Origin of the sequence: Nostoc sp., assembly GCF_036917235.1 — a bacterium.
Taxonomy (GTDB): Bacteria; Cyanobacteriota; Cyanobacteriia; order Cyanobacteriales; family Nostocaceae; genus Nostoc.
Genome location: NZ_JBALDU010000110.1, coordinates 1 through 57,671 on the forward strand (window position 1 = coordinate 1; position 57,671 = coordinate 57,671).

General features: G+C 40.9%; 38 protein-coding genes, 4 tRNA genes and 2 pseudogenes (1 of these 44 running past the window's edge). 23 read left to right on the plus strand and 21 right to left on the minus strand.

The window, feature by feature from the left end:
• From V7K44_RS31300 to V7K44_RS31310, 4 genes and pseudogenes are all read left to right on the plus strand, one after another.
• Positions 1-76 (plus strand): annotated as a pseudogene (locus tag V7K44_RS31300) (photosystem II protein D1); the annotation flags it as partial.
• A 755-nt stretch (positions 77-831) separates the two neighbouring features.
• Entirely contained in the window at positions 832-987 is a 156-nt protein-coding gene (locus V7K44_RS33325) for a GmrSD restriction endonuclease domain-containing protein (protein WP_442940727.1), read from the plus strand.
• Positions 974-3,301: a PAS domain S-box protein gene (locus V7K44_RS31305; protein WP_334937695.1), complete on the plus strand. Its 2,328-nt coding sequence runs from the start codon at positions 974-976 to the stop codon at positions 3,299-3,301. The genes V7K44_RS33325 and V7K44_RS31305 overlap by 14 nt, the downstream gene beginning before the upstream one ends.
• 7 nt (positions 3,302-3,308) lie before the next feature.
• Complete coding sequence (locus V7K44_RS31310; protein ID WP_334937697.1) at positions 3,309-4,808, plus strand: hybrid sensor histidine kinase/response regulator; 1,500 nt, start codon at positions 3,309-3,311, stop codon at positions 4,806-4,808.
• Positions 4,809-4,823: 15 nt separating this feature from the next.
• Here V7K44_RS31310 and trhO read toward each other — a convergent pair whose 3' ends face one another.
• On the minus strand, positions 4,824-5,738 hold the full coding sequence (trhO, locus tag V7K44_RS31315; RefSeq protein WP_334937699.1) for an oxygen-dependent tRNA uridine(34) hydroxylase TrhO: 915 nt from the start codon (positions 5,736-5,738) through the stop codon (positions 4,824-4,826).
• 71 nt (positions 5,739-5,809) lie between these two features.
• Here trhO and V7K44_RS31320 point away from each other — a divergent pair.
• The 3 genes from V7K44_RS31320 (at position 5,810) to V7K44_RS31330 (ending at position 8,142) form a co-directional block, all read left to right on the plus strand.
• Positions 5,810-5,882 (plus strand) — tRNA-Ala (locus tag V7K44_RS31320).
• A 278-nt stretch (positions 5,883-6,160) separates the two neighbouring features.
• Positions 6,161-6,607, plus strand: a complete 447-nt coding sequence (locus V7K44_RS31325; protein WP_334937701.1) for a DUF2127 domain-containing protein — start codon at positions 6,161-6,163, stop codon at positions 6,605-6,607.
• A gap of 128 nt (positions 6,608-6,735) precedes the next feature.
• Positions 6,736-8,142, plus strand: coding sequence for a 1-acyl-sn-glycerol-3-phosphate acyltransferase (locus tag V7K44_RS31330; protein WP_334937703.1), 1,407 nt, complete (start codon positions 6,736-6,738; stop codon positions 8,140-8,142).
• An 8-nt stretch (positions 8,143-8,150) separates the two neighbouring features.
• Here V7K44_RS31330 and V7K44_RS31335 read toward each other — a convergent pair whose 3' ends face one another.
• Positions 8,151-8,333 (minus strand): hypothetical protein, encoded by a 183-nt coding sequence (locus tag V7K44_RS31335; protein WP_334937705.1) that lies wholly within the window; start codon positions 8,331-8,333, stop codon positions 8,151-8,153.
• A gap of 515 nt (positions 8,334-8,848) precedes the next feature.
• Here V7K44_RS31335 and V7K44_RS31340 point away from each other — a divergent pair.
• The 12 genes from V7K44_RS31340 (at position 8,849) to V7K44_RS31395 (ending at position 26,469) form a co-directional block, all read left to right on the plus strand.
• Positions 8,849-9,256 (plus strand): hypothetical protein, encoded by a 408-nt coding sequence (locus tag V7K44_RS31340; RefSeq protein WP_334937707.1) that lies wholly within the window; start codon positions 8,849-8,851, stop codon positions 9,254-9,256.
• 670 nt (positions 9,257-9,926) lie between these two features.
• Positions 9,927-11,387, plus strand: a complete 1,461-nt coding sequence (locus tag V7K44_RS31345) for a class I SAM-dependent DNA methyltransferase (RefSeq protein ID WP_334937709.1) — start codon at positions 9,927-9,929, stop codon at positions 11,385-11,387.
• Positions 11,384-12,940 (plus strand): restriction endonuclease subunit S, encoded by a 1,557-nt coding sequence (locus V7K44_RS31350; protein WP_334937711.1) that lies wholly within the window; start codon positions 11,384-11,386, stop codon positions 12,938-12,940. The genes V7K44_RS31345 and V7K44_RS31350 overlap by 4 nt, the downstream gene beginning before the upstream one ends.
• Positions 12,937-14,562 carry a restriction system-associated AAA family ATPase gene (locus V7K44_RS31355; RefSeq protein ID WP_334937713.1) on the plus strand — a complete coding sequence of 542 codons (1,626 nt, stop codon included), beginning with the start codon at positions 12,937-12,939 and terminating at the stop codon, positions 14,560-14,562. The genes V7K44_RS31350 and V7K44_RS31355 overlap by 4 nt, the downstream gene beginning before the upstream one ends.
• A gap of 1 nt (position 14,563) precedes the next feature.
• Positions 14,564-15,637: a hypothetical protein gene (locus tag V7K44_RS31360; RefSeq protein WP_334937715.1), complete on the plus strand. Its 1,074-nt coding sequence runs from the start codon at positions 14,564-14,566 to the stop codon at positions 15,635-15,637.
• A 448-nt stretch (positions 15,638-16,085) separates the two neighbouring features.
• Positions 16,086-16,322, plus strand: coding sequence for a hypothetical protein (locus tag V7K44_RS31365; protein WP_334937717.1), 237 nt, complete (start codon positions 16,086-16,088; stop codon positions 16,320-16,322).
• Positions 16,323-16,519: 197 nt separating this feature from the next.
• Entirely contained in the window at positions 16,520-16,834 is a 315-nt protein-coding gene (locus tag V7K44_RS31370; protein WP_114081968.1) for a hypothetical protein, read from the plus strand.
• Positions 16,835-17,039: 205 nt separating this feature from the next.
• The gene (locus tag V7K44_RS31375) at positions 17,040-18,866 is read left to right on the plus strand and encodes a GmrSD restriction endonuclease domain-containing protein (RefSeq protein ID WP_334937721.1); all 1,827 of its coding nucleotides are present in this window, start codon (positions 17,040-17,042) and stop codon (positions 18,864-18,866) included.
• 507 nt (positions 18,867-19,373) lie between these two features.
• A complete protein-coding gene (locus V7K44_RS31380; RefSeq protein WP_334937723.1) occupies positions 19,374-22,163 on the plus strand; it encodes a Mu transposase C-terminal domain-containing protein in 2,790 nt (929 codons plus the stop codon).
• Positions 22,163-23,341 carry an ATP-binding protein gene (locus V7K44_RS31385; RefSeq protein WP_334937725.1) on the plus strand — a complete coding sequence of 393 codons (1,179 nt, stop codon included), beginning with the start codon at positions 22,163-22,165 and terminating at the stop codon, positions 23,339-23,341. The genes V7K44_RS31380 and V7K44_RS31385 overlap by 1 nt, the downstream gene beginning before the upstream one ends.
• A 2-nt stretch (positions 23,342-23,343) precedes the next feature.
• The gene (locus tag V7K44_RS31390; protein WP_334937726.1) at positions 23,344-24,906 is read left to right on the plus strand and encodes a TniQ family protein; all 1,563 of its coding nucleotides are present in this window, start codon (positions 23,344-23,346) and stop codon (positions 24,904-24,906) included.
• Between the two features lie 198 nt (positions 24,907-25,104).
• Complete coding sequence (locus V7K44_RS31395; protein WP_334937727.1) at positions 25,105-26,469, plus strand: TniQ family protein; 1,365 nt, start codon at positions 25,105-25,107, stop codon at positions 26,467-26,469.
• Positions 26,470-26,658: 189 nt separating this feature from the next.
• Here V7K44_RS31395 and V7K44_RS31400 read toward each other — a convergent pair.
• The 12 genes and pseudogenes from V7K44_RS31400 to V7K44_RS31455 form a co-directional block, all read right to left on the minus strand.
• Positions 26,659-26,731, minus strand: a tRNA-Ala gene (locus tag V7K44_RS31400).
• 407 nt (positions 26,732-27,138) lie between these two features.
• Positions 27,139-27,212, minus strand: a tRNA-Met gene (locus tag V7K44_RS31405).
• Between the two features lie 166 nt (positions 27,213-27,378).
• Positions 27,379-29,706, minus strand: coding sequence for a peptidoglycan DD-metalloendopeptidase family protein (locus tag V7K44_RS31410; protein ID WP_334937729.1), 2,328 nt, complete (start codon positions 29,704-29,706; stop codon positions 27,379-27,381).
• 793 nt (positions 29,707-30,499) lie between these two features.
• A complete protein-coding gene (locus V7K44_RS31415) occupies positions 30,500-30,961 on the minus strand; it encodes a tRNA (cytidine(34)-2'-O)-methyltransferase (protein ID WP_334937732.1) in 462 nt (153 codons plus the stop codon).
• Positions 30,962-31,311: 350 nt separating this feature from the next.
• Entirely contained in the window at positions 31,312-32,451 is a 1,140-nt protein-coding gene (gene gshA / locus V7K44_RS31420) for a glutamate--cysteine ligase (protein WP_334937733.1), read from the minus strand.
• A gap of 188 nt (positions 32,452-32,639) precedes the next feature.
• A complete protein-coding gene (locus V7K44_RS31425) occupies positions 32,640-34,472 on the minus strand; it encodes a hypothetical protein (RefSeq protein WP_334937735.1) in 1,833 nt (610 codons plus the stop codon).
• Positions 34,450-38,961: an AAA domain-containing protein gene (locus V7K44_RS31430; protein ID WP_334937736.1), complete on the minus strand. Its 4,512-nt coding sequence runs from the start codon at positions 38,959-38,961 to the stop codon at positions 34,450-34,452. The genes V7K44_RS31425 and V7K44_RS31430 overlap by 23 nt, the downstream gene beginning before the upstream one ends.
• 6 nt (positions 38,962-38,967) lie before the next feature.
• Entirely contained in the window at positions 38,968-39,393 is a 426-nt protein-coding gene (locus V7K44_RS31435; RefSeq protein WP_334937738.1) for a translation initiation factor IF-2 N-terminal domain-containing protein, read from the minus strand.
• A gap of 258 nt (positions 39,394-39,651) precedes the next feature.
• Positions 39,652-39,891: a hypothetical protein gene (locus V7K44_RS31440; RefSeq protein WP_334937771.1), complete on the minus strand. Its 240-nt coding sequence runs from the start codon at positions 39,889-39,891 to the stop codon at positions 39,652-39,654.
• 76 nt (positions 39,892-39,967) lie between these two features.
• Positions 39,968-40,045 (minus strand): annotated as a pseudogene (locus V7K44_RS31445) (hypothetical protein); the annotation flags it as partial.
• A 280-nt stretch (positions 40,046-40,325) separates the two neighbouring features.
• Positions 40,326-40,532, minus strand: a complete 207-nt coding sequence (locus V7K44_RS31450) for a hypothetical protein (RefSeq protein WP_334937740.1) — start codon at positions 40,530-40,532, stop codon at positions 40,326-40,328.
• A 224-nt stretch (positions 40,533-40,756) separates the two neighbouring features.
• Positions 40,757-41,950, minus strand: a complete 1,194-nt coding sequence (locus V7K44_RS31455; RefSeq protein WP_334937742.1) for an FAD-dependent oxidoreductase — start codon at positions 41,948-41,950, stop codon at positions 40,757-40,759.
• Between the two features lie 112 nt (positions 41,951-42,062).
• Between V7K44_RS31455 and V7K44_RS31460 the strand changes: the two genes are divergently transcribed.
• From V7K44_RS31460 to V7K44_RS31470, 3 genes are read left to right on the plus strand one after another with little or no spacing between them, the layout of a single operon-like run.
• Positions 42,063-42,611: a (2Fe-2S)-binding protein gene (locus V7K44_RS31460; RefSeq protein ID WP_334937744.1), complete on the plus strand. Its 549-nt coding sequence runs from the start codon at positions 42,063-42,065 to the stop codon at positions 42,609-42,611.
• Positions 42,598-43,575 carry an FAD binding domain-containing protein gene (locus V7K44_RS31465; RefSeq protein WP_334937746.1) on the plus strand — a complete coding sequence of 326 codons (978 nt, stop codon included), beginning with the start codon at positions 42,598-42,600 and terminating at the stop codon, positions 43,573-43,575. Before V7K44_RS31460 ends, V7K44_RS31465 begins: the two co-directional genes overlap by 14 nt.
• Positions 43,572-45,761 (plus strand): xanthine dehydrogenase family protein molybdopterin-binding subunit, encoded by a 2,190-nt coding sequence (locus V7K44_RS31470; protein ID WP_334937748.1) that lies wholly within the window; start codon positions 43,572-43,574, stop codon positions 45,759-45,761. The genes V7K44_RS31465 and V7K44_RS31470 overlap by 4 nt, the downstream gene beginning before the upstream one ends.
• A gap of 329 nt (positions 45,762-46,090) precedes the next feature.
• Here V7K44_RS31470 and V7K44_RS31475 read toward each other — a convergent pair whose 3' ends face one another.
• Complete coding sequence (locus tag V7K44_RS31475) at positions 46,091-49,186, minus strand: CHAT domain-containing protein (protein ID WP_334937750.1); 3,096 nt, start codon at positions 49,184-49,186, stop codon at positions 46,091-46,093.
• Between the two features lie 475 nt (positions 49,187-49,661).
• Positions 49,662-50,255: a hypothetical protein gene (locus tag V7K44_RS31480; protein ID WP_334937752.1), complete on the minus strand. Its 594-nt coding sequence runs from the start codon at positions 50,253-50,255 to the stop codon at positions 49,662-49,664.
• Between the two features lie 255 nt (positions 50,256-50,510).
• On the opposite strand from V7K44_RS31480, the gene V7K44_RS31485 reads away from it, so the two are divergent.
• Entirely contained in the window at positions 50,511-51,392 is an 882-nt protein-coding gene (locus tag V7K44_RS31485) for a hypothetical protein (protein WP_334937754.1), read from the plus strand.
• A 164-nt stretch (positions 51,393-51,556) separates the two neighbouring features.
• Here V7K44_RS31485 and argJ read toward each other — a convergent pair whose 3' ends face one another.
• The 5 genes from argJ to V7K44_RS31515 form a co-directional block, all read right to left on the minus strand.
• Positions 51,557-52,720 carry a bifunctional glutamate N-acetyltransferase/amino-acid acetyltransferase ArgJ gene (gene argJ, locus V7K44_RS31490; protein WP_334937756.1) on the minus strand — a complete coding sequence of 388 codons (1,164 nt, stop codon included), beginning with the start codon at positions 52,718-52,720 and terminating at the stop codon, positions 51,557-51,559.
• A 169-nt stretch (positions 52,721-52,889) separates the two neighbouring features.
• Positions 52,890-54,416, minus strand: coding sequence for a hybrid sensor histidine kinase/response regulator (locus V7K44_RS31495; protein ID WP_334937758.1), 1,527 nt, complete (start codon positions 54,414-54,416; stop codon positions 52,890-52,892).
• 18 nt (positions 54,417-54,434) lie between these two features.
• Complete coding sequence (locus tag V7K44_RS33330) at positions 54,435-56,411, minus strand: PAS domain S-box protein (protein WP_442940728.1); 1,977 nt, start codon at positions 56,409-56,411, stop codon at positions 54,435-54,437.
• Positions 56,412-57,263: 852 nt separating this feature from the next.
• A tRNA-Val gene (locus V7K44_RS31510) sits at positions 57,264-57,337 on the minus strand.
• A gap of 221 nt (positions 57,338-57,558) precedes the next feature.
• On the minus strand, positions 57,559-57,671 hold the 3' end of the coding sequence (locus tag V7K44_RS31515; protein WP_334937759.1) for a hypothetical protein. 508 nt of this gene lie beyond the right edge of the window; only the last 113 of its 621 coding nucleotides appear in the window; its start codon lies off the right edge, out of view — the gene reads right to left on this strand; it ends in the stop codon at positions 57,559-57,561.

Here is a 57,671-nt window from a genome sequence, read left to right on the forward strand (position 1 = left end):
TCACAACTTCCCTCTAGATTTGGCTGCTGGTGATTCTGCTCCTGTAGCTCTTACTGCTCCTGCTATCAACGGTTAATTCTGAAGTTTAGCTAAATCAAAAAGCGCTCTCCTTTTACGGAGAGCGCTTTTTGTTTTAATGTATTAGGAATTACAAGTTGTTTTAACCCTAAAACATGAACACGATCTTCTAGTACCTCAAGACTCTTCGACTTTAAATTTATAGATAATATCATGTCCGCATAATTAGTTATGATTCCCACAGTCATTGCACTTCACGCCCAACCCCCTCCCCGCTTGCGGGGAGGGGGGACAAAGCGCAGCTTAGGCGGGGTGGGGTTCTTGGGGTTTAGTAAGTAATCAAGCGGACATGATATAATTGCCGTCTCAATTAGAACCTCTTTCAGGAACTCAGCTATTTCATCCTTCAGTACATATCTCTTCAACATTTATATAATTTATATTATTTATATAATTTAAAGAGCAAAACCGTTGAATTTTATTTCTTCCACTTTCAAATAGTATTGCTGTGGTAAAGTCGTAGCCAATGCTTCTATGCTGACCGTTTTTATAGATTGTAATAAATTAATCAGGATTTGTAGTTATTAAATATTCGGCAAGTCCAAGTTCTTATTTCAGGTGCTTTTCGTAAAATTCAGACAATTTTATCATTAAATAATGCTTATTGCGAATAAAGGCTCTTTGTTGTTTTATCGTAAATTGCCACATTCATTAGTCTGTAGGCATTTCAGGCTATTTTATCTTCCCCCTAGCTGTGCAAGTGATATTTTCTTAGTGTAAACTATCAGACATATTTTACACTGCGAGATTCGCATGAAGATTGAACCTACATATACCTCTGTGGGAAGTCTCTTTGAGTACAGACCGATGTTTTTTATCCCTAAATATCAAAGAGCTTATGCATGGAATTCCGAATCAGTAGAAGATTTTATAAAAGATTTAAAGAACTGTACTAATGCTATTTTCTGAAAATGAAAGCCAAAGGAGTTTTAATTTACTTTTTTCTAAAAATCCCAATCCTATGTGGGTATATAACCAGAATAATCTGCAATTCTTAGATGTAAATGAAGCTGCTGTTTTTCACTACGGCTACTCACGAGAAGAATTCTTGAAAATGCGAATAACTGACATTCGCCCTTCAGAAGATGTGCCTCTCTTGCTTGAATATTTACGACAAAAGCATTCTAGCTTGGACTTTACTGGACGATGGCGACATCAGCGAAAAGATGGACAGATTATTGATGTTGAAATTTTCACACAGACAATAGACTATGGCAGTTATAAGGCTCGCTTAGTTCATATACGAGACATCACAGAACACAAACAAATAGAAAGAACTCTTCAACAAAGTGAAGCTAGATTTCGAGTTATTTCTGAAGCTATTCCTGTTCCATTCATTATTTCGCGTGTGTCTGATGGGTTGATTTTAGACGCTAATACAGAGTTGCTTCAAACATTTCAGTTTTCTCCAGAGTATTTAGTTAATCGCAAAAAAATTGTAGATTTGTATCATAATCTTACAGATTTAGAAGCACTGTTAAAAGTTCTTAATCAGCAAGGTTTTATTCATAATTATGAACTGCAATTAAAAAAAGCAGATGGAACTCGTTTTTGGGCGATCGCTTCTTTACAATATTTAGTTTTTAACAATGAGTCAGCCATTTTAACAGTATTTAATGATATTAATGACCGCAAAAACGCCGAAACCAAACTTCAAGAACAAAATGAGTTTTTGCGGATAATTTTTGAAAGTATACCATTGATGATTGCCCTGGTCAATGCCAATGGTGAACTCCAGTGGGTGAATCAAGAATGGGAAAATATTCTTGGTTGGAAATTTCAAGATTTCCAAACTCATGATGTATTGGAAGTGCTATATCCTAATCCTGAATATCGACAGTACGTAATTAGTTTTATGCAGTCTGCGCAACGCATTTGGGGTGACTTTAAAACTCAGATGCGCGATGGTCGTTTATTGGATACGTCTTGGACTAATGTTTACCTTTCAAATGGTCAAATTATCGGTATTGGGCAAGATATCACAGAACGTAAGCAAACTGAACTAGCTCTAAAAGCCCAAGCCGAACGGGAGCAATTGATGCGAACTGTTGCTCAACGGATTCGTCAATCTTTGAATCTTCAAGATATTCTGAATGCAACAGTTCAGGAAGTGCGAGATTTACTTGGGGTTGATCGAGTAGTAGTTTATCAGTTTGACTCAGAGATGATCGGCACAATTATGGCGGAATCGGTAGAACCTGGATGGATGGTTTCATTGGGTGTAGAGATTCATGATACGTGTTTTCAAACAGGCGCAGGATTGGAATATTATCAGGGACGCAAACGGGCGATCGCTAATATTTATGAAGCTGGACTAACTGATTGCCATATTCGCCTGTTAGAACAGTTTGAGGTGAAAGCAAATTTAGTTGTGCCGATTTTACTAGAAGTAAACTCTCAAAACCCTGGCTCTCACATTTGGGGTTTACTGATTGCTCACCAATGCTCTGGTTATCGAGAGTGGGAAGAAAATCAATTAGATTTGCTCGATCAAGTGACAGTACAATTAGCGATCGCAATTCAACAATCCAGCATCTTAGCGCAAGCTCAAACTGAACTTGTTCAAAGACAAAAAGCTCAAATAAAGTTAAAAACAGCCTTAGCTGAAAAAGAAGTTCTTTTAAAAGAAGTTCATCATCGAGTTAAAAATAATTTGCAAATTGTCTCCAGTTTATTACAACTTCAGTCTCAAACACTCAAAGATCCGGAAATAATCAAAGTTCTTCGAGAAAGTCAAAATCGAATTGAGTCAATATCTCTAATTCACAAAAATTTATATACTTCCGCTAATATCGGACAAATTGATGTCGCTGACTATATCAGTAATTTAGCAGCCAGCTTGCTCATTTCCTATCAAATATGCCCTGGTAAAATTTCTCTAGAAACTGATATAGATTCAGTAAGCTTGAATGTCGATCAAGCTATTGCCTGTGGATTGGTGATTAACGAATTAATCTCCAATGCTCTCAAACATGCTTTTCCCAATCAACAAGTAGGCAGAATCAGTATTGCTTTACACAATATTGGCAATAGTATCGAGATGACTATCCGAGATAATGGGATTGGTTTGCCCGATAATTTAGATTGGAGAAATACTGATTCTTTGGGTCTATCGTTAGTACATGACTTGGTTACAGAACAACTAGAAGGCGATATTACTCTAGAACGCGATCGTGGAACAGTATTCAAAATTAAATTCACGCAGTTAACTTTGCATCAGTAAATATCAAATGGGTCAAGCTAGGATTTTAGTCGTTGAAGATGAAGTGATTGTGGCTAGAACTATTGCTAGTCAACTCAGTCAACTAGGATACATTGTTACGGGTACAGCTTCATCTGGAAAAGTTGCCATTGCCAAGGCATCGGAAACTCAACCAGAACTAGTATTAATGGATATTATTCTCAAAGGTGATATGGACGGTATTGCTACTGCCACTCAGATTCGCGAGCAGTTAGATGTACCTGTAATTTATTTAACTGCTTATGGCGACGATCATACTTTAGAAAGAGCCAAAATTACGCAGCCTTTTGGATACATAGTTAAACCATTTACTACAAAAGATTTAAAAATTGCGATCGAGATTGGTCTTTTGAAACACCGATTAGAATGCGAACTGCGGGAAAATCGAGATCAGTTAGCAACCCTTTTAAACTCAATGAGTGATGCTGTAATTGCCGCAAATGAGCAGGGAAAAATAACATTCATGAATCCTGCGGCTGAGGCGCTGACTGGCTGGCACCAAAAAGATGCTTTAGGAAATGAGGCGGCAAAGATTTTTCATCTTGTCAATGAAGTTACAGAGGCTACATTAGAAAATCCTGTGACAAAAGTGCTGCGTGAGCAACAGGTTGTTTATTTAGGGGAATTCACATCTCTGGTTACAAAAAATGGCAAAAGAGTTCCCATTGGCGATAGTGCTTCACCACTGAAGCGAGGAACTGACCAGATAAATGGTGTAGTAGTTGTTTTTTGGGATCTTAGCGAACGACGGCAAACAAAATTGCTAGAGCAAGCATTGGAAAAGGAGCAAGAACTTAACCGTCTTAAGTCCCTATTTATCTCTACTGTATCTCATGAGTTCCGTAATCCGCTGACTGTTGTTCAAACGGCAGTAGAACTCATAGAAATGCAAGGAGCAAATTTGACAGATACAAAAAGAGGTATCTATTTAAAGCGAATTCAAGGAGCTGTGCAATCTATGGAAAAGCTCATGGAGGAGGTGCTATTTATGGGTCGAGCGGAAGCAGAAAAACTCATATTGAATCCTGCTGCCCTTAACCTGGAGCAATTTTGTCGAGAGTTAATCGAAGATTTTTTGATGGTTGAAAACAGCGTATGTGAAATTATGTTTACCTGTCATAGTGAGAATACATCCGCTGTCATGGATGAAGGACTCTTACATTACCTATTTGGAAATCTTCTCTCAAACGCAGTTAAATATTCTCCCCAAGGTGGCAAAATTCAATTTGATTTAATATGCGACCCCATTGAGAAAGTAGCAACTTTTTATATTCAAGATCGAGGGATGGGCATTCCCGAAGCAGACCAAGCTCGACTTTTTGAATCATTCTACCGAGCCTCAAATGTCAAATCCATTCAGGGTACTGGATTGGGATTAGTAATTGTTAAAAGATGCGTTGATGCTCATCAAGGTCAAATCAGTGTCACAAGTGAAGTTGGAGTTGGTACTAAATTTACAGTAATTTTGCCCTTAAATTCTGAATCATGAGTTATAAATTCTTCTTCAACTCACATCCTGATTTTTGTCGCCAATTTGGGTTTGGTAGTGGCGCCATTTTTCTTGCTGACGCGCTCTTTTCTCCTCGGTGAGGCTATCAAAACAATAGGGACAGGAGATACCTTGCTCATATTTGGGAGACGCTTTATCTTCCTCAGAAATCGCACGCCCACAACAGAGGCACAACTCATAACTTCCTTTCTCCAACCCATGACTAACGGCTACCCGCTCATCAAAAACAAAACATTCTCCTTCCCATAAACTTTCTTGTGCTGGAACTTCTTGCAAATACTTAAGAATGCCGCCCTTGAGATGATAGACTTCTGCAAAGCCTTGTGCAAGCATAAAAGATGAAGCTTTTTCACAGCGAATGCCGCCTGTACAAAAGAGAGCAACCTTTTTGTGTTTAGTTGGGTCGAGATGGTGGCGCACATAATCAGGAAATTCGCGGAATGATTCCGTTTGGGGATTTTCTGCCCCTTGGAAAGTACCGATATTCACCTCATAATCATTGCGGGTGTCAATCACGGTTACTTCTGGATTGGAAATTAAATCATTCCATTCTTGGGGATTGACATAGATACCAACTTGCTCGTTTGGGTCAATTTCTGGCAATCCCAAAGTAACAATTTCTTGCTTCAACCGCACCTTCATCCGCTCAAAGGGTGGGGTTTCGGTATAGGACTCTTTGGATTCTAAGTCTGCTAGACGGGGGTCAGAACGTAGAAACCAGAGAACTGAGTCAATGGCCTGAGGCGAACCGGCAATTGTACCGTTAATCCCTTCAAGTGCGAGCAAAATCGTCCCCTTGACACCTTGTGCTTGGCAGTAAGACAGCAGAGAATCTCGTTTTTCGGCAAAATCTGGCAGCCTAACAAATTTATACAGTGCTGCAACAACTTGAATATTTTCTGGCTTCATCCCTTTGGTAATAGAACAATATAAGTTACAATAACAACGGTAATCAAAGTTATCTACTATTTTAATTTTATGGGGGTTTAGCTCAGTTGGTAGAGCGCCTGCTTTGCAAGCAGGATGTCAGCGGTTCGAGTCCGCTAACCTCCATTAGAAATGTTTGATTAAAATGTGCGATGCTTGCGGTAAATGCTCACCTACGCACATTCAAATCAATTAAAACCCCATTCATTATCAAAAAATGGGATTATTTTCCCTTGTTAGGCAAGGGGTTCGGGGAAAGGAAATTATGGTATTTCATTCATTGCACCAATTCAAAGCCGTGCTTAGTTAAAAGAATCTCTGGATAAGGAGGTAAATTCTGACTTCACAGCACTCAGGTAATTTTGATCGTTCAAAATTTGACTTGTCTATACTTAGGGGGTTGTTTGGAAAAGCGTCCATTGGGGTTAGTGGCAATTGTTCTGTACAAATCATTTGCCGCCTTGCTGCTTATGGTTACTTCGATCGCGTTATTATTGACATTAAAAAATTATCAAACTCTAGAGGCGTTTTCAGAAAATTATGTTTTAGAAAGTAAATCGATAATTATTGATTGGCTTTTAAAAAAAGTTGTTAACTTAAATCCTAGAACTCTGGCATTTAGCGGCATCGGAACAGGAATCTATGCTATTGTTACTGCTATTGAAGCTGTTGGTTTATGGTACGAAAAGCGTTGGGCACATGTCTTGGTACTGGGACTTGTCGGTATCAGTATTCCACCAGAGATTTATGAATTGATTCAGGGAATATCTCTGATAAAAATACTCGTTTTTTTGTTGAATTTAGCAGTGTTTGGCTATCTATTCCGAAATTTTCCTAAACATCCAAACTAAGTTTTTGATCAGAAGGAAGGTAGGAGGAAGAAAGCTACTTGAAATGTTTGACGACAAGAGGCTACGGGTTTACGCAAAACCAAGACCCCACGTTGTACAATCGCTAGAAATACAATCTGGAGAGCAACTTGCCTAGATCGATTCAGTCTACTCAACCACCACTAAAATTTATTCCTCAACGGTTGAATCCGCTGGTACTCCATATTGTTCGGTGGTTACTGCCGATCGCACTACGGTTTCGTACTCGCCCTTGGCTACCAGCTGGGATTGTCAAAGTTGAAGCTCAGAATGTTGAGGTATTAGCTGAACTCTATCAACAATTCCAGGCTGGAAAAATTCGCTTTTTGTTGGCATTTCGCCACCCAGAGGTGGAAGATCCTCTTTGTATGCTGTATTTGCTTTCCCGCATTGTGCCACAGGTTGCTCGTCAGGAAGGTATTGCACTAAAATCCCTGGTTCATAGCTATTTTCTCTATGACCGGGGTATGACGGTTTGGGCTGGAGATTGGCTAGGGTGGCTATTTTCACGGGTGGGGGGTGTGCCGATTCATCGCGGTAGACGACTAGATCGGCAAGCTATTCAAACAGCACGAAAGTTGTTTGCTAATGGCGAACTACCGATCGCAGTGGCACCGGAAGGAGGTAATAATGGTCATAGTGGTATTGTTAGCCCACTGGAACCCGGTGTTGCTCAAATGGGGTTCTGGTGTGTAGAAGACTTACAAAAAGGCAACCGGACTGAGACTGTGATCGTTGTGCCGATCGCTATCCAGTATCGCTACGTTGAGCCACCTTGGTCTAAACTGGATTGGCTGTTGAGCAAATTGGAAGCTGATAGTGGTTTGTCGGCAATGGAAGTTGATCGGGGCTGTGGCGAAGATATCTACTATCAACGCCTCTGTAGGTTAGCTGAATATCTCATTACCGAGATGGAAGAGTTTTATCGTCGCTTCTATCATCAAGACATCCCAAAAACCATCTCAACTGATGAACCTGCTACTCCTAATCAGGTGTTGATTGCCCGACTTTATCGCTTACTAGATAAGGCTTTAGAAGTTACCGAGCAATATTTTGGAGTTCAAGCACAGGGAAATTTTATTGACCGCTGTCGCCGCTTGGAAGAGGCTGGTTGGAGTTACATTTACCGAGAAGATTTACCAGATATTAATGCTTTAGCACCCTTCAAACGCGGTTTAGCAGACTGGATTGCAGAAGAAGCTGACTTGCGAATGCGGCACATGCGGATAGTGGAAAGTTTTGTTGCAGTCACAGCTACTTATATTCAAGAACAACCAACGGCGGAACGGTTTGCGGAAACTGCTTTGCTTGTATTCGATATGCTTTCTCGAATTCAGGATACAACGCTTCCGGGACGACCGAGCTTAGGTTTGCGACAGGCACAAATCACTGTGGGAGAGCCAATTTCAGTTACAGAACGCTTCAGAAATTGTCAGGGCGATCGCCAAGCGTCTAGACAGGCTGTGAGCGATTTGACAAAAGATTTGCAAATCGCTTTAGAGAAGATGATTAGATAACAGAAATTCTAAGACTTTTTCGCTCGAATTTTGTCCAATATTGCACCTTCATCAAAAAATTTCTTTTGAATTTCGTCCCATCCTCCTAAATCTTGAGCTTTGAAGATCGTTTTAATTTTAGGAAATTTGCCTTCCGTTTCTTTTGTAACAGTCAGGTCAACAGGACGAAATCCTAATTTGTGCGACAACAAGCACTAGTTGTCCACGGTGACAAGCAGTAGTTGTTCAAGAAGCACCCTGAAATCCTTATTCTCTCGTAAATGCGATCGCATAAAAAATTCTATTGACAAGCATTAATTGACCAAGAGTAAAAATACTAGGCATTAGTTGACCAAAAGTAGTAAATTGAACTCATCGTGCCAGGAGATGCAAGTATGTCAGCACTACGTGGACTTGCATTACATAAAAAGTTCAGCGTTGGTAAAATTTGACATTAGCTGAAGCAATGTTTGAAAAGATACTGTAATGTCCCGAACCGAAGCCTTTACAAGAACCGAATTAATAGACCTAGCTTTAGAATTAGCAGAAGAATGAAATCTGAAAGACTTAAACCAGCTAGGGTTTGAAATTCCAGTGCATGGATGCTCGCGTTGAGAAACTTTTTCTCTACTTCAACTGGCTACCAATGCCAACCAAGGCAACATAGCCTAAAATTGAATGGCAAAATTTATACTATCTGAGCCTGGTCGTCCAGAATTACGAAAAAATGGGGAAACTACACACCTCAATCATTCAAGTTCAAGCTGAACTTCTCAATTTGACTTACTTACTCGCTGAAACCAAACCCAAGGAAGATGAACAACAAATCATTCCTTCACGGGCACTGAGCATGGCGGCAAAGTGTGGACTTGCTCTGCATAAAAAGTTTGGTGGAGGTAGAAATATAGCTTTAGCTGAAGCACTGGCAGAGCAAAAACCTTTGACTATGGAAGATATTAATACAATGGCAGATTTTTTTGAGAAATTCAAACTGGATAAAAGCGAACCTGGATGGTATGATCCCGAAAATCCGTCTTCCAAGTGGATTCGTTGGTTACTTATGGGAGATGAGTCTGGCAGACAATTGGTAGTAGACACGAAAAATATAATTGAAGAAGGCTTGAAGGATAAATGAGTAAAAATAAAAACTGAGTAGTATTTATAGAAATAAAACAAAAATAAAGCTTTCACTTTTTCCTCTGTAACTCTACTATATTGGTGATCGCTATCAACCAGACTAATATTATTACAGTAATCTCCCTGTTAAAAGGTTAAATCTTATACTGTAATGCCATTAAGCGACGCCAAGACCAGAATAGATTTTATCGACCCAGCGTTACAAAAAGCAGGATGGAACTTACAAGACCCTAATTAGTTAGGGTTTGAAATTCCAGTGGATGACTAAGACGCAGAACTTTGAAACGGGGTTACTGACTACTACTTGTATCAGCCTAACAGTGAAATGATTGCTGTAGTCGAAGCGAAATGACAAAGCCGTGACCCTCCTATTGCTTAAGCACAAGTTGAGTATTACCTTAGATTAATGCGGCGGAGGTTAGCTTTAACGCTTCCTTTCTGTATCCAGTGGATGGTAGGCTTGCAACGAAATCTTTGTACTAATTTACGGTCAATCGCTACTACGAGAAACAATTATTATAGATTCACTCTGTTTACAAATTCAGCGAAATGGCGGCAATATAGTAATTTGTAACTAAAATTAAGTGTCATCGAAAGCCATCACAAAAACTGCTGGAAAAATAGTTGACGCAGCAGATACCCCTTAGGGGTAAGATAAATTTTCGCTTATGAGTAGTACCACGACCTACGACCTAATTGCCAAGCTCTGGAATCTCTGTAACGTCCTCAAAGATGATGGCGTGACGTATCACCAATACGTCATTGAACTGACGTACCTGCTGTTTCTGAAAATGGCTAAGGAGACCCGCACCGAAAACCAGCTTCCAGAGGGTTACCGCTGGGACGACCTGGAAGGGAAAGCAGCAAATGAACGTCTGGATTTTTACAAACTACTGTTGATTCACCTTGGTAGTCGCGGTTCTACGCTTGTTAAAGAAATTTTTGCCAACGCCAATTCCTCTATCAACAAGCCCAATACACTTTCTACACTAGTTACTGAGATTGACAAGCTTGACTGGTACAGCGCCCGGCAAGAAGGACTGGGCGACGTGTATGAAGGGCTGCTGGAGAAGAACGCTAATGAAAAGAAATCCGGTGCTGGTCAGTACTTTACACCCCGTCCGCTGATCGATAGTATGGTGCATGTTATGCGCCCTACGTTGAAGGACGTTATTCAAGACCCCGCAGCAGGAACAGGCGGTTTTTTAATCGCCGCCAATCGCTACATACGCGAAAACAGTGACCCTAATACCTGGACAGAAAAACAGCAACGCAAGTACCGTGGCAATACCTTCTACGGCATGGAGCATGTGCAGGATACGCACCGCCTGGCGTTAATGAATCTAATGCTGCATGGGCTAGAGTTTGATCCGCAAGGGGCAGGTATCCGCTACGGCGATACGCTTTCACCAGAGGGAGAAGCATTGCCGAACGCGACGCTCATCCTTACAAATCCACCTTTCGGCTCCAAGAAAGGGGGTGGCTTACCTACCCGCAAAGACTTTATTTTTCCTACCAGCAACAAACAATTTTGCTTTCTGCAACACATCTATGGTGGTCTCAAGCCTGGTGGTCGTGCTGCGGCCATTTTTCCAGACAATGTGTTGTTTGACAGCAATGTGGGTAAGCAGATTCGCGCTGAATTAATGGAAAAGTGCAATCTACATACCATTCTCCGTCTACCAAGTGGTATTTTTTACGCTCAGGGTGTTAAGACTAACGTGCTGTTTTTCACTCGTGGTAAGAAAGAAAAGGGTAATACCCAAGAAGTTTGGGTGTACGATCTGCGTGCTGACATATCACAGTTTGGCAAACGCACCCAACTCACACGCAAGCATTTTGTTGAGTTTGAAGTCGCCTTTGGCGATGACCCGCTTGGTAGCCCTGCGAATCTTACCAAGCGTGTAGATACTGGCGAGCAAGGCCGTTTCAGAAAATTTACCCGTGAATGGATCGCTGAACGCAGCGACAATCTGGATATTTCCTGGCTCAAATATGAAAACGAAGCTAACACAGATACACTACTCGAACCAGCGACACTCATACGAGAAGCGATGGGCGAACTTGAAGCCGCTCTGGAAGAATTGCGCGGAATTTTAGGAGAGTTGGGAGAGGAAGTTGAAGCGTGAACGAACTTCCTGAAGGCTGGACGCTAACCAAGTTCATGGATGTATTTGATATTCAAGGTGGTACACAGCCACCCAAAAGTACCTTTCAATATGAACCCCAGCCTGGTTACATACAACTGTTACAAATTAGGGACTTTGGTGAACACCCCGTTCCTACTTACATTCGCGATACACATACTCTAAAAAAATGTACTGAGCAAGACATTCTCATTGCTAGATATGGTGCATCTTTGGGACGAATATTAACTGGGCTTTCTGGTGCCTATAATGTGGCAATGGCAAAGGTATATATTCCAGAACCAATACATAGGCGGTTTGTATATTATTTATTGATATCTGAAATATTTCAAGCACCATTGCGTCTAGTTTCTCGTTCAGCTCAAAATGGATTTAATAAGCAAGATATTGCCGAGATTGAACTTCCCCTCGCCCCACTCAAAGAACAAAAACGAATCGCTGATAAGCTTGATCCTCTGCTTATACGGCTTGATGCTTGTCGAGGAAAACTGGATCGCATCCCTTTCATCCTCAAATGCTTCCGCCAATCCGTGCTTGCAGCAGCAACATTCGGTCAATTGACTGAAGATTGGCGAACTACCTACTTTGTAGAGTCGGAATTTAATAATTACAACATTTCTGGAAAGCTTGCTGACTTTGCTGATGTGATTGATCCGAATCCTTCACATCGCTATCCATCTTACGAAGGTGGAACAATTCCCCTTCTCGCTACAGAGCAAATGTCTGGTTTGGATGGTTGGGATATTTCATCAGCAAAGTTAACAACATCTTATTTTTACCAAGCAAGAAAAGCATCTCATGATTTCTTAGATGACGACATCATCTTTGCTCGCAAGGGCCGTCTTGGTCTTGCTCGCAATCCTCCTACAAATAGCCGCTATGTATTTAGCCATACGGTTTTCATAATTAGAGCAAAAGCTGACAAAATCTTACCAGCTTATCTTCTATGGTTCCTTCGGCAAGAATGGTGTATTGAGTGGCTCTCGTTAGAGATGAATAGCAACGCAGGGGTTCCTACTTTAGGTAAATCAGTGATGGAACGTCTACCTGTTCAAATTCCAAATTATACTGAGCAACAAGAAATTGTCCACAGGCTCGAAAACCTGTTTACCTACGCTGACCGCCTCGAAGCCCACTATCAAGCCGCCTGCGCTAAGATCGAGCGTTTGACACCAGTACTATTGGCTAAAGCCTTTCGCGGTGAATTGGTGCCTCAAGACCCTAACGATGAACCAGTATCGTCCCTGTTGGAACGGATTCGCACTGATCGAGCAGCACAACTCGCTAAAGCCAATAGAGCTATGACTAATAGAAAACCAGCCATAACCAAAATGACCAAAGAATCTGTTAAGGAAACAATTCGGCAATTACCTAAGGACAAATTTTCATTCGATGAACTGCGTGAAAACCTCACTGGTGATTATGACTCACTAAAGGATATCCTGTTTACACTCCTCAGTGAAGCCGAGCCGATTCTTACCCAGGTCTTCGATCAAGAGGAGCGAGCGATGCGTTTTTTTCGGTCAGGCAAATGAAGCTTTTAAGGGTTCGCATCATTTCTGCTAAAACTTGCGGGGGGCTACTTGATGGACTGAACTTACAGTTACGAAGTCCATTTAGCGGCTATTCTGGGTTTGATCCTTTATGTCTTATTGGGCCGAATGGCGCAGGAAAATCTCAATTCTTGCAAGTGCTAACAGAAATTTTTCAGTCTGTTTTCCACACATGCATTCCCAATGAAGAACGTTCCGAAGGGCCAAACTTGCATTTCGAGCTTGAGTACCTCATTCACCCAGAAGATGAGCAGCTACCTGTCCGTGTCCGCATTTCACGGAAAGCCAGTGGTAAAAATCGTCCAAGCCTTGTAATCGAGCGGAGAGATGAAGATGAATACGACTGGATAGAATGTGACCTCAAAGCTCCTGAAACCCATAAACTTTTGCCTCAAAAGATTGTTGGCTATACGTCAGGCGATAATGAAACGCTTAGTTTGCCGTTCCTCTTAAGCCGCAGCGGGTACGCGAAGGATGTAACCGAAAGTGCATTACACGAGCCAAAACGCGTTCCCGATACTCGGCTAATGCTGATTGACTATGGAACGCACCTTGAAGTTTTTGTGGCAAATCTCCTGTTGGGTGATGCTTCCCAGTGGGATTTTCTGCTACAGGATGCAAAACTGCAAAACCTGCACTCATTTCGTTGCATAGTCCAACTTGCACACAGTGCAGCCCCGAAGATTCCAAGTAGGAGAGGCTCACAAAGTAAGCGAAAAGGAATACAACTTACCAAGGAACTGGAAGATTATCTCGATCAGCTCAAGCGTTGCGCTACCTGCTACACCTATGACGATAAAACAGAGACGTATACCTTTGACTATTGGATAAATGACCAGACAAGAGAAGCGTTTCGCTCGTTTTGGAACAACACGCTTGATTTGTACTCGTCATTCCACAAGTTCGCAATGTTAAACGACTTGGTACTTCCCAAGAAAACCCGCGACCGGTTTCGGAAAGACACAAAATCGAGAAGGTTTGCTTCACGTCTTCCAGAGCCTCAGGATGAGGATAAGGTTTTCCGATTTGAACGGGTTATGTTTACTGCCCAAAGAACTGGTAAAGAAGTAGATTATGTATCACTTTCCGATGGTGAACATCAGCTTGGGCAGATTCTTGGAACATTTTGTATGTTGTCATTTCCTAATGTACTTTTCCTGCTTGATGAGCCTGAGTCTCATTTCAATCCGCTATGGCGGGTGAAATTCATTTCACGAATACTCGATCTGCCTACTAAACATGGCGATCGCAGAGAATCTGCTAAAGCTACTGAACAAGAGTGCTTACTAACAACACACTCGCCTTTCGTCCCCTCTGATATGCATAGAGACAAAGTTTTTATTTTTAGCAAAGACGAAGAAGGGAAGATTCAAGTCCAAAATCCCAATATTGAGACATTTGGCACTACATTCGACACAATCATTGAGGAATGCTTTAACGTTCGCCCACCTATGTCACAAGTTCCTCATGATGAAATTAAAAGACTTATGGAGATTGAAGATTCCGAAGAGATTAAGGCAGGGATGCAGCATCTGGGTGATTCTGTCGAGAAAGCATTTCTTGTTGATCGACTGTTGCAGCTAAGAAATAGGGATGAGGTGTAGGATGCTGTTTGGGTATCCTGTTTCGGCAACAGCGGAAAATTGGCTTCACGAATGCTTACGCGAGATTCTGTGTTCAATTCATACAAGCCTAAAAGCAGCAGCCACTCTGCCAGCATGGCCTGAAATTATTCCAGCGCGATACCGAAAAAGGCTGGAAAAACGCCGAGGGCTGGAAGATAGGTTGAATAATTACAAGACAGCTCTAGAAAAGCTTACCACCGCAGAACAGAACCGAATTCTTCAAGCATTCCATGACCAAAATCAGATTCATCTTCTCTTGTCTTGCCAATTGAACTGTGAAGCTATCGGTGATTTGCCAGAAGCCATTCATGAGCCAGTAAAAAAACTTTTTGAATTTGGGTTTGAACTTCTCACAAAACTAGAAATCCGCGATAAGCACTACAAGGCTATTTATGATGCGGCTCCATCTCATACATGTCCTTTCTGCGGATGTGAGAACTTTGATGCACCAGAAGCACCTCGTGAAGCATTAGATCATTACCTTGCACAAAGTAAATACCCGTTTGCAGCTTCAAACTTGCGTAACCTCGTTCCAATGGGAAATAAATGCAACTCACGCTACAAGCTTGCTGAGGATATTCTCAGTCAAAAAAACGGTACTCGTCGCAAGTCGTTTGACCCATACAAGTGTACAGGAATCAGACTCTCTCTCAACAAAAGTCAGCCTTTTGCTGGTAAAACTGGTCAAGTACCAAGATGGCAAATAGAGTTTGAGCCGAATACTGAAGAGGTAATCACTTGGGACGAGGTGTTCCACATCCAAGAACGATATGAAAGAGACGTGCTAAACCCGAAATTCAAAAGTTGGCTCGATGATTTTAAGCATTGGTGTAAATCTGCCAAGATAACGCCTAGTTCTGACCAAGAATTGCTGGATGGGATCAATAGTTATGCAACTTTATATGAGGAAATGGGGATTAGCGATCGCGCGTTCTTGAAAGCCGCTGTATTCCGAATGTTGCACACACATTGCCAGCAGGGTGATCAACGACTTATTTCATTGATCATGAATATTGTGAACCCAGGACAAACCAATTTGCGGCAAGCCCCATAAACTAAATTAATTTTGACGCGATCGCTTTCATCTTAAATAAGTAAATCAGCAAGAAATCGAACCCGTTCAACTAACCTTATCAGGATTGGGTTAAACCGCGTGATAAGGGGAATGGTAGACGAACTCAAATTTTATTTTACAAAATGTGCTTATGTTACAGCCAGCAAAACAGTAGATCAGTTTGTAGAACGGTGATTTATTTGAGAAATCACTGGCTGGCAGCGAAATCATCTATATCGTTATGAACCTTATCTTGCTTTTTTTCAACCGTTTAAACTAGCTCCACTTCCACAAAATGATCAATAGTACAAAGGTTGCCCTTGAACGCAATCCCTGTAATTATTATAGTCGTGATTCACGACTAAACATTTGTAACCCCTGATATAAGGTAATGGACAGAGATGCTCTTTCAACCCAATATAGAATCGACGTACTCAGTAGACTACCTTTGGAGCCTTTAGAATACTGCCAACGTTGGGTTGAAGTATCACCTGATGAACGGGGTTATCGGAAAGCCTGTGTAGCCGCTCTAGCGGAAGCCACAGCCTTGAGTCCACGCACGATTAACGACTGGGGGGCTAATTTTGAAAAGCGTCCTGACCACGTTCTACACGTCCTCAGAATGGCGGATATGCTTAACCAGATCAGGAAAATTGTCTTACCCCCTGATTATCCGCAAAAATAATTTAATCGGAATTTCCGACTAAAAGACTAGTATTGTGGGCAGAGATTTCTTAATCTGTAGACTGTTGTATTAGACTGCCGCTTGAGTATAACAGCAGTTGCCTTCACTTTTGAATCAACAAATTAACAGTAGGCAATAGCCAACATCAAATTACTCAAGCCTTCATCTGGTACTTGCCCATCCATTACCAGCCCCAGATGTTTGTGAGACTTTCCCCTAATCCAGAAGAGCAGAGGATTGATGCTATCCGTCAGCTGCCTTTGGAGCCAATGGAATACTGTCGTAAGTGGGTAGATATTGACCCAGCCAGAGGTTATCGCAAAGCTTGTATCAATGCTCTGGCACAAGCCACAGGGTTAAGTCCTCACACCATCAAAGACTGGGGAACTAACTTCGACAGACGACCCCATTACATTCCTTTCCTGCTGCGACAGGCTGATTTACTCAATCAATTTAAACAATTAGTTATCAGCCAACAAATAATTTTGCCACCCAACTTTCTTACTAACTAACTGTTCGTGATTTACGAGTAACTTGTGATAAAACCTCTTGCTGACACGTTATGAGGCGCTTTATTGTGTCTTATATCTGTATTCATTACCGTGAAAACAAGTGACATTATCTCATCCTAAAATTGCTCGTAATTCACAAAAAAAATCTAATTTATCTGCGCTGGCAGCAGTATGTGAGCAAAGAATAATAACCTCAGAACAGCAAATGCATTCTATCAGCACATTTGACATCACTAAATATCCTTTACTCGATATTTTAAAAGATATAAAAACTGGACGTATTCAACTGCCAGATTTTCAACGAGATTGGGTTTGGGATGATGCTCATGTGCGTCGTCTACTTGCCAGTATCTCGCTTGCATACCCCATTGGCGCAGTCATGATGCTTCAGCAAAGTAACCAGCAAGTGCAATTTAAACCTCGCCTCATCGATAACGTCCAAGAGCCAAAGTACGATAATCCCAGCCTGTTAATTCTCGACGGTCAGCAACGCCTAACCACTTCATTCATGGTTTTGCTGTCAGAGCAACCCGTTGTCATTAAAGACCAAAAAAGCCAAAAGTTGATAAAAAAATGGTACTACCTCGATATTGCCAAATCCCTTGACCATAATATCGACCGCCGCAGTGCCATTATCGCTTTCCCAGAATCAAAACAACTCCGAACATTTGGTGGAGAAATTATAGACTGTTCCACCCCAGAAAATGAGTATGAAGCCGGACTATTCCCATTATCAAAAATCTTCTTCTTTTCGGAATGGAGAAGTAAATATTCCAAATATTGGCAATATGATGCTCAAAAACTCGAACTCATCGACACTTTAGAACTAGAAGTACTCAAAAAATTTGAGCATTATCAAATACCAGTAATTCAACTACGCGACTCCTTACCCAAAGAAGCAGTTTGTCAAGTGTTTGAAGATACCAACACCTCCGGCTGTGACCTCAACTACTTCGACTTGATGAGTTCTAGCTACTGCGCCAATGACTTCAGCCTGAGAGACGACTGGAAACTGCGGGAAGCTCATTTTCAGCAATTTAAAGTATTACGTTTAGTCCGTAACACTGACTTTGTACAAGCCGTAACCTTGGTAGCTGGCTACGTGCGGAGAATGGAAGCAATAAAAAAAGGAGCTAATCTAGACAAATTGCCTGGTGTCTCCTGCGGTCGTGGAGATGTTTTAAAACTTTCCATCCCAGAATACTCAACCTGGGCAGATAAAGTTACCGCAGGATTTGAGGAAGCAGCCAGATTTCTACATGGGCAGAAAATTTTTGACGCAATAGATTTGGCTTATCCAATTCAACTAGTTGCCTTGGCGGCAATTTTGACTATTTTAGGAGAACGTTCCCGTTCTGTTAAATCTCGTTCCATGCTGGAACGTTGGTTTTGGTGTGGGCTGTTCAGTGAGATGTATACAGGATGGCATGAAACCCGCACAGGACGAGATGTATTAGAAATACCACAGTGGCTGCAACAAGGCAGTTTACTTCCGTCCACAATCCGAGAAGCCAATTTCTTCCCAGAGCGGTTGCTGACCGTAAGAAAGCGTTATGGTGCAGTTTATCAAGGCTTATCAGCACTGCTGCGACTTTCTGGGGCAATTGATTTCATTACAGGCGAAGAAATCAATGATGTCCTTTATTTTGAAGAACAGATTGATTCTCACCATATCTTTCCCGTCGCTTGGTGCAGAAAGCAAGGCATCGACCCCAAAAAATATAACTGCTTAGTCAACCGCACCCCTTTAAGTGCCAAAACCAATAAGAGGATTGGTGGAAAAGCGCCTTCAGCCTACCTCCAAGAGCTTGAAATGTCTGGAGTATCACCGCAAAGATTAGATGAAATATTGCGCTCACATGCTATTGATCCAGAAACTCTACAACAAGACGACTTTGAGAAATTTTTCCACACACGAACAAAAGCGCTACTGAAATTGATTGCTAAGGCAATGGGCAAGTCTTTAGAGATTGAAGCTTTTGAGAAATTGGATGGTAAGGATCAAAATGAATATACAAGCAGAATAAACTAAAAAATCCTATTCAAGCTTTATTTATGCTAGTTACAAACATCTTGAAAAAACTTAAATGATAGTTTATCTAAACAGGAAAGTATTATAAATACATTCTTCAAGCAAATGCATTTTTTAAATCAAAAAACGGATATCCGTTTTTTGATTTAAAACTAATATATCGTTATTTTGTTTTTAGTGTGCTACAAATTAAATACCTTGTTGCAATAGTCTGCGGACTTTTACTAAATTAATGTATTCTTGTAGTGCTAATAATGTAAATTTAGGTAAACTAATTAATTCAAACAACTGTATTATGCTAATTATTAGATAATAGCTAATGAGCATATTGAATAAATAAACGATGAAGCAAAAAGTGTATTAACCAATAAAATTGGATAATACAATTAACTTGTTTTGGCTGTTTTAGTGATGAAAAAAATGAAAGTATAATTGCCATTATTTTTTGTACTAAATTTATTGTTCGGTAATTATAAATTTTTTAACAATAACTAAATAGGGTTTACAATGCTCACCCAAGATGAATTTGACCTTTGGTGTCGCCACCTGAACCTAAGCGAACAAGCTAGGAAAGTTATAGAACAAATTCGCTCATCCGAACCATCACGTTTGGTAGGTGGAGGTAAAAAGAATGTTGCTGGTCGTTACCCCAGCCGTAAAATGGGAGTGACTATACAGTTTGAGTCTCATCGCAATGAGTTAGCGCATATTTACAAACTGGAGCATGACGAAGATGTACTTGAATTCTACGACCAGCCGCCGCCAATATTTCTGGATTACCTAAGCAAAAAAGGACGGCGAAATTACCACAGTCATACACCTGACTTTTTCGTAATCCGAAAAAACTTTGCGGGCTGGGAAGAGTGCAAGACAGAAAAGGATCTATTAAAACTAGCACAAGATAGCCCGAATCGGTGGCAGCGCGAAGATGAGAGCAAATGGCGCTGTCCGCCAGCTGAAGAATACGCCTCTCAATTTGGTCTTTATTACGCTGTCCGTTCCTCGGCTGAAATTAGTTCAATATTTGTACGGAACTTTGTCTGGCTGGAAGATTATTTCCAAAATAAACAACTGGAAGTAGATGAAGCAATAACTTCTGCCGTACTCACTCTTGTAAAAACCCAGCCAGGAATCACTTTAGCCAATATAACTAATCAAGTTGAACAAGCGAGCGTCGATGACTTAAATATCCTAATTGCCACAGATCGCGTCTATGTTGACCTCTATACTACTTTCTTAGGTCAACCTGAACAAGTAGAAGTCTTTCTTGATCAAGAGGAAGCATTTGCTCACATGCAGATGTCAAAAATTTCTGCTCCAGCGTCTGCTAGCAATGTTTGTACTCTTAAAATTACCGTTGGAACCTCTATCTGCTGGGATGGGATTATCTGGCAAATTGTTAACACAGGTGATAAATCCATTGGTTTGCTTAAAGACGATGGAAAGTTTGTTGACCTCCTTAACGAAACTTTTGAGGAATTAGTTAATAAAGGGAAGATAACAGGTCTCCTTGTATTTGAAGAATCACCCATCAATTCTGAAGTTGAAGAATTAATAAGTAAGGCAAGTAAAGAAGACCTCAAAGAAGCCAATACTCGTTACAAAGCTATTGAGCCATTTTTAAATGGGACTTCCTCTACAAAACCTAATCGCACTCAAAGACGTTGGCTTGCCAGCTACCGAAAGGCTGAAAAAATATACACAAGAGGTTTTGTTGGACTATTCCCCAGACATAAAAATAAGGGCTGGTATAGGGAAGGTATTCCAGAAGAAGTGCGATTGCTGATGGAGGAGCATATTGGAGAAAATTACGAGAATATCAAGCAGCACTGCATCCGTCACGCCTACGAATCTTTCAAAGAAATATGTGATGAAAAAGGATACAAACCTCCCAGTAGTGAATCCTATCGCCAAGCAGTAAGAAATCGTCCTCTTCATGAGCAAATTAAAAAGCGCATGGGCGATCGCGCTACCTATAAAGAGGAGCCTTTTTACTGGTATCTGTATCGAGAAGAAACACCTCCCCACGGCGATCGTCCCTTTGAAATTGGTCATATAGACCATACAGAGGCGGATGTTGAACTCCTCAGTTCAATTATGTTGAACCTTGGCGTTGATTACAGCAATATAAATGAGATCCCCAATATGGGAAAGGCTTGGGTGACACTGCTAATAGACGCTTACAGTCGAAGAGTATTAGCGATCTATATGACCTTTGATCCACCAAGCTATCGATCCGACATGATGATTTTGAGAATTTGTGTCCAAAAATACGGACGGCTTCCTCAAATAATTGTGATGGACGGAGGACCTGATTTTAAAGGCACTTACTTTGAAGCTCTCCTTGCTTACTTCATAATTACCAAAAAGCAAAGACCCGCAGCAAAGGCCAGATATGGTTCAGTAATTGAGTCTTTCTTTGGAGTAGCTGATAAGGAGTTTTGGCACAACCTGATGGGCAATACCCAAATTATGAAAAATGTTCGGCAGGTCACAAAAGGGGTGAATCCCAAAAATCATGCCGTTTGGACGCTTACTAAGCTATATGCCTACTTTTGTGAATACTGCTATGAAGTTTATGACACTTGCCCCCACCCAGCTTTGAAGATGAGTCCTCGTGAAGCTTTCAATATTGGAATAGCACGTACCGGTATTCGAGAGCATATGTTCATAAAAGAAGAGGAATTTACGCTCCTAGCGTTGCCATCACCCAAAGATCAAGAAGGTAGCAGAAAAGTGACTCAGGAGGGCATAAAAATTAACTACCTCTACTATTGGCATCCCTCCTTTAGCCGGATTAGAAACACTAAAGTAGAGGCCAGGTTTGACCCATTTGACATCACGCTAGCTTATGCCTATGTCAATGGTCAGTGGACTAAATGCCATTCGCGCGATCTACGAGAACTTCAAGGTCATTCAGAAAAAGAATTGATAATTGCAGCAGCGGAATTAAAAAAGCTTAACCAGCTTCAGAATAAGCAGTTCAATGACATTACGGGCAAAAAACTGGCTCAGTTTTTTAGCCGCATTGAGATGGAAGAGGCTGCTCTTACTCCAGCGTGGCGTCAAGCAAAAAAAGCTATACAAGTTCAGCGGCAGAAGGATAGAGAACTTAAGCAAGTTCATGCACAGATTGAAGGGCAATTAATTGAGCCTGATAAAGATGGTTTGCTCACTATTGACACTCCTATTGCTATTGCGACTGAAACATTAACAGTGCAACCAACAGAAACTTTTAAACCAGAACTTGATGATGTAGATTTGGATGAAACTTTTGAACCTTTAGAGGAATGGTAATGGTTATTCAATATGGATTTCCACGTGAATTACTTGACCAATCAATTCAGGAGCGGATGAACTTTTTCAAAAAGCCTGATGTCACATTTATGCACCGAAATTTGCTGACTGTCTTTAACAAAACTCACCGTATTATTCTTAAACCTGCGGGAGCCTCAATTATTTTAGTGATTGGTCCATCTGGTGTTGGGAAGTCAACCTTGCTGCGTTTACTCTACAAAAAAATTGTTGAACAGAGTATTGCAAAAATGAAAATAAACCCCGGTTGGATTCCTATTGTTTGGGTTGAAGCACGTGCACCAGGCAAAGGGACTTTTAGATGGAAAAGCTTCTACGAAATTATCTTGCAAGCTGTGGATGAACCCGAAATTCAGCAAAAAATTAGTTACAACGACAATGGTATTCGTCGAGATAGTGATGGGAAACTTGTCATTAATACAAGAAGAACAACGGAAGATGCACTCCGTTTAGCAATGGAGAATGCTTTAATTCATCGTAAACCTTATACGTTGGCAGTAGATGAATTTCAGCATATTGGCAAGATGGCTGGAGTGGAGCTTTTACAAGCTCATATGGATTGCGTGAAGTCGGCTGTAAATATTACAAAAGTTCCTTGGACTGGGTTTGGCACTTATCAACTACTTGACTTCCTTGAACTGAGCCCACAATTGAGTCGACGTACTAAGATTATTCACTTTCCACGTTATTGTCTTGAGTTCGATGAAGATATTAAAGAGTTCAAGAGGATACTAGAGCATCTCCAATACCGAATGCCACTTCTGGAGGCTCCCCCTTTGAAAGAAAAATACTGGCAGTTTTGCTACGAACGCTGCATTGGCAACTTTGGCACTCTCAGAGATTGGCTAACGGATGCCTATGATCTTGCTCTTTCTGAAGAGGCGAATACTTTAAGCCTCGAACATCTAAAAGAAACAGCCTATAAAGATTTTGAGTGTGAAGAAATGGCTTTAGAGGCAATTAACGGTGAGAACAAGCTTAGAGATAGCGAAAATAGGAGTAGGAACTTGCGTGTCATTTTAGGTTTGGAGAAGGGCCAAACTCACGAGCAAGATAAATTGTCAACGAAGGAAAGTATCGAACATAAAAAAAATTTTAAATCTAATAATACAAAACCATTCCAACGTAATCCTAAACGTGATCGGCTGGGAGGTCAATAAGTATGAGCAGCAATGAGCTTCAAGCAATTGGGTTATGTGATTTACAACAACCAACTATTCCTCCACGCAGCCGCCTCTACAATTTAAAGCCAGTTGGTATCGGAACGCCTGAGGTAGAAAGCCTAACAGGCTACATTGTCCGATTAGCTGAAGAGCATTGTGTACCTACAGGAATATTAATCTTGAGTGAGCTTGTACCATTGCTCAAAGAAGGATACATCTTCAAGAGTAAAGATGGAGGGCTAGACAAAATTTTTCCTGGTCAGATAAAGGCTTTGAATGGAATGGGTAGCTGGGCTTTAAAACTAATTAAAACCCTTGAATCATTAACTCTACGTAATGACTTACGTTTACTAACAATGCTCAATTGGGCGGAAGTAATTCCTCCAAGGAATTTGTTCCGCTCTGACAGAGCTTGGTGTCCAAGCTGCTACGAAAATTGGCGTGTAACTGAACAGACAGTCTATGAACCACTCCTTTGGTCACTAAAGGAAGTTACGATTTGTCTGCATCATCATCAGCGTCTCTGTATAGAGTGTCCATACTGTCACAAAAACAACAGTCTATTGGCTTGGCGCTCAAGACCAGGTTGTTGTTCAAAATGCGGAGAGTGGCTTGGAATTTCTGCAAATATTGAATCACCAAACAGTATAAAACTGACAGAAGATGAACTAAATTGGCAAATATGGGTTATAAATAATCTTGGAGATTTAATAGCCGCTACACTACATTTATCTCCGCCACCTAAAGAAAAAATTTCCAAAATGCTTTCTGGTTATGCCAATGTCCTTACACATGGCAATATAGCGGCATTTGCAAAAAAGCTAGGGCTATGTAAAATTCAAACCCATAGGTGGTGTGTAGGAAAAAGCTTGCCAACAATTGACACACTTCTGCAAATTTGTTTTCAGCTTGAAATATCGCTGCTTGATTTCCTTACTAAAGAAGAAATTAACGTAGATTCTAGCAAGATAATCACACAAAATCAGAATAAACCAAGTAAGAAAGGTACTTACCAATTAAACACCTCGACAGAAGTACTACACGCATTGGAAACTGCGCTCGCTAAAAGCCCACCACCATCACTAATAGAAATTGCTGAATGGCTTGGGTATAAAAAAACTAGTGTTTTGTATTATTATTCTTCAGATTTGTGTAAAATTATAGCAACGCGACATAGTGAGTATGAAAAAGCTCAAAGGCTAGAAAAATTACAGCGTTTATTGGAAGAATTGCTTGCAGCTAAAGAGTATCCACCACCATCTATGCAGGAGGTTGCCAAGCGTTTTGGTAAAAAATCTGTACATAGCCTAGATAAGCATTTTCCAGACCTATGCAGTGCAATTTCAGCACGGTATGCTAATTATCGCCAAGAAAGCCGAACAAAACGAGTAGAAAAATTGCGTCAGGAAGTTTGGAAAGTTGCGTTTCAGCTTCATTCGGAAGGGGTAGAACCTACTGCTAGCAAGATTTCAGTTTTTTTAAAAAGTCCTGGTTCGATACTCCAAAAAGACGTTGTTGAAGCAGTATGCAAAGTACGGCGCGAACTTGGCTGGGAAAAATGAGGTAATTGTTCGGGGAATACTAATTACAGATACTGACTTTTCACGGTAAGTCCTAAAGCCGAGAAACAGCATAACTTTTTACGCATACTCTCAAAAGTCAGGTCTAGGGAAACTACCAACATTATAAAACCTACATGTGTTGAAACACACTGTGGCTAAGGTGTAATTTATTCAAGGTGAAAAAGTTTAGGAGCAAATGTGCTAACTAAATACGAGTTGTGGAACTTTAAGCTACCTTTGATCCCACCGCGTAGTCATCTGTACCACATAGAACCTATCGGCATAGGGACACCTTTGCTAGAAAGCCTGACAGGCTATGTTGCTCGATTGGCTGAGGCTCATTGTTTACCTCCGGGAGTGTTGATGGAAAGAGAACTGACCTCAGTTTTTAATAAGACATATGGAAGTAATAATTTACACAAAATATATCCTTTTACAGGAGCGCTAAATGGCACGGGCGTCATGGCTGCTGACTTGCGTCAAGCTCTTCAAATCTTGACTCTACGCAATGATCTTCAGTTTTTGACATTGCTAACTTGGTCTGAACTACTCCCGTCTAGGAATTTGCTTCGTTCTATCAGGGCTTGGTGTCCAACTTGTTACGAAGAACGACGCACAACTAGTCAATTAGTTTTCGAGCATTTACTTTGGTCGCTGGATGTAGTTAAAGTTTGCCCGCATCACCAGCAAAAGTTGAGTCAAAAGTGTCCTCATTGCTGTCAGACAAATTACGTTTTGGCTTGGCGATCGCGGCCAGGATATTGCTCTAAATGCTTGAAGTGGCTTGGAATGCCATTGGACACTCAAATAAGCGCTCACCAAAATTTAGAAGAGCATGATTTACAGTTTGAAATATGGATTGCACAAAGTGTAGGTGAGTTGCTTGCTAAAGCCCCATATTTGACACCTTTGCCATTAAAAGACAGCATTGCTAAGGCATTGTGCAGTTACGTATCTCAAGTTGCTGAGGGAAATGTAGCTGCATTTGCTCGCCAGCTTCAGATACCCAGAAATACAGTATGGGTTTGGTGTAAAGGTGAGAATCAACCTTCAATCAAGGCTCTTTTACAAATTTGTTACTGTCTGAAAATCTCCCTACTGGATTTCTTAATACAAGGAGTAAAATCTGCAAATTCTTTTCAAGCAGTGCGACTACTACCACTTCAATCAAAACCCCAGACTAGGGCAAGCGCAAAGTCTTTTGATGCTAACAAAGTACAACAAAATCTAGAAGCAGTACTTGAGAGTAATGATTCCCCATCACCATCAATGGAAGAGGTTGCTAGGCGTTTGGAATGCGACAGAAGAACTATTTTTAGGCATTTTCCAAGTTTATGTCGTGCCATCTCTGCCAAATACCTCAACGATAGAAAGGCGATTTTTCTGAGAAATGTACAGCAGTCTTGCGATGAAGTTCGACGAATTGCCCTAAGTTTACACAATCAGGGAGTATATCCCTCTGAAGCCCGCGTTTCAGAACAGATGAGTATGCCAGGATACTTAAGATACAAAGAAGTCCGTACAGCATTGCAAGACATACAATGCCAATTAGGCAAATGCTAACTTAAATTTGCTTTGAGCCATCGAGCAATCATTTCTTCTACGCTTTATCCTTGCCTTCCTCTCCCTCTCTTTTATGCGACAATGACAAGCATTAGTTGTCCTTTGAGAACAACAAGCATAAAGTGACCTTTCTGGACAACTAGTGCTTGTTGTCGCAGACAACGGTTTTGAGTAGCTAGATTTGAATAATGGAGCTAAGCGGATTCGAACCGCTGACCCCCTCAATGCCATTGAGGTGCGCTACCAACTGCGCTATAACCCCAGAACTTTTAGTAGGTAAGCTTTTAAAGCCTACTAATTAGTTAATATAAACTGCATTAACTTAACTATTATGCAAGTTTATGCAAGTTAAGTCAAGACAACTATATTAAGTTATATACCACCTAGTATGTCTAATTCAGCTTGACGTGCCTTAATTTCAACAATCACCGTATTTTCAGCAGTGTCAGCTAAATTTTAAGATAAGTATTTCTGATTACTATTGAACAAAACTCTAGAAAATCTTAATCTTAAACGACCTTTCAAAACTTCAATTCCAACTTTCATGACTATCACGCTGTTGAATAAGCATAGTCATTTGATAGTCAAAAGAGCCTTATATAGCAATTCCGCTCCCTAGTACTACAGATTACTAGAAGCTGAAACCCTTATATAAATTAACTTTTAAAGTGGCTCAGGTCGGAGTTGAACCAACGACCCCAGGCTTATGAGTCCCGTGCTCTAACCAACTGAGCTACTGAGCCATGTCTTTCCAAATCATCAACTATGATAGCATAGAAAATCGCATAAGACTAGCCCCTTTTGCAATTTTGTTATAACTTCCATCCCTATTGAGTCAATAGAAAGTAGAAGAGGGAGGGAAGCTCCCTCAACTAACAAGGTAATAATTTAGTTACAGACAGCCAATAATTATAGGCGTTCCGGTAACATAGCTATTGGGTTAACAGCACCCTTGCCTGATGGATGGATTTCAAAGTGGGTGTGTGGACCAGTACTGTGACCAGTGGTACCCATTAAAGCAATTGTTTCTCCCTGATGTACTGCCTGACCAGGTTGCACCAGAATCTTGCTGTTATGAGCATAGCGAGTCGTGCTGCCATCAGGATGGCGGATTTCGACGAGGTTGCCGTAGCCACCATTGTTCCAGCCAGCTTTTAGTATCGTCCCCTCAGCAGAAGCGACAACTGGCGTGCCAGTGGAGTTAGCAACGTCAATTCCTTTGTGCATTCTACCCCAGCGCCAGCCATAGCCAGAAGTAAGGGTGCCCTTTGCTGGCCAGGTGTAAGCTAAGGTTGAGGAAGATGGAGGAGGTGTAAGTTCGTCAATGGGTCTGGGAAGATATTGATCCACTGCTGCCAAAGGCGGTAATACCTGTGGAGAAACTGTGGTTCCTCGCATCTTTCCTAAGGAGTCAGAGGCATTTACTCTTCCAGAAGGTGTTGCAACTCTTGTGGCAGATTGAGTACGAGAGGGAGTCCACTGGGTAGCAGAACCTAGATTAGGCAAGAATTCTGGGTTTACTGCTTCGGTAGGGCGTACAGTAGTACGGAATTGGGACTTAATTGGCTGAACGCTATAGTTAGCCCGAATCGGTGTCGGAACTGGAATTGGTATTGCTACACTATTTGGTCTAGATGCAGGGTTAGGTACACTGAAATTATTGGGCGTAGAAATAGGAGTGAGCATAGCAGCATTATTTGCTTTGATCGCTGCTGCTGGCACAACTAAATTACCAGACTGTTGAGCGCGATATTTCTGCTGTAACCTCTGGATTTCCGCTTGTAAGCCCCGCAAACGGTCATTATTGTTATTGTTTACCCTTGCTACCCTATTTGCTGGTGTCTTAGGCTGTTGCATTTCGGCAAAAGCTTGTGGCACTGGAATGTCACCACCGACGCCATAAGATTTAGCTGTAGGCAGGGGGGCAGTTTCTAATTCGGTCGCACTATTTGCCTGAATCTGTACAGTTACCGGTGTAGGGACGGCAACGCTACTGTTGTCGGCAATAGTTGGCGATGGTGAACTAGGTAGATATGAGTTAGCACTGCCAATATTCAAAGGAGAGGTAGCTACCTTTGGAGTTTTGCTAGACTCTACAAAAGTGGGCTGACTCGCTACAGTTGCCTCAACTTGAACAGCAGGAGTTTGAACAGCAGGAGTTTGAACAGCCGGAATAACTAGTTTTTGACTAATTCGCAGTTCATTGGGATTATTGAGGTTATTTGCTTTAACTAGTTCTGATACTGAAGTGTTGTATCTGCTGGCGATCGCTGCTAGTGTATCTCCAGGTTTAACTTCATAGGCTGTATGTGTCGAGGAGGCAATCACTATTGGCGCCGCTGGTACAGATGCACTTGTTTGTGTCTTCTGTTTTAACCTCGATATCAGGTTCGCTTGGCTTGCATCGTTAGAAGTGTCTGACTGGCCTGCTAATGCAGTCTTCTCAACTACAGTTGTCGGCTGCGCCAATTCTATATCAGCTTGTGATAAATTTTTGGTTTCTCCAGACTGCAACTGCGCCAGACTCTTTCTTAAACGGTTCGATTTTTCTTGTAAGCGATTTAGTGCGAACTCTTGTTGCGCCTTAAGTTGTGCATTTATTTCACTGTTGCCTGCGCCAGATGTTGCCACTGTTTGTGGCTGGGCAGTTGTTAGTGATGTATTTGTACTATCAACACCATCAGCACTATAGTCAGACAGCTTATTGACTGTTGGAAAACTAGTTTCGGCTAAGGTATTGTTCAATCCCTGTGCCATTTTGGGCTTCAGGTAGGTGGAATTTTTATAACCTGCTGTTGTTTGAGAAAACGTGTTTGATGCAGGAACTTGCAAAGATATTCCACTTGCCGCGACTTGCCATTTAGCTTCAAGCCCAGGCACTTGTGAGACTGCCGTTGGTTCCACGATTACAGGATTTTCCGGCACGCTCGCTGCTGAGACTGCTTGGGACTCCAGCTTTGTGGAGGCGAATTTCACCTCGGTGTCAGGAACAGCAGGAATAGTTGAGGTTGCCTTTTGGCTGCCTACTGGCACCGCTGCTTGGGCTTGATCGCTTTGTCGAGTCACCAAAAGGCTGGTTGCTCCCATAGAGATTGCCAAGCCAATCATCGCCGCTCTTGTCCGCACCCGGCTGTTAACTTTTGGATTCATCACATGTAGCAGTTCTACCGGGGCATCATCGCTGCTAGGGGTATTGTTCAACACAGCTTTTACTCTCTTTTTCAATGCTCGTTTCAAAGACGACCTCCTTACGATCACTAGCGCTTAACTAACCTCGATTTTTCAGTTGGATACTAGTCAATGATTTAGATCGCAACAAATGATAGATCGAGATCACATTCACCAGAGATGCTTACGCAAGATTAACCTGCTTCTCTGATTTAGACAAGTTCACATCTGTTTGCAAAACTTAAATTTTGCTGTGTTTACTTGTCCGAACCACTCCTAACACCACTTAGGACGATTTATGCTCTTTACCATTATCCGCGCTTGTCTTGCGTCAATCGCGGGGACTGGACAAACTATTTGCCAAGTCCAAGTCGCTGCTGAAAATTAAATTGCGGCGACTTCTGGAAAAGTTATGCCCCCTGCTGTAGATATCTTCAAGATATTTCTACCCCATCCGTCTTCTCAACACGAGACTTTACGTTGATTATTCCCTAAAAAACAACCGTATTAACTATCGGCTACTTTTGGGCTGATTTCTGTCCTTTATTGAGCAAAAATAGCTCAAATGTAATACATGACTGGATTGTAGCAATTTCGTTCCTAGTTTAGGATGTTTTAAATTCATCAAAATCTATCATTCAAATTTGGCAATAGCCCAAGTTTCATATACAAATTTCTTATAATAACCTTACTATACTTGTAAGTATCTTCCACTACATTTTGCAAATAAACCCAATTTTTGGTATATTGTTTTACATATTCTTGCTGTCACCAAGAAAATTTTTGCAGTTACAAATAAATCGTCTAATAGGTTTCTGGAAAGTTCATAAGTAAATACACTTGTAACCAGGAATGTAAGCAACTATTGTAAATAGCCTAACTGACGACGGGTTTCAAATAAGCCAATTGCTACACTCACTGACAGATTCAAGCTGCGAACCCCCGGTTGGCTCATGGGAATATAGAGGGTAGCATCGCAATCTGACAGGATTTCTGATGGTAAGCCCGTGGTTTCACTACCAAACAGTAGCCAATCATCAGGTTGAAACTGAAAGCTTACATAATTACAATTTCCATTAACCGTATAACCCAACCATCTGCCGCCACGCCTCTGATGTATGGTTTTAAAGGCTTCGAGGGATTCGTGATAGTGTAGTTTGACATAAGGCCAGTAATCTAAGCCGGCTCTTTTGAGGTAGCGATCGCTAATTTCAAATCCCAAAGGCCCCACCAAATGCAACTCTGTACCCGTAGCTGCACAAGTACGGGCAATATTACCTGTATTAGGAGGTATCTGCGGGTTAACTAAAACTACCTGAGGCATTATCCGTACAACTTACGTATTGTATAAAACAATTTATTGTCAATGTTAAATCTACCAAAAGGTAGAGGCTATTCATAGGTTTTGTTAATAATAATCAAGCATCATCTATCGATTAGATTTTTAAAACGAAGTACAAACCATCCCAGAGCAATGCCTGAGAGGATATTTGGCTACAATCGGTAAATATTAAGTTTTGTGTAGAAAAAGTAAGTGCTTGTGTCTTTTAGGGCTGGTAGTAGCTGCGATAAAATCTACTATTTGTATGAAGACGGGAGCTGGGAGTAGGAAGTAGGGGGATAAGGGGATAAACAAAGTGTTTTCTCAGTGCCCAATCCCCAATGCCTGTTGAGTTAACCCAGCAGAGACGAACATAATTTGTCTTCGAGTTCGATTTCGCGCTCTTGGGTAGCGATAATAGCCTGAGTGATGACGCGGTGGGTGTCAAAACCGACTGCGTGTAATTGCAACCACTGTTGAGCTTCATTGCCTTCGCGGAGGATTTTGTGCAAAGGGGAAAGGAAACAGCTAAAACCTTGTTGCTTGGCGATCGCCCAAACATCTTGGTACATTTGAGCAATCCAATCTCTGGCTAAGATATTTCTACCATCTTGCCAATGCTTTAAATGAGCATCAAGACTACCAGCAGCAGCAGCAGCTTCGTTGTCAGCAGTCAGAGTAACAAGTTCTTCAGCAGACAAAGTGCTTTGGGTTAACGGATCGATGCTGGGATTTTCGATTATTTGCAACAAACGCGCTTCTAATAAGGCAGTAATGGCTAGTAAGGCAATGGGATCTGTAACTAAATCGCAAATTCGCAGTTCTAGGCGATTCAAGTCATAAGGACGGCGATCGCCATTTGGTCGCACCGATGCCCACAAATGCCGCACGTTTTGCATGGTTCCGGCAACGAGTTGATCTTCTACCCACTGGATATGATCGGCGTGGCTGGCAAATAAGGGGACATGGCTAGGCGTTTGTGGGAAGACGCCCCAACGGGTGGAGTGATAGCCAGTAGTTTTGCCATCCAAGAAGGGAGATGAGGCGCTGAGGGCGAGAAATAGGGGCGCTTCCATACGGATGACTCGACACGCCCGCATTAATACTTCTGGATCGCTGATGCCTATATTGATGTGTACGCTAGCGGTAACTACTTTCGTGCCGTAGGTATTCTCAATGTAATCATGATAGGGGTTTACTGGATCGGAACGGAGAAAGCGATCGCCCCCACCCAAAGATAAAGTACTCCCTGGTATTAAGGTGTAATCGCCCAAACGATTGAGGTAGTTTCGCAACTCCCGCCGAGGACGCAACAAAGCACACAATAAATTTTCATAATTATGGGATGGTTGAGTTATGTACTCGACGTTGCGGCTATCTGGTTCGCGCATAAACCCATCCAAAGCCGCAACAATTTTGTCGGAGAGACCGACGATTTCACCTTGAGGCGTGCCAGTATACATCTCAATCTCAAAGCCTTTTAATAAGACCACCTTGTTCTCCTCGGCTCTCTCTACCTATAAATTGTATCGAACAAGACGAATCTCTGGATCTATCTTTAAGTCAATCAAAGGTTAAGAATCATTTAATTGCCAATCACCGTAAAATCAAGACGGTATATTTCTGGGCTGGCTTCTGATAAATTATTACTCTTGGAGTATGAAAAATATCCTAGTGTAGGTTAGGTACGGTACAAAATAAAATCATTGCGTGAATCACTCTCTTGAACAATATTGAGACGTATAAACTGCGCCCATACTTCATCACTAAGTAAGTTTAAAGCAGTTTCGGGATTGTTAATTGCGATCGCGCCGATAACTTTACGCCATCCTTGTTGCAATTGCTCAATAAAAGCCTCTTCAATAGAAATTTGACTCAGCAACGAAAGTGCAGTTTTAAAACTTGCTGAATCATCTGATAAATTTTTCGACTTTAATCCCTGTAGCGCTACATTCAACCATACAGGCAGAAGTTCAAACCAATTATTTTTCTGTATCTCTTTGAGTGCAATATCTTCCATACCTAACGCACCCCACACACATAAAGACTCTACAGCCAGTTTAGAATCGCGGTTTTTTAGAGCATTTTGCCATAATTTTTGAGCGTGATTTTGGAAGCGATTAGCGAGAAATTCATAAGCTTGCTGGACTTGAAGTGGAATTGTAACTTTATAAACTGACTCACCTCGTGGTAGGTAATCGCCGCGATAGGATAACCAGTTATGAGAGCCGCAAAGATGGATTTGTTTATCAACTATTACTTCTTTAACATGGGAATCTCCCAACCAAAAAACCTGTACAGATGGTAAACCATCAGGTGTTTTGATCGCTCGAAGTTTTTTCTCTACTTCTGGTGGAATTGGTTTATCTTCATCTTCTTGTAGCCGTGCAATTCCATATCCAATTAAAATCCGAACTCCGCGATTAGCTAATTTCTGTAATAAATTTAGAAATTTTTCATTGACAACTGCCTGATTAACCCAAGGAGAATAAATTAGAATCTGACTTTCAGCCGAATTTAAAACTTCTGAAAAAGCTAGGCTAATTTGTCCATCGCGTAACTGTACAGCTTCACCTAAGGCTTTATAGTTATCTATTTCACTAGTAGCTTTTGTGGCAGCTTCTAGCGCCTTTTGGCGAATATTTTCAAGCCGAGCTTCTATTTCAGTATTTTTTTGCTTGAGAATGGCTTCACGTTCAAAATTGATGGTTTCGGTTGATAATTTACATAATGCTTGCAAAGATATTTCACCTTCAGTGTGTAGAACTTCTAACCAATTTGATGCTGACTCTAAAATTTGCTTTCCATTCCTTATTTGAATGTTCAATTTATCTTCAAGGGCATCAAAGATAACGAAAAGCGATATCTTTCTCCAAAATTTTTGAGTCGAAGCTAGTACCCTATAGGAAGTTACGATTTTTCCCTCTTCTGGGACATGAAGTGCTAGACCTGAAACTTGAATACTTTTTTGGATTTCTTCAAGCAGTAAGGAAGAGATATCAGCAATTGTACGATCAATAGCGATAAAGTCTGCCAAGTCAGGTAAATTTATCGTTGTCTCATTTAAAGATTCAGATTGAAAGGTTATCTTATCGCTTAAAGGGTCTGTAATAGCATAAATTTGTATAGGATATGGCGGCTGTGGTACAGACCCTTTTTCATAAAATGAGCGGCCTTCAGGAGTAACTGTAATTGGCGATGTTGCTGATAGAGTTTGTAAGGAACGAAGAGTTGTAGTAGTAGTTTTTATAAATACAGAATCAAGCCCAAGTACAGAGGCTAATTCATCCTCTGTTGGCGGAGGTTGAAATTCAATAGCAGCGCGGATGATAAATTCTTCGAGTACATTAAACTTGCGGGGTTCCTTAATATTTACTTCTACCTGAGTTTGACGCAAACTATAACGGAATTCACGCGCTGCTAAAACTGATAAACTAGGACTTTGCGCTTCTATTTCGTCTACCAGTTTTTTGATATTTTCATCAATCGGTTTAGCAGAAGAGGCGAGAAACATCAACGAAACCTCCATGTAGACGCACGATATTTGAAACTTCAGAATACATACTCCCGACTTGTCCACGCTGCTGAGTAAATAGCGAATGACAACCCACAATTACTAATAGTTCTTGAGCGCGGGAAAATGCAACGTTAACTCGTTCTGGTTTCTTGGCAAATCCCACATCTCCTCTACTATTATTGCGAACCATACTCACAATTACAACAGGTCGTTCCATACCTTGAAATCGGTCTACTGTACCAGTGGTGATTTGCAACGATGGGAAATGTTTAGATTGCAGGCGTTCATCAATTTTTCTGAGTTGAGCAACATAAAAAGTAATCACGGCGATTTCTTTTTTTGGTTCACCATTAGCAACTCTAGAAGCCCAAGTACTCTCAAATTGCTTACATAGACATTCAATCGCATTAATTTCTGGAATATTAAAAAATGAAGTTCCTGTCGTTTCTTCTTGAAACTTATTACGTACAGGCGTTTTTACCCAGATAAGATGGTGATATTCTTTGATGATTTCGCCTGTTAAATTATGTGCGCGTTTTGTATCCGGCTCCAAAATACCACATTCTAGTTTACCATCATAAAACTGATTGATTGCTCCCATAATTATGGGGTGCATTCGATATTGAATATTTAACATTTCTTTGATGCTATCATTAGCACCTTCAAACTGAATTTTAAAGAGTGATTCTTGCAATAATTGTAATTCTGTATTTGTGCTGCCAATCTCTTGAGAAACTTCCTCTAAAGTCTTCGTGTCAAGCATGGGTGGTAATTGTCGATGGTCGCCAACCATGATTAACTTTTTACCTTTTAAGGCAGGGATTAATAACTCTGGAGGAGTACATTTACTAACTTCATCAATAATGACAACATCAAAGTATTTGAATTCTTGTGAAAAATTGTAATTTGCAGCTTGAACACAAGTGATACCAACGACATTGGCATTATCTAAATAAATCCGCTTTAAATCGTTGCGATCGCTTTCCGTTGGCTCTCTTAATTTTCTTATCCAATCTTGGACAAAGTTCTGATATCGATTAAGATAAAATTCTTCATTTTGAAGTTGCTGTTGCCAATATTCAAACTTTACCTTGATAGTGTGCAAAAAGTCCAAATCAAACAAGTCTTTTGAATCAAATTCAGGCTGAAATTTAGCAGGAATTGCTTCCCAAATTGACTGCCACCAAGTTCGCTCAGTTGATATGTATTCTAATTGCTGCCGTAAATGCTCAACAATTTTCTGTATTTGACTTTGAGTTTCTATAAATTGGCTTTTGTAGGTTTCCGTTGTTTCCTGCAAGCTAGTAATGCGAACTATGAGCAGGTCTTTGCTAGTGGAAAGTGTAGCAAAAGTATCGATTAAGGAAATTAAAGTATCAAGTTGCTTGGTACGATTTTCCCAGTCCCGTATTTTTGCTTTGAATTGTGGTATTTTAGTCAGAATATTTGAAGGATTATCGAGGTATTGTTGCACTAAAAGTCTTAATTCTTTGGGTAAGTATGGGAAGGAGAAAAGTTCTTGTAAGAGTGCGATCGCTCTTTGAAATTTGAAGTCAGCTTCACTGCAATAATTTTCTAGCTGCTCTTGATTAGCAGATATTTTTTGCTGCTCATTAGCTGCCAACCTCATCTGTTCATTTAATTGAACCTCAAGCTGATTTTGCTCTATTTCTGTTTCAGCCTGTAGTTGCTTCAGCCATCTACGCGCACTAGTAACTATACCATTAACCACCTCCTCTGTAATTTGGGAGATAGCGGATTCACTTTCAACAGGCTGAACTCTTTGACGTATAATCTGGGCTTGTCTCCTAATAGCTTCAAGAGTTACCGCCGCACCATAACGGCGGCTATATGGACGTAATTTTTGAGCTATGGAATCCAAACTTGGCTGGTTGACAGCAAACGTAAGTATCCATTCGATAATCTGGCTCCAGACCCCTAGTGGTTTCTCAATCTCATCGATGCTATTTTGTGCTAGTTGCTTCAACTTTATGAGGGATTCCACAGGGTCTAGCGCGTTACTAACGCTCACCTGGCAAATGGCAGCTTCATCGATTGAGCGATTACCTAGTATATTTCGTCCCCGCACAAGTAAATCTCTGATTTCAGTAACCCGACTGCGTACCCTATCCCATTGGCGATAATTTGGAATTAATTCATTGACTTTTAACTGACACTGATCAATACTCTGTTGCCAGGGTAGATATTGATCTGCGATCGTCATGCTTCGTAATACCGAAGGTAATAAGATTAAGTCAACTGTAAACTCTTGACGATTTTGTAAGCACTCTTTCAATACATTGGCAATATTTAAATTAGCTGTAGACAGCCATATATCAAGGTCATTTATTGCTAAATTGACCTCAGATTCACGGTTATGTAAATTCCTAATTCTTTGGTGCAAACTTTGCTGGTTTGTAAGCAATTGTTGGTGATTTGACTTTAGGCGAGCAAGAGATTCTGAATTTTGTGTGTAAGTTTGTGCAGCTAACTCCGCTTCGGTCATTGCCATAGCTATATCACTGGCGTAAGCTAATGCTGTACGAACTTCAGCAATCCAAGAAGCTACAGTCTTCTGCAACCAACCAGCTAAACCAAATAAACTATGATTTGATTGAACCATACCAAGTTCAGAAGCCAAATTAATTGCTAACCGAAGATTTGCAGCAAAGTTTCGCAAGGAAGCGTCTGTAGATGTGTATTTATTCAGACCAGCCCACAAATTAAGAAGTGCTGGATCTTGCCAGTCTACTGAAGGTGCTTGATTCAGCAACTCCTCTAAAGCAGTTTTCAGAGATTCGACCTCAGCCAGTTGAGATGCGGCTTGATTATATTCATTTTTTTGGATCGTACAAGCTGACTCTAAATTAGTTTTACGTGTCCGTAATAAATCCTGCTCTCTCTTAAATACCTCTTCTACTTTCAGGAATGCTATGAATCGTTGTGATGCTGCCAGCAATTGACGTAAAACTCTTACATTATCGAGGCGTTGAGCAAGATTTTTTTCGCAGTCAGTAGCAGTATTTTCTAACCATGTGCCAATCACTCGATTTTCTAAAAATGGCTGTCCTTGTTCTCCAACTCTTTCGGCGTTTCCCTTTCGCACAGCCCGAATCAGTGGGTTATGAACTAATCGACTCAGGGCGTTATCTACTGCTAAATTGGCTTGAGAAGTAATTAGAGTGCGTCCACCCCGTAGAGCAACTTGGTAGCAAATCTCGGCAATTACAGTAGTTTTACCAGTACCTGGTGGCCCTTGAATTAGAACTAAATCCTCAGCTGCAAGCACTGTTTCTACTGCTGCTTTCTGGCTAGGATTAGCTGAGGATAACAACAAATCCTCTGGTTGCAATTCGACAGTTTTTTGAATAGGTCTTGCTTGGGAAGCGTCGAATAAAAAGTTTCCTAAATAGGGATTTTGGGTGCGTCCTTGTCTTAATTGTGCCAAGGCTTCTTTTTTGCGTTTAATCTGTTGGATGTCACCAACTGCCTCAAAAAACAAAAATCCGGTAGCTGGTAGCTGATAATGCCCTGCTGCCATGTAGTCAGCTAAATCGCGTTCTAGCCTTACGCGGATAATACAACTGTTTGGGAGAACTTCTTCAATAATTCCTAATTGGCGGCTGTTGCGCCAGTTTTGTCCTTTGGGAGTAGTCTCGAATAGCTTAACCTCTTCATTTTTTGCTCGTTTTACCCGTTCCCAGAAGTTTTCCACAGCCAAAGAATTTTCATCATAACCGTCAAGAGTAGCTGAAGTTACGTCAATCTCAAAAGTGATCCGTCTTCCGAAGCCATTATGGCTGAAAAAAAGCACACAAAATTGGCGTGTTTTAGCGATTTTTTCCTCATTGTGTAAAAATACTTCCCAAATTCGCAGATGATCTTTTGTAGGCAGATGGTCGCCGCATATAGGCATAGCTGCCATCCGTTCCAATGCCGTTGATGGAATATCGATACGATACTGATGATTAGGCAGTAACCGTAAACAATAAGGTACAGTATAGCCATCAGCATTTCCCTGTGAAAGTTCTAGCAACTTAGCAGATAGTACCTTTAAACCGCCCCTTCCATTTTGTTGTACAACTGCTATGAATCCTAGTGTTTTTCCTAGCTTGTCAAGTCTTGCAGGTAATTGAAAATCATCATAATCTGTTGCTATAGTTAAATCCCAAATTTCTTCTTCAGGATTTTGCCCCGCACCCTTGCGGCGTATATATACTAAGCGAGGCTCTTGACCTAGTAAATCAAATATTAACTCGTTAGCACGCTCTTGTCGCTGCCAAGGTTCACGATATGATTCAAGGACTACTTGACTTTCAAAATTGCTGATTAAACTATTAATTGCCGAAGAACCTAAGAAGACATAGCCCCATTTTTCCGAATCTGTTTTAATATTTAAGCAACTTACTTGAAAAGATGTAGTAACGGATAGTTCTGGCGTTTCAGAAGGACGATTTGTTAATATTTTGGGTTGATTAATTGCCAAAGTTTGTTATTTGTGAATGGGAGCAAGCCGATTTGGAGATATAGTCTTTGGTGAAGTTGGTTGATCGCTTGTTATAGCTAATTCCTGTTGTATCCCATTTTTAGATGCATATTTTTTAGCAGCCAAACGGATTCGTCCTGCATCAAATTCTGAAATTTTGCTACTATAGCTTTTGACCACGATGTTGAGTTGGTCGCAAATTGCTAGTAACTCTTTATTATCCAAATTCAATTCTTTTGATAGTTCATAGATTCTGACTTGGGCGTTGTTCATGCACCGTTTGCCTTTGCCAACAAAGTTTTCCAAGTCTAGTATTCCCAAATGCTGGCAGGGAACAACATCTTCAACTTTTGTTGCTTTCCTTATTTTGGGTAGTATTGCCCACCAATAATAAAATTCCCGACTTATTAGAGAAGTCGAGAATCTAAGCATTTCATTTTCACAAATAAAATATAATTTTTATTTAGCCTATATTGTCAATATTGCATAGTTACTTAAAAGCAAAATTTTACGACAAAAAATATCGGCTTTGAAAATCGCTAATTTGCACAGTATATTGCCTCAATTCCGTCTACAACATTTTTGAGATTGTCATCAATTGGTTTAGCAGAAGAGTCTAGAAACATCAACGTAATAAGATTGGGTAATTCAATTTCTACAAATACTTGTAACCCATAAGGCAAAGTAATTTTATGCTTTCAACAACCCTTGGCGACGACTAGACCACCAAGCAAATCCAGCACCAGTCACAAACATTAGCAGACCATAAATTGCCCCAGGAATAGCCATTGTAGGACTATTTAGCAGCGTAGGGGTAGAAGCGATCGCGATCGCCAGTGTCCCATTTTGAATTCCTACTTCTACTGTAATTGCCGTAACGCATTTTTCTCCTAATCGGGTTAAAGTAGCGATCGCAAAACCTAAAGCCATTGCAACCACATTCAAAATTAGAAGTAGCGCCACCGGGACAGGCTGCTAAAATCATCACACCTACTGCTAATTGTGGGTCAAGGGGAAATACTGACGCAATCCCAAAGCCCACAATCGGCAACACGAGCAACTGCGCCACCAAGCCAATCACCACCGCTTTGGGATAGATTACAACTCGCTAGGTTAACCCCACACTCAACATGATAATAAATAGAGCCAAGGGCAGAAAAACAGCCGTCAGAAAATTTGCTTCCATCCTTAACCCGCGTTGGTAACAATAAAAGTTCCTCTGGATTTTACCGTATTCCCGTTAAAATTCTAGTTATTGCTTGTGACAATCGATATAAACATAGATCCTCGTAGAGGCGCACAGATGTACGCCCCTAAGCAAGCCTATATTTAATTCAAATGAGAATCCCTACAGTAGTTAGGCTTTATGGAAGATGAGTGGTTTGTACCTCTTCTAAGGGTGGTGGAGATTTAGAAGAACTAGCGCTACTTTCTGGTGTTGAAAGCTCATCATTTACAACTCCATCCCATGAATAATTGCAGATTTTAGTGCGAAGTAATGTACCAAATGTCAGGTTAATTACTACAGCGAAGGAATCGATAAAAATTAAATTCAAAAAACGATCGATCATTAGACCCCCTTGAGCTAAATTGAGCATCAAGTGATACTTGCTTTCTTACTACACATGCCACAATGTCTTTTCCAGAAATGCATGGTGTCTCATATCGTGTCCGGCTAAAGACCAGGGCGAACGCAAGGGGGGCGGTTTAATCAGCACCTTGATATTTCGATAGCTTTCTTGTCGATTCTCTCAACTCAAAATTGTTCGAAGTATTGCTAATACCACACTAGAATTTAACTTTTTACAGATGGTTTAAAATTGTATATCCATTTGTGAAAATCATCATTAAGACTCATTTGGCGCTCTTGGGTCTGCCCAGTAGATGCCACGGTGTTAATGTCGTAATAACGCATCTCACCCAAGGCACTACGAGCTTGAATGAGTTTTGTCCGCTCAATGCGACACTGTTCGTAGCTAGTCAGAGCTTCTTGCAGATTAGCTGAATCAGAAAAACACTCTCGTAGTTGGTATGCATCTTCAAAAGTGGTATTGGCTCCTTGTCCCATTGCAGGTGCCATTGGATGAGCGGCATCGCCTAAGAGAGTGACTCTGCCTTGACTCCATTGAGTTAACGGCGGGCGATCGCAAATTGGCCCTTCCCAAATTTCCTCGGCTGGTGTGGCTTCTACTACCACCCGAAAGGATTCATCCCAGTCGGCTAATTCATGGAGAATGCGAGACTTCACTTCATCAGCGCTGTGAGAAAGGGAGTACTCAGGCGAGAACTTCCGACTAATCCAACTGGTATAGCCGCCGCCCACATTCAGAAGGTACATAAACTGTTGATTGCCTTTGACAAAAACTAGTTCATAGTCATTAAATAGCTCATGGCGATACTTGATGACGGCACGCCAACACATACTGCCGATATAATTAGGCTTACCCTCGCCAAATAAAGTTTCTCTGATGACAGAGTTAACGCCATCAGCGCCAATCAGCAAATCTGCATCTACCGATTTTTTGCCATCAAAATGAATTTCCACACCGTTTGCATCTTGCTCAAAGCCGATGCAGCGATGATTGAGGTGAATGATCTCAGACGGCAATCTCGATGCTAAGACTTGCTGTAGACGATACCACCAAATAGTTAACAAAGGTTGTCCGTATTGCTCTAAATATTTAGTTGCGTTAGTTCGGATTGTCTCTCCCTGAATATTTTTTAAAACTGTGTGCTGAACTTCACATCCTGAACTTTTGAGAGTTTCGACAATTCCCGGTGCGATCGCATCTAGAGAATGCAAGCCATTGGGAGCTAGTCCTAGTCCAGTTCCCGCCGGACGAAATTCTTGGGCCTTTTCGTATACTTGCACCTCTATCCCTTGGCTTCTCAGTGCGATCGCCGCAGCTAAACCACCTGGCCCAGCACCGACAATAGCAACTTTCTCTACTATGGGTTGGGATAATTTCTGAGTGAGATTTGTGTTCATATTATTAAGTCAGAATTCACTGGGATTCTAAATATCAGGAAGTCAAGCTAGAACAACCGCAGACTTTTTCTCGCTACTATAGTAAATGATGTAATTATTATCTACATGAGATATGGAAAAAAATTCCTTAGCTTCAAGAACTTCAGACTCACTTACTCAGGAAGTGAAAATATTGGGTTCAGAGGAAGTAGAATTATCACTGAATGTTAATAATACATCTTACTCCTTGAAGATAGAACCTCGTGTTACATTACTAGATGCACTTCGAGAAAAACTGGGTTTGATGGGCACTAAAAAAGCTTGCGATCGCGGTGAATGTGGCGCATGTACTGTATTAGTTAATAATCGGCGAATTAATTCTTGTATGACTTTGGCAATCATGCACATCGGTGCTGAAATTACCACAATTGAGGGATTAGCACAAGAGGGTAAACTCCATCCTATGCAAACAGCCTTTATTACCCATGATGCTTTTCAATGCGGCTACTGTACATCAGGTCAAATTATCTCAGCCGTAGGGATGATATTGGAAGAATCGCCAAAATCTGAAGCAGAAATTCGAGAAAAGATGAGTGGAAATCTTTGCCGTTGTGGAGCATATCCAAATATTATTGCGGCGATTCGAGATGTGCTAGAGGAAAAGGAAGATGCAGCCATTTAGTTATGCTAAAGTCACCTCAGAAGAAGTGGCGATCGCCACAGTTAATCAAGACAAAACTGCTGCATTTATTGCTGGTGGCACAGATTTACTGGGATTAATGAAAGATGGAGTCCAAACAGCAAATATATTAATTGATATTAATAGTTTGCCCTTAGCAGATATTGAATCTCAACCGAATGGAATCCGCATTGGTGCGATTTCTCGAATGAGCGATGTGGCTTTTCATCCCAAAATTCGGGAATGTTATCCCGTCATTAGCCAAGCTTTATTACAAAGCGCTTCACCGCAACTGCGAAATATGGCAACAGTGGGCGGTAATTTACTGCAACGAGTCCGCTGTGGTTACTTTCGCGATCCGGTTTTTCCTTGTAATAAACGCATTCCCGGTATAGGTTGTTCGGCAATTACAGGTTACAATCGAATGCATTCCATTTTCGGAGCTAGCGAACATTGTATTGCCGTTCATCCTTCCGATTTAGCAGTAGCTTTGACGGCATTAGATGCAGTAATTTGCATCCAAGGAATAGAACAATCACGGGGAATTTCTATTCATGATTTTTATCTCTTACCAGGTGAGACACCAGCAAAAGAAACTCTATTACAGCCTGGAGAATTAATTGTTGCTATTGAAGTTCCAGATTTTGCATATCAATCCCATTATTTAAAAGTAAGAGATCGTGCTTCTTACGAATTTGCTCTCGTTTCCGTAGCTGTTGTCTTAGATATAGAACAAGACATCATCAAATCAGCACGTATCGCTTTTGGGGGAGTCGCACCCAAACCTTGGCGTGCAAGGGAAGCTGAGGAATTATTAAAAGGGAAAGCAATTAACGAAGATATCTTTACAGCCGCAGCAGCAGCAGCCGTCAAAGAAGCAAAACCGCAAACGCATAATGAATTCAAAATTGAATTAGTCAAACGCGCTTTGGTACGCGCACTCTCAGTTGTGGCAGAAAAATTATGAATAAAATTATTGGGAAACCACTCGATCGCGTTGATGGTAGACTGAAAGTTACAGGAGAAGCGCCTTACACAGCCGATGTGCCAATCGAGAATTTAACTTACGGAGTGATTTTTCAAAGTGCGATCGCGAGCGGTAAAATTATCCAAATAGACACAACGGCAGCCGCAGTCGCCCCTGGTGTAATAGATATCATTACTTACCAACAAACCCCATCTCTAATAAAAATACCCTTCTTTGGCCCTCCACAACCTCAGTCAACTGAAAAAGACCATAATATCTACTACGATGGTCAACATCTGGGGGTTGTAATTGCCCAAACTTTAGAACAAGCCGAAACTGCTGCCTCTCAGATAAAAATTATCTACGAAGAAGCCATTCCGACAGTCACAATGGCACATACAGAGATATTTGAACCCGAATCGGTATTTTTGGGCATGATGCCAGGTAAAATCACTAGAGGGGATGTTGAATCGGGGAAAGTCCAGGCAGATGTTTTGGTAGAGCAAGTTTATACTACGCCAATAGAACATCATAATCCCCTAGAGCCTTCTGCAACGATCGCAATGTGGTCAGGGGATAACTTGACGCTCTATGAAACCACTCAAGGCGTTTCAGCAACCCAAAACCGAATCGCATCTATTCTGAATATTCCCGAAGAAAATGTCCGCGTCATCTCCAAATACTTAGGCGGCGGATTTGGTTGTAAAGCACTGCTGCGATCGCATACGATTTTAGCAGCGATCGCAGCTCGTCAAGTAAAACGCCCAGTAAAAGTAGTGCTAACGCGATCGCAAATGTACACTGCTTGCGGCCACCGCTCGGAAACTCAGCAGCAGCTAACATTAGGTGCAACCAAGGAAGGCAAATTAACTGTAATCGAGCAAATTGGGACATCTTTAACTTCCCTGTTTGATGACTTTGCCGAACCAGTGGGTGCAGCAACAACGATGATGTACGCCTGTCCCAATTTGGAAATAAAATACCGTTTGGGACGCATCAACGCCGGCACACCAACCTTTATGCGTGGCCCAGGAGAAGCACCGGGAATGTTTGCCTTAGAATCAGCAATGGATGAACTGGCATACACCTTAAATATTGACCCAATTGAACTAAGACTGAGAAATCATGCAGATATCGATCCGCACAAAGGATTACCTTGGTCAAGTAAATCCCTGAAAGAATGTTATCAAAAAGGGGCAGAAATTTTTGGATGGGCACAACGCAATTCAGTTCCCCGTTCCATGCGAGAAAATCATTTCCTGATTGGTTGGGGAATGGCAAGTGCGACATTTCCCACCAATGCTAGAACTGCATCAGTCAAGGTAGAAATTTTTGCCACTGGAGAAGTGAAAGTACAAAGCGGTACTCAAGACATCGGTACTGGTACTTATACAGTGATGATGCAGGTAGCTGCTGAAGTATTGGGATTACCAGTGCAGTTTGAATTAGGTGATACCAATTTTCCGAAAGCCCCAATTACAGGGAACTCAATTACCGTTGGGAGTGTTTCCCCGGCGGTGCATCAAACTGCGATCGCTGCACGGGATAAGATAATTAAAATGGCGATCGAAGATTCTAATTCTTTGCTTTATAAATCGCCAGCAGAAGATATTACTGTTGAGTCAGGGCAAATATTTTTAAAACAAGATCCATCGAAGCGAGACAGCTACACCGATATTCTCCGCCGTCACGGATTAGAAAGTTTAGAAGTTACAGAGGAATCCTCACTCAACCCGGAGAGTAAACAATATGCCAAACATTCTTTTGGGGCAATATTTGTCGAAGTAGCAGTTGATGAATTGTTAGGAGAAATCAAAGTTAGACGTTGCGTAGGCGTTTATGGTGCTGGGCGAATTCTCAACTTCAAGACAGCGCGGAGTCAAGTTATCGGCGGAATTACCTGGGGAATCGGTATGGCGCTGATGGAGAAAACTGTAATGGATGCTAATCAGGGCAGAATAGTTGGTGCTAATCTTTCCGATTACTTGATTCCCGTTCATGCAGATATCCCCAATATGGAAGTGCAATTTATTGAAGAACACGATCCTTATGTGAATGCACTAGGAACCAAAAGCTTGGGGGAACTTCCGATTGTTGGGGTAGCCGCTGCTATATCTAATGCAGTTTATCATGCCACAGGTAAGCGGATTCGCGATCTGCCAATTACACCAGATAAGTTGTTGTGAGTAAATCGGTTTGTAATAAAAAAGGCGGTTAGAAACCGCGTCTACACAAACAAAACCCACATCCGTGGGTTTCAAACCCTCAATTTTTATTAGAGGATGTTTGAAAAGTTTTCTTATCAGTAAGAAAACGTTCTAGATCCCCCTAAATTCCCCTTAAAAAGGGGGATTTTGACTCCGGTTCCCCCCTTTTTAAGGGGGGCTAGGGGGGATCAGTTAGTGCCTAACATCACAGCCAACCACTTTTCAAACAACCTCTTAGTCCACGGAGGCGGAGTTTACCTGTGTAGCCGCAAATTCCATTCGCCTTGGCTCTTTAATTACGAATTACTTTACCGTGCATCGCCAATCAGCACAAATGCCGACCAATAAAAAGGATGGGGATAATCTGCAATTAGCTTCAACTTAGCTTGTTGCAAAGCCTCGCCTTTCGTCATACCCAGCTTGAGATTTTGATAAAAATCAACCATTAATAGCTGAGTTGCTTTATCATCAACCGCCCACAAACTTGCCATCACAGCTTTCGCACCAGCCCGCTCAAATATATAAGCAACACCTGTAATGCCTGCGCCATTCAAATTAGGATCTACAGCAGTTTGACAGGCACTAAGAGTAATTAATTGTGTGCCTTGTAAACCTAAAAGAGCAGCATTAGCAATATCTAAGGGTTTGTCAGCAAATAGTAACGTATTATTTTTTAACTTGATTTTTTTGCAATCTTCAGTTTGAAAACAACCGTGAGTTGCTAAGTGCAAAAAGTCAAACCGCAATGCTTGGGATCTAAAGTTTTCTAAGCTAGCTTTTTTATTAATGTAAACTTCACTGTCTGGCAGTATTTCTTTAATCTTTATGACTTCTGCCTCTGCACCTGGGAGATTTTGTGGCTCACTGGTTACGGGATTACCAAATGCTAAAACAGCTTGTGGTTTGCGAGGGATGGCATTTTGTATACCTAGAGATTGTAAGGAATTATTGGAAATGCGAGTCAGATAGTTGACAGGATATTTTTGGATCAGAAATTGCTTAGTTTGATTGTCGTAAAGAGTCTCAAAAGGTAAATGACGCAGTTGCCCAGTAGCAATAATACTCAATTGTTTGGGTGATAAAGCCTTAATTTTGTCTTCTATAGGGCGAATGAGAATATCATAAAGTTCGCCGCCGGTTTCAAAGTAGTCAGAATCGCTATCGTCTTGTACTTGTTTTAAGTAATCGGTAATAAGTTTATCAAATTTTTTGGGATCAATAGATTTTTTGATAACACTATAATGACCTTTGGTGAAGATAAAAAAGGCGACATTATTAGGCATATCTGCCACATTAGTCAACAAGACAGGTTGAACTACAACTGTTCCTGCGGGTATGGAGGATGTTAGGTTTTTAATATCTACGGGTGTAGTTTCAAATAGTTCTGCCACTTCAGGAAAACGGCGAGAGATAGTTTCGGCTTCTGAATAAACTTGTGCTTCTAATTGCCGAATCTGTTGGGGTAGGCTTTCGGAGCGATTGTCTTGCAGTTGTTGTCGCAGGGATTCCAATTGTTGATTTTTTTTACTCCAGTCATCAAGAGCTTGTTGTGCCTCTGAGTTGGCAACTTTGGCATTAATCAGGCGAGTATAATCAGCAAGATCGGCTGTGGTGAATAGGTTAACCCATTCAAAGGCTTGAGTGTATCTTTTTTGATTAATAAGGACATTGACTAAAGCAGTAGCAATTGCACTTCTACCGTTTTGTTGTAAAAATTTTTGGCGATTTTCTCGTTGCAAACCCCGGCGCATTTCTAAGCTAATTTGGAGAGATTGCTGTAAATTAGTAATGGCTTCAGTTGGTCGATTTGTACTTTGTAAGAGTACACCAATATTACCCAAGGTGACAGCTTCACCAGAGCGATCGCCTACAGCACGCCAAAGGGGCAGAGCTTGGTTGTAAAATGAGAGTGCTTTTTGCTTTTCTCCTAAATTGTCGTAGACTGCACCAATGTTACTGAGTGTAGTGGCTTCACCAGTGCGATCGCCCACAGCACGCCTAAGGGGCAGAGCTTGGTTGTAAAATGAGAGTGCTTTTTGCTTTTCTCCTAAATTGTCGTAGACTAGACCAATGTTACTGAGTGTACTGGCTTCACCTGCGCGATCGCCCACAGCACGCCAAAGGGGCAGAGCTTGGTTGTAAAATGAGAGTGCTTTTTGCTTTTCTCCTAAAGCGTCGTAAACTCCACCGATATTATTGAGTGTAGTGGCTTCACCAGCGCGATTGCCCACAGCACGCCTAAGGGGAAGAGCTTGGTTATAAAATGAGAGTGCTTTTTGCTTTTCTCCTAAAGCGTCGTAAACTCCACCGATATTATTGAGTGTACTGGCTTCACCAGCGCGATCGCCCACAGCACGCCAAAGGGGAAGAGCTTGGTTATAAAATGAGAGTGCTTTTTGCTTTTCTCCTAAAGCGTCGTAGACTCCACCGATATTATTGAGTGTACTGGCTTCACCAGCGCGATCGCCCACAGCACGCCAAAGAGGAAGAGTTTGGTTGTAAAATGAGAGTGCTTTTTGCTTTTCTCCTAAATTGTCGTAGACTAGACTGATATTATTGAGTGTAGTGGCTTCACCAGCGCGATCGCCCACAGCACGCCAAAGAGGAAGAGTTTGGTTGTAAAATGAGAGTGCTTTTTGCTTTTCTCCTAAATTGTCGTAGACTAGACTGATATTATTGAGTGTAGTGGCTTCACCAGCGCGATCGCCCACAGCACGTTTAAAAGAAAGAGCTTGGTTGTAAAATGAGAGTGCTTTTTGCTTTTCTCCTAAATTGTCGTAGACTCCACCGATATTATTGAGTGTAGTGGCTTCACCAGCGCGATCGCCCACAGCACGCCAAAGGGGAATAGCTTGGTTGTAAAATGAGAATGCTTTTTGCTTTTCTCCTAAAGCGTCGTAGACTTGACCGATATTATTAAGTGTAGTGGCTTCACCAGAGCGATCGCCCACAGCACGCCAAAGGGGAAGAGCTTGGTTGTAAAATGAGAATGCTTTTTGCTTTTCTCCTAAAGCTGAGTAGACTAGACCGATATTATTGAGTGTACTGGCTTCACCAGCGCGATCGCCCACAGCACGCCTAAGGGAAAGAGCTTGGTTGTAAAATGAGAGTGCTTTTTGCTTTTCTCCTAAAGCTGAGTAGTTAAACCCAAGCCAAACTAGTGCAGTTGCTTCAAGTTTTTGGTCTTTGAGTTCCTGTGCCATAGTTGGAACTGGCTGTAATATTTGTATTGCCTGTTGGTGTTCCTGTTGCTGTGTCAGCTTTATCCCTTGCTCTAACAGTCTTTCTGCTTCTTGTGATCGCAAATTTTGAGTCTGTCCCCAGGTGGGTTGAGCCATCAGCATCACTGTTAAAGGCGTTAGATAAACACCCACAGCCAAAAAACTAGTGAGAATTTTTTTCATAGAATAGTGCAGAGGTAGCTGTTTTTAATTAGGCCTTAACAGAAGCTATCTTCACCAAGATCTTGATGTTGCAATATTTCGTATTAATATTGTGATGTTTGTAAGGAATGTTGCAATGTTTCGTATTAATATTGTGATGTTTGTAAGAAATGTTGCAATATTTCGTATTAATATTGTAATGTTTGTGAGGAATGTTGCAATGTTTCTAATGAACATTCCAATGTTTCTTATTAATATTGTGTTTGTCGTTAAAAACGTCAAAAAGCTTAGAGGATGTTTTAAAAGTTCTTTCGTTGGTAGCAAAACGTTATCGATCCCCCCAGCCCCCCTTAAAAAGGGGGGCTTTAATTCCGGTTCCCCCCTTTTTAAAGGGAGTTAGAGGGGATCTTAAAGTGTCTAAAGTCACAGTGAAATACTTTTCAAACAACCTCTTAGGGGCATAAATATACGCCCCTACAGATGAAATGATTCACGATCAATAAGGTGTTGCCAGAATGGTGATCGTTCTTTGTTGTGAATTGAATTGAATTTCATCTACCACATATTGCCGATTTCTAGCCACTGACTCAATACCCCGCAACTGTGCTGTAGAAACTACAGGTGGTTTGAGCTTCACCACTGCTTGACCCTGAGTAGAATTTTTTACAATAAACGTATTTAAGGGTATACCACTCCAAGTTACTAGTTTACCTGTAGGGCGATCGCGCTCACCCCGGATAATTTGCCGCCCATTGCTTCTGTAAACCAACGCCCCATTCTTGAAGACTACTTTTTGAATTTGGCTCAAGGGAATTGTGGCAGTTTTGCCACTACGCTGAATTGATAGTGCTTCTCCCTGTGCATCAATTCCTGTTATCTGGCCACTACTTGACTCACCACCCTTAAAAATGACCTCTGCTAACTCTGGTAACGCTACTGGAAGTTCTAATTCATCTGCGTTGACTGGTGTCTGTGCCAACAACAGATTTCCCGTCTTGACATCCTGGCTCATTACAGCTTGAATGTTTCCGGCGATCGCTGTTGCCATTACTAGGATTGCTACAACCCATCTCTGGAAAAAAGCTTTCATGGCTTTAACAGTATATTTGACTATGTTTAACTTTCTCATTAAACTTCAAAGGCGTATATCAAATTTCCGTAAAATTACTAAAATCAACTGATTATTTACTTATAGCAGTTTGCAGTTGAGTGCAATATGACCTAACCCCCAACCCCTTCCCTTGTAGGGAAGGGGAGCAAAATTTAAAGCCTCTCTCTTCTTAGGAGAGAGGAATGGAAGTGAGGTCACAGTATATTTGTTTCCCTTATATCCCTCATCTCCCTTATGACTCAAGCTCCTAACCCTAACCAAGAAACTAATATTTTAAGTAAATTCACCAGTGTAATTGGCTTGCTGGGTGCGGCGCTTTTCTTTGCAGGCTGGATTTATCGTTGGTCATATTTCTACTTTTTTCAACTAGAAGTCAATACTCTCGATTTACCTGCACAGTCTTTTCTCATAGTTCCCCTGCAAATATTTTTCGGAGATATCTGGACAATCTGCAAAACAGCGATCGCTTTTTTTGTCGCTGCGATCGCAATTCAAGCTACATTATGGTTAATTAAAATCATCAGCGATACGGTAGTCTCTACCAGCCAATTACTACTCAATCGCATCATCTCTGCTACTCAACACAAACGCTCATGGACAGCTAAACAGCTTAAATCTCTAGCTGAATTTGGTTTTGGACAACTGCGCTCAGTTGAATTTCTGCGATCGCTAGTCAATGAGATAGTAATAGTATCCTGGGTATTAATTGTGATATTTTGGTTAGCTCGTTGGCAAGGCTTTGCAGATGCACGACGAGACGCTGGTCAAAACTCCACCTTGCCCGTTGTAGCTTTAATTACACCGGAAGAAAAATTTGCAGTGGGACGCAAACTTGATAATATATTCGCCGATCCATCCTTGAAAGGCTACCGCATAATTGGCGATCGAGGTCTATTCGAGGACTTGCGAGGTAGAGAAGATAATGATATCAGCAATTCAAAGCAGCCGAGAGTCTGGCGCTTACTCCTAGAACGTGGCGGCTGGATTTATTTGTTTCGAGCATTGCCCCCAAATGCAAAACCTGATGAGCTACCGTCAGTTTTAGCTATTCAAGAAAGTGATAAAGGACATATCATCATTCGCAGTCCAGAAGTTTCTAAAACTACTTCTCCTTGATATCTTAAATAAGTTATCGCCTAGCACAATGAAGCAAAAGCCCTCACCCTAAGTCCCTCTCTCAAGCTTGGCAGAGTGACTTTAAAATTCGCTCCCCTTCTCCCAAAATTGGGAGAAGGGGTTGGGGGTTGAGGGCAAATTTTGCATTTGTACAACAGGTCTAATCAAGTTGAGTATTTACCATTAATTTCTATATAACCCTCTGAAAGATCGCAACCCCATACAGTTGCAGAGGCATCGCCAATATTCAGGCTAACATGAATATCTACTTTATCTTTAGACATAATTTGCCGTAACTGTTCTAGATTTTCCTCAGTTAAGCTACTAGGATAAACTTTCACCTTATCAAAACTAATAACAACTTTATCTGGATTTATCTCCTGTTCCTTTTCACATTTGCCTATAGCCATAGCAACTCTTCCCCAATTCGGATCTGCTCCATAAACAGCAGTTTTTACTAATGGTGAATTTACAATTGCTTTCGCTACTGTTTTAGCTTGTGTATAGTTAATCGCCGAATCTACAGTTACCTTAATTATCTTAGTAGCACCTTCTGCATCTCGTGCAATTTTCAGCACTAATTCCTGTGCAACCTCTTGCAATGCCCTAGCAAAATCTAATTCTGAAACTTCACCGACTATTCCATTAGCTAAAATCACAGCGGAGTCACTAGTAGAAGTATCCGTATCTACACTCAAGCAATTAAAAGTTTTATCTATAGTAGAGCGAAAAATAGAACGAAGGCTATTTGCAGAAATTGCAGCGTCAGTAAAAAAGAAAGTTAGGAGAGTAGCCATATTAGGCTCAATCATGCCAACACCTTTGGCAATTCCTACTAGCTTGGCATTTCCTATTTGCCGTGTAGCTAGTTTCGCTACTGTATCGGTGGTCATAATACCACGAGCGGCGGCATTAAAATCAGCATCAGTCAATTTTTTGCCAAATCCTAATAAACCAGCCCGGATTTTTTCAATGGGGTAACGTCTGCCAATTACACCTGTAGAAGCTATCACAATATTATTTGCAGCAATTCCAGTTTCAGTTGCGACTAATTGCAGAACCTCTTGGGCGTCAGCGATGCCAACAGAACCATTAGCTACATTTGCATTTTTAGATATAACGACAATTCCTTGTGCTTGTGAATCTTTTAAATTATCGCGGCTAATAGTAACACTTGGCCCAGCAAAAAGACTTTGAGTGAAGACTCCATCTGCAACACAAGGAACTGATGACTGAATAAATACAAAATCATCAGTTGTATCTCGTATTCCCAAATTAGTGATAAATGCACTAAAACCTTGAGGTGTAGAAGATATAGTTAATGACATTTTTCGATATTTAATAATTTGCTTTCATTATCTCATGTCAAGTTCGCTTAATTGCTTATCATGAAATATATTAATGCAGCTGAGGCTGGACGACAGTGAAGCCCAACATAAATAACAAATAAATTCATTAAATATTAATATCAAAAACCTATTATTGCAAAACAATTTGCTAATAAGAATTCTGTAAATCAGTTAATGTAAGAGTGAATGTAGTCCATCCATTGCCACTTTCTACTTTAATATTTCCTTGCAATTGTTCGACTAATTTCTGGACTATAGATAAACCTAAACCCGAACCACCTTGATTCCAGATATCTGTATTAGGGAGACGATAAAATTTATCAAATATCCGTGGTAACTCTGTCAATGCAATTTCTGTTGAATTACTGACAGTAATAATTGTTTTTGCAGGTTCTTCCGAGGAATTGTGACTTACACTTAAGACAATTTCACCACCCGCAGGTGTGTATTTACAGGCATTATTGAGTAATTCTACTACGATGCGTTCCAAGCTAATGCCATCTGACAATAGCGGCGGGAGATTTGCAGGGATATTCGGCTGTAGAGTTTGCTGATGTTGTTGAACACGAATTTGAAACGGCTCGATAACCCAAAATAACCACTGTTGTAAGAGCAACGCATCAGGTGTAATAACTTGATAGAATGAGCTTTCTAGCCGTTGTAAGTCTAGTAGATCGTTAATTAATTCTAGTTCGCGATCGCACTCGCTTTCCATTAATTTTAGACCGCGTTGAGCTTCCTCAGTATTATTATACAGTTGTATCATTTGAATCATCATCTTGATATTACTCAGAGGCGATCGCAGTTCGTGAGAAACTAAATTCAAAAAGTCATTTTTGAGTTGATTTATCTCTTCCCATTGCTTCACAAGTTGTTCTTGCTCAATTTGCTTTTGACGCGCCTCAATCGCTCGTTTGCGCTCAGTAATATCTCGAAACACTAATACAGCGCCTGTAATATTATCTTTGTCATCTTTAATCGGTGCAGCGCTGTCATCAATTGGTATTTCTGCACCCTCTTTAGTAATCAGAATTGTTTCTGCGGGGAGATGAACAATAATACCATCTTGAAGAACTTTTATAATCGGACTTTCAATAGAGTTATGAGTTTCGCCATTAGCAATATTAAATATCTCTGAGGACTTTCTGCCACAGGCTTCTTCTTGTTTCCATCCAGTCAGATTTTCCGCAACCGGATTCATAAAAGTGATTAAATCTTGTAAATCGCTAGCAATCACACCATCGCTGATACTTTTTAAAAGTGCATCTAGCCATTTTTTATTAACTTTTAATTGCCTTTCCAAACCATGTTTAGTCAAAGTGATTTCAATATTTGTTTGTAGTTCTCTTTCTTTAAAAGGTTTCAGGAGGTAGGCAAACGGCTCAGTTATCTTAGCTCGTTCCAATGTATTCTCATCTGCATAAGCAGTCAAATAAATTACTGGAATATCCAAACGCTTATAGATTTCTTCAGCAGCTTCTATCCCGTCCATTGAGCCTTTAAGCTTGATATCCATCAGTACTAAATCTGGAGATATTTCTATTGCTATATTAATTGCTTCTTCTCCTGAAGAAGCAATAGCAGGTACTGTGTAACCAAATTTCTTAAGCCGATATTGTAAGTCTTTGGCAACAATAGCTTCATCTTCCACAACTAAAATTTTTGCGTTTGTCATCTTTTATTAATCGTGTATTTATGGTAAAGGAAATGTCACCTGACACTCTACTCCAGTAGAGCCTGTAATATTTATGTTTCCTGCTAACTGATGGGTTAAAGCATCTACTAACTCCCATCCTAATGATGCGATGTTTTTAAAATCAAAGTTTGGTGGTAAGCCAATCCCGTCATCACGAACTATTAGCATTAAATTATTATTAATTATTTTTTTGATTTCAATATTAATTGCACCATTACTATCTTTGGGAAATGCATATTTTAAGGAATTAGATACAAGCTCATGGATAATTAAGCTACAAGGAATTGCTGTATCTAAACCGAGAAAAATACAATCTTCGGCATTTATTGTCAAAGCGATCGCATCTTCATTGACTTCATAAGCAGTAAATAAGCTTGCTACCAAATCTTGAATATATTCACCCAAATTAATCCTTGCTAAGTCTTGAGATTGATACAATTTTTCGTGAACGAGAGCCATTGATGCAATCCGCTGCTGGCTTTGTTGAAATATTACTAAATCTTCTTTGTCTTTGATATAGGCAGATTGCAGGTTGAGCAGACTGGAAATAACCTGTAAATTATTTTTGACCCGATGGTAAATTTCTTTTAATAACACCTCTTTTTCTAATAGTGATGCTTGAATTTGCTCCTCCCACTGCTTGCGTTCGCGCTGCGCGGATTTCCGTTCGTTAATGTCTTCAACCACAGAAATAAAATATTTTGGCTCCCCATTAGGTTCGCGCATTAAAGACACAGTGAGATTAACCCAAACTAAGGAATTATCTTTGCGGAAATACCGCTTTTCCATCGAGTAAGTTTGAATATTATCTGCTAAAATCTGCTCAACATATTTCAGGTTAGTATTAAGATCGTCCGGGTGAGTAATATCTTGGAAAGTTAACAGCTGTAGTTCTTCAAGTGTGTAACCAAGAATATCGCAAAGCTTCTGATTAACCAACAACCAGCTTCCATCGATTGCGACATGAGCAATGCCAACAGCAGCTTGATGGAATGCAGCCCGAAATTGCTGTTCGCTCTCTCGCAATGCTTCTTCTATTCGCTGGCGTTCAGTAATTTCTATCTGTAATGATTTGTTGATTCTTGTTAACTCTGCTGTTCTTTCCTCAACCATGCTTTCTAATTGGTTAAGTAGGCTATTTAGTCTCTCCTCTGCTTGCTTGCGATCGGTAATGTCAGTATGTGAACCTGCCATTCGTACTACATTACCATCTTCATCCCACAGCGCTTGCCCTCGATCTAAAATCCATTTATAAGTACCATCTTTACATAAAGCTCGATACTCGGTAATGTAAAACGGTGTTTTCTGAGCAAAGTGATCTTGAACCGCTTGTTTCACCCACTCAAGATCGTTAGGATGCACTCGTGTCAAGCATTCATCTAAATAGTTAGAAATTTCCTGGTCTTCGTAACCGAGCATTTCTTTCCAGCGAGCCGAGAAGAAAACTTCATTAGTTTTAACATTCCAGTCCCAAATTCCATCATTATTGCCTCGCAAAGCTAATTGCCAACGTTGTTCGCTTTCCCTCAACACCTCCTCAGTCCGTATGCGTTCAGCAATTTCTTTTGCTAGTTGGTAGTTTGCAGCCTCTAGTTGAGCAGGACTCGGTATAGCTAGCACCTGTGGCATTAATGGCACAAGCTCTATCGCCGTTAATACGGAGACAAAAGCGGTGATAGCTTTGATTAACCCTGATAGCCAATAGGTAGGATACCAAAGCGTCCATACATCCATTAAATGAGTTGTGCCACAAGCAACGATGAATGTACCAAACATTAGGAATATCCAGCCGAAAGGCATATCTCGCCGTTTACGAACAAAATAAACCAGCATCACTGGAATTGAATAATAAGCAAGTCCAGTTAACACATCTGAAATCAGATGCAACCACACCAATCCTGGTTTCCAGAGGTAGCAATGTCCGTGGGGAATAAACTGGCTAGTAGAGAAAAAATTATTTAAAAATTCCATCATAAAAACCTATACGTTGCATAAGTCTTCACCAAAGCCTGAAGTGTGAAAGCAGAGATTCTGTGTTCGTCATCTTTTCTGAGTTTTTTAATTTTTGGAATGTCCTAACTGCGGTGCAAGGTTTAAAATTCCAGCTTTGTGGATAGATGGACATTGCCAGAAGTGTTTTATGAGATTTACAGAGATGGTAAATTATCAAAAATCTGTAGAAGTTTGACAGATTTTTTCAACTTTGTCTAAATGCGATTGTTAATGCATCGGCTTGTTATGCCATTGCATCGGTGTGTTATGCCATTGCATCGGCTTGTTATGCCATTGCATTGGCTTGTTATGCCATTGCATTGGCTTGTTATGCTATTGCATCGGCTTGTTATGCCATTGCATCGGTGTGTTATGCCATTGCATCGGCTTGTTATGCTATTGCTTCGGCGTGTTATGCCATTGCATCGGCTTGTTATGCTTTCGAGACGCGATAAATCGCCGTCTCTACAAGTGTTTTGTTGCTCATTCTAAACTGTATTGAATCATACTGGAATTACAGGTTGGCCTGCTTTTATTTGGGCTTAGACGCTAGGCGGCTTGTGCGCTTGTTCTAATTCAAACTCTACAAGTTCGAGCGATCGCTTCTGATTGTCTCGTTGGAGCATCCACCGCGTACCTTTTCCAGATTCAAATAACTCTGGTTCTAATCTTTGATATAGGGTATCCAGACTGCATAGTAGTCACTAATTTGTCAACAGTGACAAGATTTTGTTAAAATTGACATTAATTAATCTGTTAACAGTGACAAATAATTAGTGAATGTACAATTAATCTGTCACCGATGACAAACAATTAGTCACTATACAAACAAAATGGACGTAACTGGATTCGAACCAGTGACCTCTACGATGTCAACGTAGCGCTCTAACCAACTGAGCTATACGTCCTTAACCACACAGTTATCAATGGTAGCATATACTTCTCTGATAAGGCAAGATAAAAGACCAAATCAGGCAAAATCTATCAGTCCCTAAGTAATCAAGCGCAGATTGTGAAGTATTTGTTTAATTTGTAAAAAGGTTGCACCACTTCCTACAAATCAAACAAATAAGTCAAATCCTTTTTCCTTTTGCCTCCAGCAAGACTGCCTGATTTCCTGCAAGCATCTTTAAGTTTCTCGAATCCAAAATGCCAATCCTCCCCCACGACCGCGAGCTGCAATGAAATCTTCTGTCACTAAAAAGAAGCCAAAGAAGGGTAGTTTCGCTATGGGTTGGTTGT

What these genes read in the sequence shown, in the direction of transcription:
- V7K44_RS31465 (WP_334937746.1), top strand. Translation starts at nt 42,598, where the DNA reads ATGCAGCCATTTAGTTATGCTAAAGTCACCTCAGAAGAAGTGGCGATC.
- trhO (WP_334937699.1), bottom strand. Translation starts at nt 5,738, where the DNA reads ATGAAGCCAGAAAATATTCAAGTTGTTGCAGCACTGTATAAATTTGTT.
- V7K44_RS31480 (WP_334937752.1), bottom strand. Translation starts at nt 50,255, where the DNA reads ATGAAAGCTTTTTTCCAGAGATGGGTTGTAGCAATCCTAGTAATGGCA.
- V7K44_RS33325 (WP_442940727.1), top strand. Translation starts at nt 832, where the DNA reads ATGAAGATTGAACCTACATATACCTCTGTGGGAAGTCTCTTTGAGTAC.
- V7K44_RS31435 (WP_334937738.1), bottom strand. Translation starts at nt 39,393, where the DNA reads ATGCTTAGATTCTCGACTTCTCTAATAAGTCGGGAATTTTATTATTGG.
- V7K44_RS31360 (WP_334937715.1), top strand. Translation starts at nt 14,564, where the DNA reads ATGCTGTTTGGGTATCCTGTTTCGGCAACAGCGGAAAATTGGCTTCAC.
- V7K44_RS31470 (WP_334937748.1), top strand. Translation starts at nt 43,572, where the DNA reads ATGAATAAAATTATTGGGAAACCACTCGATCGCGTTGATGGTAGACTG.
- V7K44_RS31485 (WP_334937754.1), top strand. Translation starts at nt 50,511, where the DNA reads ATGACTCAAGCTCCTAACCCTAACCAAGAAACTAATATTTTAAGTAAA.
- V7K44_RS31305 (WP_334937695.1), top strand. Translation starts at nt 974, where the DNA reads ATGCTATTTTCTGAAAATGAAAGCCAAAGGAGTTTTAATTTACTTTTT.
- V7K44_RS31340 (WP_334937707.1), top strand. Translation starts at nt 8,849, where the DNA reads ATGGGGAAACTACACACCTCAATCATTCAAGTTCAAGCTGAACTTCTC.
- V7K44_RS31375 (WP_334937721.1), top strand. Translation starts at nt 17,040, where the DNA reads ATGCATTCTATCAGCACATTTGACATCACTAAATATCCTTTACTCGAT.
- V7K44_RS31475 (WP_334937750.1), bottom strand. Translation starts at nt 49,186, where the DNA reads ATGAAAAAAATTCTCACTAGTTTTTTGGCTGTGGGTGTTTATCTAACG.
- V7K44_RS31370 (WP_114081968.1), top strand. Translation starts at nt 16,520, where the DNA reads ATGTTTGTGAGACTTTCCCCTAATCCAGAAGAGCAGAGGATTGATGCT.
- V7K44_RS31460 (WP_334937744.1), top strand. Translation starts at nt 42,063, where the DNA reads ATGGAAAAAAATTCCTTAGCTTCAAGAACTTCAGACTCACTTACTCAG.
- V7K44_RS31355 (WP_334937713.1), top strand. Translation starts at nt 12,937, where the DNA reads ATGAAGCTTTTAAGGGTTCGCATCATTTCTGCTAAAACTTGCGGGGGG.
- V7K44_RS31310 (WP_334937697.1), top strand. Translation starts at nt 3,309, where the DNA reads ATGGGTCAAGCTAGGATTTTAGTCGTTGAAGATGAAGTGATTGTGGCT.
- argJ (WP_334937756.1), bottom strand. Translation starts at nt 52,720, where the DNA reads ATGTCATTAACTATATCTTCTACACCTCAAGGTTTTAGTGCATTTATC.
- V7K44_RS31495 (WP_334937758.1), bottom strand. Translation starts at nt 54,416, where the DNA reads ATGACAAACGCAAAAATTTTAGTTGTGGAAGATGAAGCTATTGTTGCC.
- V7K44_RS31380 (WP_334937723.1), top strand. Translation starts at nt 19,374, where the DNA reads ATGCTCACCCAAGATGAATTTGACCTTTGGTGTCGCCACCTGAACCTA.
- V7K44_RS31390 (WP_334937726.1), top strand. Translation starts at nt 23,344, where the DNA reads ATGAGCAGCAATGAGCTTCAAGCAATTGGGTTATGTGATTTACAACAA.
- V7K44_RS31415 (WP_334937732.1), bottom strand. Translation starts at nt 30,961, where the DNA reads ATGCCTCAGGTAGTTTTAGTTAACCCGCAGATACCTCCTAATACAGGT.
- V7K44_RS31440 (WP_334937771.1), bottom strand. Translation starts at nt 39,891, where the DNA reads ATGGCTTTAGGTTTTGCGATCGCTACTTTAACCCGATTAGGAGAAAAA.
- V7K44_RS31425 (WP_334937735.1), bottom strand. Translation starts at nt 34,472, where the DNA reads ATGTTTCTCGCCTCTTCTGCTAAACCGATTGATGAAAATATCAAAAAA.
- V7K44_RS33330 (WP_442940728.1), bottom strand. Translation starts at nt 56,411, where the DNA reads ATGATGGAATTTTTAAATAATTTTTTCTCTACTAGCCAGTTTATTCCC.
- V7K44_RS31385 (WP_334937725.1), top strand. Translation starts at nt 22,163, where the DNA reads ATGGTTATTCAATATGGATTTCCACGTGAATTACTTGACCAATCAATT.
- V7K44_RS31455 (WP_334937742.1), bottom strand. Translation starts at nt 41,950, where the DNA reads ATGAACACAAATCTCACTCAGAAATTATCCCAACCCATAGTAGAGAAA.
- V7K44_RS31450 (WP_334937740.1), bottom strand. Translation starts at nt 40,532, where the DNA reads ATGATCGATCGTTTTTTGAATTTAATTTTTATCGATTCCTTCGCTGTA.
- V7K44_RS31345 (WP_334937709.1), top strand. Translation starts at nt 9,927, where the DNA reads ATGAGTAGTACCACGACCTACGACCTAATTGCCAAGCTCTGGAATCTC.